Consider the following 56,653-nt stretch of genomic DNA (forward strand, 5'->3'; position numbering starts at 1 on the left):
GATGCAGGTGCGAAGTCCGGCACGGCGGGCATCGACGGCGGCATCGGTGGCGCGGCGTTTTCGTTATGCGATGGCAGCGTGGGCGCTGCGGGCAGCGGCATGTTCTTCGGCACATCGCGCACAGTCACGCGAAACGGCGGCCGTTTGTCCAGCTCGACATCGATCTGTACCCACTGATTCTGAGGACTGCGCGGCGCGAACGCGATGCGCGTCAGATTGGTCACCAGATCGCCTTTGTCGTTCCGCAAAGGCTGGTCGATCATGAAGCCCGTGTGTGATCTGTCGTCATCCTGATGAATCACGACGACAGGTCCATGAAACGTCTCGGCCAGCTTCACGAGGCTGCGCTTGAATTCCATGAATCCGTCGCGTTTCGAACGATGCCCGAAGCGCAGCCACGCAAAGCGCTCGGGCCGCTCGTAGCGTTCGGGATCGAAGTCGCCCTGAACCAGCACGACGATCGCGCGCGCGCCACGGCGCTTTGCATATTCGGCGGCATGATCGAGCCAGAACGCATTCGCGATCACGCGGTCTTCGAACTCGCCATTGCGCCCGCCCGCGTACAGAAAGTGATTGTTCGGCCCTGGCACATTCAGGCCGACGAACACGGTATCGCCGACCAGCCAGCGCACATTCTCGCGATAAGGCCGAAATCGCGACACTTCGCTTTCGCGCGCGAGCGGAATCGGATTCTGTCCCATCGATGAAGCATCGGCGAACAGCGTCTGCCGCAACAGATCGAGACGCTCGACGGGATCGTAGCTGCCGGCTTCAGCGGTGCCGCAATCCGTCCAGTCATGTTGACCGGGAATGAACACGAGCGCTGCTTTCGACGTTTCGAGCAGCGTATGGCGCGTCTCGAATAGCGAATCGCGGCACGCTTCCTTGCCGCTTTTCAGGTTGCCGTCGTAGACGATGAACGAGACGTCGGAATCGCGTCCAATTGCATCGAGCAGGCGCTGTGTGAGCGCTTCGTCGGCAGAACCTTGCAGCGTGCCGCCGATGACCGCGAACGCGTAGTGCGGCGCCGGATCCTTGGCGAGCGCGATGCCGGCTTGCATCGCCAGCAACAGCGCAACTGCGAGGACGGCCGCGCGCCCCGCGCCGCGCGAGCGGCGAGGGCGGCACGGCGCGAGACAAGCGCGCGTGTCAGTGCGGCGCATCTGGCGACTTGGCCAGTTCATGCAGTTCGAACAGCAGGTCGAGCGCGTCGCGCGGGCGCAGATCGTTCGGATCGATGTCGCGCAGACGTTCGACGAGTGCTTGCGTCGCAGGATCGAGCGCCGGCGCGGGCGGTTCGTCGTCGGCGTCTTCAAGCATCGCGATGGGCGCGGCGAACAGATCGAGTTGCGGCGCCGGCTGTGCGGCCGACTGCTGCTCCAGATACGCGAGATGCTTGCGCGCCGCACGGATCACGGCGTTCGGCACACCCGCGAGCTGCGCGACCTGCAGGCCGTAGCTCTGATTCGCGGGACCTTCGTTGACGGCATGCAGGAACACGATGCCATGCCCATGTTCGACCGCCGACAGATGCACGTTCGCCGCATGTGGAAACTCGGCAGGCAACTGCGTCAACTCGAAATAGTGTGTCGCGAACAGCGTGTGACAGCCGTTGTGTGCCAGCAGATGCCGCGCGATGGCCCACGCCAGCGCGAGGCCGTCGAACGTCGACGTGCCGCGGCCAATTTCATCCATCAGCACGAGGCTTTGCGGCGTTGCGTCGTTCAGGATCGCAGCGGCTTCCGTCATCTCGACCATGAAGGTCGAGCGGCCGCCGGCCAGATCGTCCGCGGCACCGATACGCGTAAAGATGCGGTCGATCGGACCGAATGACGCGCGGCGCGCGGGCACGTAGCTGCCCACATACGCCAACAGCGCAATCAGCGCCGTCTGACGCATGAAGGTCGACTTACCGCCCATGTTCGGGCCGGTGATCAGCAGCAGTTTGCGTTCGGGATTGAGCACGCAGTCGTTCGCGATGAACTGTTCGACCTGCGCTTCGACCACCGGATGCCGGCCCTGTTCGATATCGATGCCGCCCGTGGGCGTGAAGCTCGGCGCGACCCAGTCGAGCGCACGTGCCCGCTCGGCGAACGCGGCCAGCAGATCGAGTTCGCCGAGCGCCGACGCTACGCGCTGGCAATCGGCGATGAACGGCAGCAGTGCCTGCAGCAGTGCGTCGTACAACGCCTTTTCACGTGCAAGCGCGCGTTCCTGCGCCGACAGTGCCTTGTCTTCGAAGGTTTTCAGCTCGGGCGTGATGTAGCGCTCGGCGTTCTTCAGCGTCTGACGACGGCGATAGTCGTCGGGCACCTTGTCGGTCTGGCCGCGCGTCACTTCGATATAGAAGCCGTGCACCTTGTTGTATTCGACGCGCAGATTGTTGATGCCCGTCCGCGCACGCTCACGCGTTTCGAGATCAATCAGGAACTGTCCGCAGTTCTCCGAAATGTCTCGCAATTCGTCGAGTTCCGCGTCGTAGCCGCGCGCGATTACGCCGCCGTCTCGTACCATCGCCGCAGGCTCCGGCGCAACCGCAAGCTTCAGCAGATCGACGCATTCGGCGGGCGGCACCAGCGCCGTGTCGATGCGCGCGAGTGAATCGGCGGCGGCCGTCACGGCCACGAGTTGCGCACGCAGTTCGGGCAACGCGATGAACGTGTCGCGCAGGCTCGACAGATCGCGCGGACGTGCCGACAGCAGCGCAAGCCGACCGGTGATCCGCTCGATATCCGAGATCTGCCGCAGCGCGCTGCGCAGCGAATCGAGGCTGGCTTGGGGCGGCGCGTCGAGCAGCGCGCCGATTGCCTGCTGGCGCGCCTGTGCGAACGATGCATCGCGCGGCGGATGATGCAGCCAGTGACGCAGCAGACGGCTGCCCATCGTTGTGCAGCAGGTGTCGAGCAGCGAGCAGAGCGTTGGCGAATCCGTGCCGCGCAGTGTTTCCGTCAGCTCGAGATTGCGTCGCGTGGACGGATCGAGCCCGATGTATTCCGACTCGTATTCGACTTTCAGGCTGCGCACATGGCGCAACTGCTGGCCTTGCGTCGCCGCTGCGTAAAGCAGCAGCGCGCCCGCTGCACCACATGCGCTCGAAAGCGAATGCGCGCCGAAACCGTCGAGACCCGCAACTTCAAGTTGATCGCACAGTCGCTGCGTACCCGACGCGACGTCGAAGTGCCAGGCCGGAACGCGCGTCGTCGCGCCGAAACCGGTGGGCATGGTCCACGCGTTCGAGTCGGTTGAAGACGGCGCGTCGGCGACGAGAATTTCAGCGGGGCGGATACGTTCGAGCGCAGTTGCGACCTGATCGGGCGCGACTTCCGCGAGGCGCAGCGCGCCGCTGGCCAGATTGAGCCACGCGAGGCCGATCGTCGTCACGACGCCGCGGCGGTTGTGTCCGGCGCAGACGGCGAGCAGGTAGTTGTCGTTCTTGTCGTTGAGCAGCGCGGCGTCCGTCAGCGTACCGGGCGTCACCACGCGCATGACCTTGCGCTCGACAGGACCCTTCGATGTCGCGGGGTCGCCAATCTGCTCGCAGATCGCCACCGATTCGCCGAGCTTCACGAGCTTCGCGAGATATTGCTCGACGGCGTGATGCGGTACGCCCGCCATCTTGATCGGATTGCCGCCCGACGCACCGCGCTGCGTAAGGGTCAGGTCGAGCAGACGCGCGGCCTTTTCGGCGTCTTCGAAGAACAGTTCATAAAAGTCGCCCATCCGGTAGAACACGAGCGTGCCCGGATGCTCCCCTTTAATGCGCAGATACTGCTGCATCATTGGAGTGTGTTGCGCGTTGTCGTTTGCGGCTGCCGTTTGAGTGCCCATCCTCGTGTCTTTCTTGCGTGACTGTCAGGGCGAGAGTTTAACCCGTCGACGGGTCGAGCGAACCTGGCCGGATGGCCAGGGTGTCGTCGAGATATTCACATGCGTAATCTACGCGTATGTTCATTCCTCGATCAGCGCATGCATATCGACCTTGTGCGCATTCGCGGCGCTGCGCCGCTGCGCAAGCCACATCATCCCCGTGATGAACAGCCCGAACACGGCAATGATCCACTCCACGGGCATTTTCGCGGTCAGCAGGATCGCGTAGGCGCCGAGCATCAGCAGCACGGCGAGATTCTGGTTGAAGTTCTGCACGGCGATCGAGTGGCCCGCCGTGAGCAATGTCGCGCCGCGATGCTGGAGAATCGCGTTCATCGGCACGATGAAGAAGCCCGACAGCGCGCCGAGCAGCACCATCAGCGGATACGCGAAGATGATGTAGGCGGGCGCGAACAGTTCGCCCACGCGCAGGCCCGCGTCGGGCGGGAACAGATTCTTGTTGTAGAAGGCCATCGCGATGGCCACGGCTCCCGTAATCAGGCCGACGGGCAACACCTTGAGCGATGCGCGCAACGGAATCCATGCGGCGGCGGCCGCTGCGCCGATTGCGATACCAAGACCGGCTACGCCTTGCATGACGGCCGCTTTCGAGAGAGTCAGCCCGAGATTCGCGTCGGCCCATTTGAGCACCAGCAGCTGCAGCGTGACCGCTCCACCCCACATCAGCGTCGTGACCCACAATGCGATCTGCGCGAGACGGTCGGCCCACAGCACGTTGAAGCAGCGCACGAACTCGCCGACCAGTTCACCGGGCTCCGTCAGCCGGTTCGGATAGCGCGCGCCCGTATCGGGAATGCCTACATTGAGCGCTGCGGCGATCGCGTAGGTGATCATCACGGCGAGCATCGCGAGATCGGCGGCGGAATGGATCAGCGGCCAGTGCGCATGCTGCACGAAACGCGACGCGTAGGTGCTGATCAGCGCGCCGCCCAGCATCGTGCCGACGATGGTCGACAGCACGGTCGCCGATTCGAGCCACGCGTTCGCGGCGACCAGCCGGTCGGCGGGCAGCAACTCGGTGAGAATGCCGTATTTGGCGGGCGAGTACGCGGCCGCGCCGAAGCCGACCACGCCGTAAGCGATCATCGGATGCACGCCACCGATCATCAGAAGACAGCCGCCCGCCTTCAGCGCGTTCGAGACGAACATCACGTGGCGCTTTTGCAGCGCGTCGGCGAATGCGCCGACGAACGGTGCGAGCAGCACGTAGGAGATCGTGAAGAAGATCTGCAGCAGCGGCGTGATCCACGCGGGCGAACGGATCTCGGTGAGCAGCGCGATGGCCGCGATCAGCAGCGCGTTATCGGCGAGCGACGACACGAACTGTGCCGCGATGATCGTGTAGAAACCTTTCTTCATGGTCCCGATTGGAACACAGCGCCCGCAATCTTGCCTTTGACGCACGCGCCGGGTTCATTTGCGCGATGCCGCGCGCGTTGCGGCCTCAAAAGAAAAAAGCGGCCGAAGCCGCTTTCCAACGCCTACAGCTTCTTAAGCTGCCTGTTCCTTCGTTCGCGTGTAACGCGACAGAATCGGAATCATCTGTGCATAAATCTTCGGATTGCCCGCGACGATCTCATGCACGTGCAGGAAGTCCGAGTCGCCCGTGTAGTTGCCGACGAGGCCGCCTGCTTCCGTGATCAGCAGGCTGCCCGCGGCCATGTCCCACGCGTTGATGCCTTGCTCGAAGAAGCCGTCGAGACGGCCCGCCGCGACGTTGGCCAGATCGAGCGCTGCCGCGCCCGGACGGCGCAGCCCCGCGCACGCCTTGGTCATGTCGGCGAAGAGGTCCGTGTACGCTTCGAGCGTGTCCTTTTCGCGGAACGGGAAGCCCGTGCCGATCAGGCCGTCTGCCAGGCGGTCGCGACGACCGACGCGGATGCGGCGGTCGTTCAGATATGCGCCGCGGCCGCGCGAGGCCGTGAACAGGTCGTTGCGCGTCGGGTCATAGACGACCGCCTGCGTGACGATGCCTTTGTGCGCGAGCGCGATCGACACGCAGTAGTACTGGAAGCCGTGGATGAAGTTCGTGGTGCCGTCGAGGGGATCGATGATCCACTGGTATTCGGACTCGTTGCCCGATTCACCGGACTCTTCGGCGAGGATCGCGTGATCGGGATAGGCGGTGGTCAGCGTTTCGATGATGGCCGCTTCCGCCGCCTTGTCGACCTCCGTGACGAAATCGTTGTGCTGCTTCTTGCTGACCTGCACGAGGTCGAGATCGAGCGACGCGCGGTTGATGATCTGCCCGGCGCGGCGAGCGGCCTTGACAGCGATATTGAGCATGGGATGCATGAGCCTGGATCCTTGTGCCGGACGCGCACGGCGGCTGCCCGGTGTTGAGCTGAAAATAAGCTGTAAATCACGCGAAACGGGCGCCGGGCAAGAGCGGGTCGAAACCTGGCACGCATTCCGTCGACGGAGACGAATTGAAGAAGAGCGGTGCGCCGTGTTGGCTGTTCCCGTGAGATACAGGCTGAACCGGCGCGAATATCGGGATTTTACCTGAGTCTCACTGTTTCGAGGCAGTTTGGGCCGATCGCGGTGCACGCGAATCGGCCCATGACACCCGCGCAGAGCAGCATCGGCCGTCCGGCCGATGGAAAGAGGGCACGGGTTGGCGCTACCATAACTGTTTCCTCGTTATTCAATGCACATCGTGGTTCAGACGCCTTCTTCGCCTTCCTCCAGCCTCGCTTCCGACAACACCGGCATCGGCGGCGGCTTCACGTCGACACGCTTCGTGCTCGTCGAGCCGAGTCATCCCGGCAATGTCGGCGCCGCGGCGCGCGCGCTCAAGACCATGGGCTTTTCGCGCCTCGTGCTGGTGTCGCCACGCGTCACCGACGTGAAAAACGACCCGGAGGCGATCGCGATGGCGAGCGGTGCGGACGACGTGCTCGCATCGGCCCACATCGTGCCGACGCTCGCCGACGCGCTGTCGGGCGCGCAATGGTCGCTAGCGCTCACGGCGCGCTCGCGCGAATACGGGCCGCCGCAGCTCGCGCCGCGCGCGGCCGCGACGCAGGCGCGCGAACATGCCGCGCATGGCGATATCGCGCTCGTGTTCGGTAACGAGCGTACGGGGCTTTCGAACGAGGACGTCGAGCGGTGCAGTGCGCTCGCGCATATTCCCGCCAATCCCGCGTATAGCTCGCTGAATCTGTCGCAGGCAATCCAGGTGCTGGCGTACGAGTTGCGCATGGCGTACCTGGTCGACGGCGATGGGCAGGCGGCATCGGGTGGCGCAGGTGTGCTCGCTGCGAGCGACGAAATCGAGCGCATGTACGTGCACCTGGAAAACGCGCTGATCGCGCTCGAGTTTCTCGATCCCGGCAATCCCAAGAAGCTGATGTCGCGCTTGCGCCGGTTGTTTGCGCGCTCGGGTCTGGAGCGCGAAGAGGTCAATATCGTGCGCGGTATCGCGAAGCACATTCTGCTGAAGGCGAAAGGGCGCGACGCCGACGAGCGCTGAAAGCACTCGTACGTTCGGGTTCGGCGCAGTCTCACGTGTCGCGCAGGATGATATTGCTGCACGGGAAAGGTCAAACCTTGTCGTCCGAGTGGACTTCCGGCAGGTTTCGCGCATTCGCCCTACAATGGCCCGAAACGTCATAAGCAAAGCTCGCCGGCTGGAATGGACGTAACGACAGACGTCGTAGCGACCGTGCCGGCAGCCCGCTTCCCGTGCTACGCGCGGCAGCGATCCATCCCTACGACAGCCTCATTGCCATGTTCACGAGACTCCGCGAAGACATCGCCACGATCCGCGAGCGCGATCCCGCCGCCCGCAGCGCCTGGGAAGTCCTCACGTGTTATCCGGGCCTGCACGCGCTGATGTTCCATCGGTTCGCGCATGCCTGCTGGCGCGCAAAGCGCCGCTGGCTCGCGCGCTTCGTGTCGCAGTTCGGCCGCTTCATGACGGGCATCGAAATTCACCCGGGCGCGACCATCGGCCGGCGCGTGTTCATCGATCATGGCATGGGTGTCGTGATCGGCGAAACGGCCGAAGTCGGCGACGACTGCACGATCTATCAGGGTGTCACGCTCGGCGGCACGTCGCTCACGCGTGGGGCAAAGCGCCATCCGACGCTCGAGCGCGGCGTGATCGTCGGCGCGGGTGCGAAGGTGCTCGGCGGCTTCACGATCGGCGCGGACGCGAAGATCGGCTCGAATGCCGTCGTCGTCAAGCCGGTGCCGGCGGGCGGCACGGCCGTCGGCAATCCGGCGCGCGTGATCATGCCGGCAAAGGCGGCGGCGCCTGCGTCGGCCGCGGCCGAAAGTACTACGCCGCGCCCCGGCTTCTGCGCGTACGGCATCACGCCGAACGCGGACGATCCTGTATCGCTCGCCATTCATGGGCTGATCAACCACGCGGCAACGCAGTCTCAGCGCATCGATGAGGTCGTCGCGGCGCTGGAGCGTCTCGGCGCGAGTCTCGAAGCGCTGCATGGCGCCGATGCGGCCTTGCTCGATCTGCGCCGTCTCTCGGCCGCGCTGGAAGGGAAAGTCGAGGCGGAGGCGCGCTGAGCGCCTCGTTGCTGACAGGAAGTAAAGTGCGGCGAGAACGCCCGGAAGCTGCGGAAAGCGCTGCTATTTATCCAGCCGCAACGCTTTGATCCCTTCGGAATCGATGCGCACATAACCGCCACGGCGCTCGCCGTGGTCGAGATCCCAGTCGGGCAGCACCCAGCGCATGCCGCCTTTCTCGTGATGCAGCGCCGGCCTGTGCGTGTGGCCGTGAATGATCGTGGCCGTCTTGGTCTTCCGGAACAGCGCAGCGATACCTTCCGAGGTCACGTCATACCGCGGCGTCACCGGACGCATGCGTCCCGCTTCGCTCGACGCGCGCATTTTCTCCGCCAGCGCCTTGCGCCAACGATACGGCCACACCAGAAAAAGCCACTGCGCAAACCGGTTGCGCGCGAAGCCGCGAAAGCGCTGGTATTTGCGGTCCAGCGTGCATTGCGCATCGCCGTGCGTAAGCGCGATCTTGGTGCCGAACGCGGTAATCACGAACGGATCGGGCAGCCAGATGGCGCCTGCCGCCTTCATGAAACGCTTGCCCAGCAGGAAGTCCCGGTTGCCGTGCATGATGTAGAGCGCGATGCCGCGCTCCGACAGCGTGTGCATCAGCTTGGCCATGCGGGCGGGGAAGGGCTCGGCGAGCATGTCGTCGCCGATCCAGTATTCGAACAGATCGCCGAGAATAAAAACGGAATCCGCGTGCTCGGCCGTCACGCGGATGAAATGCTCGAACGCGGCGACCGTCTGCGGAATCGCCTCGCTCAGATGCAGATCAGCGATGAAAAAAAACGGGCGCGCCGCGTGCGGGCGTTTGCCCTCGCCAGGCACGCCCGCAGCGACGCTTCGCAGCGGCGTCTCTTGCAGCATGGAAGTGTGCTTCTCTCAGTTGCTCAGCGCTTCTTGAAGAATAGGCTGTTCGTTCGAACCGTGCTTTTACTCGACAACAACGGCCTTTTCGATGATCACGTCGTCGACCGGCACGTCCTGGTGGAAGCCCTTCGAGCCCGTCTTCACCTTGCGGATCGCGTCGACCACTTCCAGGCCTTCGACGACCTTGCCGAACACGGCGTAGCCCCAGCCTTGCGGCGTCGGCGACGAGTGGTTCAGGAAGTCGTTGTCGTTCACGTTGATGAAGAACTGGGCCGTGGCCGAGTGCGGATCGTTCGTGCGCGCCATCGCAATCGAACCCTTCACGTTCTTCAGACCGTTGTTCGCTTCATTGGCGATAGGCGTGCTGGTCGGCTTTTGCGTCATGCCCGGCTCGAAGCCGCCGCCCTGGATCATGAAGCCGTCGATCACGCGGTGGAACACCGTGTTGTCGTAGTGGCCGGCCTTCACGTAGGCGAGGAAATTCTCGACCGACTTCGGCGCCTTCTCAGCGTCCAGTTCCAGCTTGATGACGCCGTGGTTCGTGTGCAGTTCAACCATGATGATTTCCTTTGGTCTGGGTGAATGGAGGGTGCGGTGCGTCGCCGTCCGGCGACCATTGGCCCGCGCCCCGTGGCATGGTTAGTTTTCGTAAAGCGTTGGCGCCGGGCATGACATGGCCGGCGGTTCGCGCGTCACGCGGTTCGCAAATGCGTCGTCTGCTATCGGACGCCTGAACGCAGCCCACGCGGCTGCGTTACATCGCCGATCCTGCTGCGGTGTTACTTGCCGACAATTGTCGCCGACTGGATCACAACCTGCTTTTGCGGCACGTCGCTCATCGGGCCGCGCGAGGTCGTCGGCGTGCCTTCGATCTTCTTCACCACGTCCATGCCCGACGTCACCTTGCCGAACACCGCATAGCCGTTGCCGTCCGGATTCGGATAGTCGAGGCCGGCGTTGTCGACCGTGTTGATGAAGAACTGCGCGGTGGCCGAGTTCGGGTCGCCCGTGCGCGCCATCGCGATGGTACCCGTCATGTTCTTCAGGCCGTTGCGGCTTTCGAGCGGAATCGGCGCGCGCGTCGGTTTTTCAGCGAAGCTGGTCGTGTAGCCGCCGCCCTGAATCATGAAGCCGGGAATCACGCGATGGAAAATCGTGTTGTTGTATTGGCCGGATTTCACGTAGTCGAGGAAATTGGCCACGGTCTTCGGCGCTTTCTCAGGATACAACTCGACGCGGATATCGCCTTCCGATGTCTTCAAGAGAACGGACGGATGCGCAGCCTGTGATCCGTTTTGCGCAAAAGCCGGTGCGTTCGCGATCAGGGCGGCGCTGCCGAGCGCCAACATCAACCATTTCATGTAAATCCTCGGGGTGAAAGCAGGGTGAACTCAGATGAAAAACGTTGGCACGCGCGCGGCCCGAAAGCACACGCGCGGGCGCTCACTGCGATGGTGCAACGTACGGCGGCGTCGCGAGCGAACCATTCGGGCCGCCGAACTGGAAGCTCGGCGAGTTGATCATGTTCTGCATCGCGCGATTCGTGTCGGTTTCAGGCGTGGGCTGGCTCGTCTTCTTCACGGGCGTTTTGCTTGGCGACACGATTTTCCCGATGTCGGCAATGCGCTGGCTCGTCGTGCCGTTGCCGGCGCCAAGCGTTTGCGCGCGGCGATACGCCTGGTCGGCCATGCGCAGATACAGGTCGCCGAGATTCTCGTACGCGAGGCCGTAGCCGGGGCTCGCCTTGACGGCTGTTTCCAGCGCGGCGCGCGCTTCCGTGTAGCGGCCCTGCTTCGCGTAGAGCGCAGCAAGGTTGTTGTACGGCTCGGGCAGTTCGGGATAGGTCTCGGTGAGTTCGGTGAATGCGGCGATGGCTTCGTCATCGCGGTTCAGGCGCGCGAGTATGGTGGCGCGCTTGAACTTGGCCTGTGCGTCGCGCGGGTTCGCAGCGATGCGCGCGTCGAGCTGTGCAAGCGCGGCCGTCCAGTTTCTGTTCTGGATCGACGCATCGGCGTCGGGCGTCGCGTCGCGCACTGCGGGGCCGTGCGAAACGGTTGGTGTTTTCTGTGCGAAGGCGGGGGCGGCAGGGAGAACCGTCAGCGCGAGAGCGCAGCAGGTGGTGCCCAGGATCGTGCCCGCTGCCGTGCTCAAGGCAGCGCGCAGGCCCGTACGGGGACCCGAACCGGGACCCGGACGGGAACCCGAACGCGACGACGCGCCGGAGAGCGGGCGAAGTGTCGCACGGAGCGCCGTCGCGAAGAGGGGCGTGGCGCCTCGCGCGCGGCCGCTGGAGTGTTTCATAGGCTCAGGTCGGGATGTTATACTCCGACCCATTCTAACAAAAGGTCTGCGCGTTCCGTCGAACCACAGACTGTCTTTTCGCCACTCGTGGTCGTCTCCGCTTTGACGTCAGCCTGATCCCGCCCGTTTGCGCGACATGCTGTCAGCCATACCGATCTCCCCATTTTGCGTGCTAGTGGTTGCATGCTTTGTTCGGGCGCGGTATGAACGAACACCAAGCGGATTTCTTTCGGCCCACGCATCGTCTCTATGGAATCTCTGCGCATCTACAACACGCTCGCGCGTGACAAGCAAAAGTTCGTGCCGCTTCATGAAGGCGAAGTGCGTATGTATGTCTGCGGGATGACGGTGTACGACTACTGTCACGTGGGCCATGCGCGGGTGATGGTCGTGTTCGACATCGTGCAGCGCTGGCTGCGCACGCTCGGTTACAAGGTCACCTATGTGCGCAATATCACCGATATCGACGACAAGATCATTCGCCGTGCGGTCGAGAACGGCGAAACCATCCGCTCGCTGACGGACCGTTTCATCACGGCGCTGCACGAAGACGCGGACGCGCTTGGTATCGAGCGGCCGGATCTCGAACCGCGCGCGACGGAATACATTCCTCAGATGCTCGGCATGATCGAGAAGCTCGAGCAGAACGGCTACGCGTATCAGGCCGCCGACGGCGACGTGAACTACGCGGTTCGCAAGTTCGCTAACTATGGCGCGCTGTCGGGCAAGTCGCTCGAAGATCTGCGCGCGGGCGAGCGCGTGGCCGCGAATGACGCGAAGCAGGACCCGCTCGACTTCGTGCTGTGGAAGCAGTCGAAGGCCGACGAACCCGCCGACACGGGCTGGGATTCGAAGTACGGGCGCGGGCGTCCAGGTTGGCACATCGAGTGCTCGGCGATGGGTTGCACGCTGCTCGGCGAACATTTCGACATTCATGGCGGCGGCCAGGATCTGCAGTTTCCGCACCACGAAAACGAAATCGCACAAAGTGAAGGCGCTACGCGCCAAACCTTCGTCAATTACTGGATGCACAACGGCTACGTGCAGATCGACAATGAGAAGATGTCGAAGTCGCTCGGCAACTTCTTCACGATCCGCGAGGTGCTCGCGAAGTACGACGCCGAAGTGGTGCGGTTCTTCATTGCGCGCGCGCATTACCGTTCGCCGCTCAACTACAGCGATGTGCATCTCGACGACGCACGCGGCGCGCTCGCGCGTCTTTACACGGCATTGAAGGATACGCCGCCGCAAGCGGGCGAGGTCGACTGGAACGAAGCGCACGCGCAGCGTTTTCGCGCGGCGATGAACGACGACTTCAATACGCCTGTCGCCGTTTCCGTGCTGTTTGAACTTGCCAGCGAAGTGAACCGCACACGCGATGCGGCGCTCGCGCGTCAACTGCACGGTCTCGCGCTCGTGCTCGGCCTGCTCAGGCGCGAGCCGCGTGAGTATCTGCAGCAGGCGGCGGGCAGCGTTGGCGAGGGTGCGCTCGATGTCGCAGCGATCGAAGCGAAGATCGCCGCGCGCGTCGCCGCAAAGCAGGCAAAGGACTACGCCGAGGCAGATCGGATCCGCAAGGAATTGCTGGACGCCGGTATTGCGCTCGAAGACAAACCGGGCGGGTTGACCGAGTGGCGGCGCGTTTGAGCGCACCTCGTACTTCCCACTGATCGACTCGCCAGGCAGGAGGCAGGATGGCAACGGCCACGAAGACGCCGGCTAAACGGGCCACGTCTCAATCAAACGCGGCAGCTAAGGTAAAGGCAGTGCGTGCGCGAAACGGCGCAGCGAAGGTGGCGGTGAAATCGGCGTCGGCGAAAGGCGTGAAGGCGGGCCTTCACGCGCCGCGCAAAACGGCAAGTGCGCATGGCGCGCTCGCGAAGCAACCGGCGTCGAAGCGCCAGCCCAACGGCGCTGACCTCACGGAAGTGGCGGGTCTGAAGCCGTCGCGCGCCCGTGCTGTCCACGCGAAGAGCAATGGCTCGCTGCCCGCGGACCTCGCGGGCGACGTGCAGGAACTCGCGCGCGAAAGCCACGAAGCGGAAACGGTGCGCAAGCCGCGCGCGGCAGTGTCGCCGGCAGATGGCGAACAGGCTGCTCAGGCCGACACGCAGTCGTCGGTCGTCGTCACGCGTCCGGCTTACTGGGACAAGGCATGCGCCGACCTCGTCAAGCGCGATCGCATTCTTAAGAAGCTGATTCCGAAGTTCGGCCCAGTGCATCTGTCGAGCCGTGCGGATCCGTTCGTCACGCTCGCGCGCTCGGTGATCGGCCAGCAGATTTCGGTCGCGTCCGCGCAGGCGATGTGGCAGCGTATCGTCGCCGCCTGTCCGAAGCTCGTGCCGCAGCAGGTCATCAAGCTCGGGCAGGACAATCTGATGAACTGCGGCGTGTCGAAGCGCAAGGCCGAGTACATTCTCGATCTCGCGCATCACTTCGTGTCGGGTGCGCTGCACGTCGGCAAGTGGACGTCGATGGAAGACGAGGATGTGATCGCCGAGCTGACGCAGATTCGCGGCATCAGCCGCTGGACGGCCGAGATGTTTCTGATCTTCGACCTGTCGCGTCCCGACGTGCTGCCGCTCGACGATCCGAATCTGATCCACGCGATCAGTCAGAACTATTTCAGCGGGGAGCCGGTGACGCGCAGCGAAGCGCGTGAAGTGGCCGCGAACTGGGAACCGTGGCGCACCGTCGCGACGTGGTATATGTGGCGCAGCCTCGATCCGGCGCCCGCGGGCAACTGATCCAGCAACTGATTCAAACACTGAACAAGCAAGCGGAAACCGTCGGAGTCTATTGATTTGTTAAAATCGATAGATTCGTGACGGTTTTGACATGGGCGCGCGCGGTTAGAATACGCGCTGCCGGTAAGTCCAAGGATTAAAAACCAATGAAGACCACCTTTCTGGATTTCGAGCAGCCGATCGCGGAGCTCGAAGCGAAAATCGAAGAATTGCGCTTCGTGCAGGACGATTCGGCCGTCGATATTTCGGAAGAGATCGAGCGGCTGTCGAAGAAGAGCCAGCAGCTTACGAAGGATCTGTATACGAACCTGTCGCCGTGGCAGGTTTCGCAAATCGCCCGTCATCCGCAGCGTCCGTACACGCAGGATTACATCAACGAACTGTTCACCGACTTCCACGAACTGCATGGCGACCGCTCGTTTGCGGACGACCTGTCGATCGTCGGCGGCCTCGCGCGTTTCAATGGCCAGCCGTGCATGGTGATCGGCCATCAGAAGGGCCGCGACACGAAGGAGCGCGCGCTGCGCAACTTCGGCATGCCGCGTCCTGAAGGCTATCGCAAGGCCGAACGGCTGATGCGTCTGGCCGAAAAGTTCGGTCTGCCGCTTTTCACGTTCATCGACACGCCGGGCGCGTACCCGGGCATCGGCGCGGAAGAGCGTGGCCAGTCCGAAGCGATCGGTCGCAATCTGTATGTGATGGCCGAACTGAAGACGCCGATCATTTCGACGATCATCGGTGAAGGCGGTTCGGGCGGCGCGCTGGCTGTCGCTGTGGCTGACAGCGTGCTGATGCTCCAGTTCTCGACGTACTCGGTGATCTCGCCGGAAGGCTGCGCGTCGATTCTGTGGAAGAGCGCGGCGAAGGCGCCTGAAGCAGCGGAAGCGCTGGGTCTGACGGCACATCGTCTGAAGGCGCTGAACCTGATCGACAAGATCGTCAACGAGCCGCTTGGTGGCGCGCATCGCGACCCGAAGGGCATGGCAGCGCTGCTGCGCCGTGCGCTCGCCGATTCGCTGCGCCAGTTCCAGGGCATGAGCACGAACGATCTGCGTCAACGCCGCTTCGAACGCCTGATGGCGTACGGCAAGTTCAAGGAAACGACGCCGGGCGCGTAAGCGCCTGCGTTATCGTCTGAAGGCGCTCTGATTTTCACGCGCCGTCACAACGTGACTCCCACTGCCGACACTCCCGCCGACCGCCTCGTTCTCGATGCGGTCGGCGTTGTTTTTGGCGCCTTGCCTGCCGATGCACGCGTCGCGATTGCATTCAGCGGAGGCGTCGATTCGAGCGTGCTGCTCGATGCGGCGGCGCGCGCCGGCGGTGCGTCGCGTTGTATCGCGTTTCATATTCATCACGGTCTGAGCGCCAATGCCGACGAATGGCTCGTGCATTGCGCCGCGTTTGCGCACGAGCGGGACGTCGAGTTTGCGTCGCTACATGTCGATGTGTCGCGCTCGGCTGGACTTGGCGTGGAAGCGGCGGCGCGTGACGCGCGTTATCGCGCGCTCGATGCGTTGTGCGCGCAGCACGGCGTGCACACACTGTGGCTCGCGCAGCATGCAGACGATCAGGCCGAAACCGTGCTGCTTCAACTGCTGCGTGGCGCAGGGCTGGCGGGACTCGCGGCGATGGCGCCGGAATATTTGCCGTCGGGCGCGTCGGTTACGCGTATGCGTCCGCTGCTTCATCTGCTGCGTGCGCAACTCGAGCAATACGCGCATGCGCGCGATCTGCGCTGGATCGATGACGAATCGAATGCCGACACGCGCTACGCACGCAATGCGTTGCGTCACGACGTGCTGCCGGGTCTTGCCGTGCACTTTCCGGGATTTCGCGACGCGCTTGCCCGCACGGCTGCACATGCGGCGTCGGCGCAGCGTTTGCTCGACGAACTGGCGCGCATCGATCTGCAAACCGCGCGCGGAGACGAAGAGGGCGCGCTGCGTCACGACGCGTTGCTCGCGCTCGATGACGACCGCGGCGCCAACCTGCTGCGCTACTGGATGCGCACGCTCGGGCTGCCCGCTGCATCGACTGCACGTTTGTCGGATGCGCTGCGCCAGTTGCGCGAGATCGGCGACGGGCACAGCTTGCGAGTCGATCACGCGGGGCAGGCATTGCGCAGCTATCGCGGACAGGTCTATTGGGAAGCGGGTGACAGCGCCGATCCTGCCGACGAAACGGCGCTCGTGGAACGCACTGAAAGCGCGCTCGTGTGGCAAGGGCAAAGCGTGTGGCGCGTGCCGCAATGGCGCGGCACGTTCGTGTTCAGCGACGCGAACGCCGACACACCCGACGCCATTCCCGTTGACGTGTTGACACGCGCGCCGCTCGTCGCGCGCTCGCGTCGCGGCGGCGAACGGATGCGCAGCACCGCAAGCGGCCCGAGCCGCACATTGAAGAATCTCTTTCAGGAGCGCGGCGTGCCGTCGTGGAAGCGCGATGTCCCGTTGCTGTTCGCCGGCGACGAACTGCTGTTCGTGCCGTTGATCGGCGTCAACCGGAGCGTATCGGCGCAGCCGGCGTCAGATCAGAGTGGCCGCTGGATCAGGATCGAATGGCGCGAGGATCTCACGCTCGCCTGACGTCCGCGTCTCGCGCGGGCGTTGCCCGACCGACCGGACGGCCATCGTCACACGCACGCAACAATCGCCGCAAATCCTTCTCCGACAAGCATTTGCACCCGCTTTTGCCCGGATTGCGGCTTGTCTTTTTATTGCCGATCATGTAGGGTAACTTGTTTGCCCGAGTCGCTTTTTGTCGTGTTACCGGCTGTTCTTATGCGAACGCCCGGGCGCGCTTCAAGCCCCGTTAGCGTCAGTTAGCCATCCCGTTAGCGTCCGTCCGTCAGCCCTGTTTATCGGCAGGTACCGGCAGGGCTGGAAAAAAGCAAACCCGGCAAATCCGCGCGTCCAGCACGCGCGCTGCATCTGCGCCGCCACACTGCGCCGTCGTTCCCGAACGTTGTGCCCTGTGCTTTCTTTGTGCGGCCGTCTCCAGCGCGCCCGGCGCGTACCGGTTGGCGTATCAGTTTCTCCTTCAGTTCAGAACGACAATGGCACTCATCGTACACAAATACGGCGGCACATCGATGGGCTCGGTCGAGCGCATCAAGAACGTCGCGAAGCGCGTCGCGAAATGGCAAAAGGCAGGCCACAAGATGGTCGTGGTGCCCTCGGCGATGTCCGGCGAAACGAACCGCCTGCTGGGTCTCGCGAAAGAAATTTCGCCCCAGCCGAGCCCGCGCGAACTCGACATGATCGCGGCGACGGGCGAACAGGTCAGCGTTGGCCTGCTGTCCATCGCGCTGCATGACGCAGGCGTCGATGCCGTCAGCTACACCGGCTGGCAAGTGCCCGTCAAAACGGATAGCGCGTTCACGAAAGCGCGCATCAGCGACATCGACGGCGAGCGCGTCCTGCGCGATCTCGACGAAGGCAAGGTCGTTGTCATCACGGGCTTTCAGGGCATCGACCCGGAAGGCCATATCACGACGCTCGGCCGCGGCGGCTCGGACACGTCGGCGGTCGCAGTGGCAGCCGCGCTGAAAGCGGACGAATGCCTGATCTACACGGACGTCGACGGCGTCTACACGACGGACCCGCGCGTGGTTGAAGAGGCGCGCCGTCTGGACCGCGTGACGTTCGAAGAAATGCTGGAAATGGCCAGCCTCGGTTCGAAGGTGCTGCAGATCCGCTCGGTGGAATTCGCCGGCAAATATCAGGTCAAGACGCGCGTGCTGTCCAGCCTGACCGATCCGCTGATGTCGCTCGACGAAGAAATGAAGTCGGGCACCCTGATTACTTTTGAAGAAGACGAAACCATGGAAAAAGCAGTCATCTCGGGAATCGCGTTTCAGCGTGACGAAGCCCGTATCGCCGTGATGGGTGTGCCCGACAAGCCGGGCATCGCATATCAGATCCTCGGCCCCGTCGCCGACGCGAATATCGATGTCGACATGATCATCCAGAACCAGAGCGTCGAGGGCAAGACGGCGTTCACGTTCACGGTCGGTCGCGGCGACTATCAGCGCGCGATGGAGATCCTCACGAACCAGGTGAAGGGTCATGTGAACGCCGAGCAGGTACTGGGCGATCCGAAGGTGTCGAAGGTCTCGGTGGTTGGCGTCGGCATGCGTTCGCACGTGGGCATCGCGAGCAAGATGTTCCGCACGCTGTCGGAAGAGGGCATCAACATCCAGATGATCTCGACGTCGGAAATCAAGATCTCCGTGTTGATCGACGAGAAGTACATGGAGCTCGCCGTGCGCGCGCTACATAAGGCATTCGAACTCGATCAGGCTTGATGTGAATCACGCGGTCCGTTGCTGCGGTGATGGGCAAGTGCGTGAAGGTTGTTGAAGATGAAGCGGGTGATTGTGCGTCGGGTCGAGGAGATGTCATCGAAATGACGTCTCTGGCACAAAAAGTGTGAAGTAAAAATTGACCTGAGGCTTTGAACCCGCTATTATCTTGGCTTCGTTGCGCTGCCTCCCTGGCGCAAGCGAAAGTTTGGGAGACGTGGCCGAGAGGTCGAAGGCACTCCCCTGCTAAGGGAGCATCTGGGCCAAAACCTGGATCGAGGGTTCGAATCCCTCCGTCTCCGCCAGAAATGGCGGTGGAACCCCGCAGAGTCAAGGCTCTGCGGGGTTTTGTTTTTTTACGCGCATGATTCGCGTTGCTGAGTGAATGTCTTCGAGTCGCTCGCACTCAACTTTTTATCCGCGCATCCGTAAACGTCGGTATTGGCGAATTGCGTTTGCATTGCATATGCAGATCGATCGTTTATGCCGGATATCTCATTTGCGTGGATTTGCCTGGCATAACCAAACGAACTGCTGCTGCGTCGGCGACGCGCTTGCCAGATACGCACGCAACCCGCGAAATGTGCGTGCACGCAACAACAGAAGGTCATCGCATATGACCAAATGCTGTCGCGTGTAACCGGACGTTACGGCGTGCATTCGAATGCGAAGTTATGCATCAGTTATTACAAAGTTGAAATACGCGTGAAGGGTTGCTTTGTTATATTCGAATCAAGCAGTCGAGATAAACACAACTCCCGCAAAGCAAAGAAAAGGTGAAACCATGAAGTCCATGCGTCTTATCCCGTTGATCGCCGGCGTGCTCGCGATTGGCGCGTCGAGTGCGGCGATGGCTGGGGGACTGAACGTCGGTGTCAACATCGGTATTCCCGCTCCCGTCTATGTCGCGCCGGCGCCTGTGTATGCACCGCCGCCGCCCCCGCCGCCGCCCGTCGTGTATCAGCCGGCGCCTGTCGTGGTCGCGCCCGCCGTCGTGGTTGGCTGGCATGGCGATCGTTACTGGGATGGTCGCCGCTACTGGGGCCGCGACGACTGGTATCGCCATCATGGCGGCTACGATCATGGCCATGGTCACTGGGACAACGGCCGCCATAACGGCTGGCATTGATCCCGCGGCGCATATCGAGCGCCCAACAAAAAACCGCCCCGAGGGGCGGTTTTTTTATCGTTGCACATGCAACGACGTGTGCATTGAAGCAGGCGCGCTTATTCGGCGACAGCTGCCATCCCGCCGACCACGTTGCTGAAGCCGCTATCCACGTGCATGATCTCAGCCGTTACACCGGCCGCGAGATCCGACATCAGGAACGCTGCTGCATTGCCGACCTGTTCGATCGTGACATTGCGCTTGAGCGGCGCATTGTCTTCGACGAAGTCGAGAATCTTGCCGAAGCCCTTGATGCCGCTCGCCGCGAGCGTCTTGATCGGGCCCGCCGAAATGCCGTTCACGCGAATGCCCTTGTCGCCGAGCGACACAGCCAGGTAACGCACGCTCGCTTCGAGCGATGCCTTCGCGAGGCCCATCGTGTTGTAGTTCGGGATCGCTTTTTCCGAGCCGAGATAGGATAGCGTGAGCAGTGCTGCATCGTTCGACAGCATCGGCAGCGCGGCTTTTGCGAGGGCAGGGAAGCTGTACGCGGAGATGTCGTGCGCGATGCGGAAGTTTTCGCGCGTCATGCCGTCGAGGAAATCGCCCGCGATCGCTTCACGCGGCGCGAAGCCGATCGAATGAACGAGACCGTCGAGGCTGTCCCAATGTTCTTTCAGCGACGTGAAGAGCGCGTCGATTTGCGCGTCGTCTGCGACGTCGCACGGGAACACCAGGTTGCTGCCGAATTCGGTTGCGAATTCGGTGATGCGGTCCTTGAAGCGCTCGCCGACATACGTGAACGCGAGTTCGGCGCCTTCGCGCTTGCAGGCCTGTGCGATACCGTACGCGATCGAACGGTTCGACAGGAGGCCTGTCAGCAAGATTCGTTTACCAGCGAGGAAGCCCATGAATTCTCCTAATGAGGTCAGCGCGCCGCGATGACAGAGTGCGGGAACGCGCGGGATTTTGGGTAGAATTCTCTCACATTGCAACCGCCCACCGACCAAACAAGGCACCTATGACAGCAGGCACGCGACGGGTTGAAGCGCCGCGCCGGGTATGGCGCACTCTGATTCGTTCGCTGCCAGGTCGGCTGTCGCGTGTCCGTTACGAGGCGATGCCGCGCGCGGTGTTCACCGCGTGCGTCGGCGCGTTGATCGCGTTGTCTCCTGTGACGGCGCAGCATGCGCACGCCGCCTATGCGATTGCGCAGTACGGCAGCCCGAAATATCCGCCCGACTTCAAGCATTTCGACTACGTCAATCCCGACGCGCCGCGCGGCGGCACGCTGGTGCTGGCGAACCCCGACCGTTCCACGAGCTTCGACAAGTTCAATCCGTTCACGCTGCGCGGCAGCGCGGCGCCTGGCATCGGGCTGCTGTTCGAAAGCCTGACGACGGGCAGCGCCGACGAAGTCGCTTCCGCCTACGGCCTGCTCGCCGACGACATCAACGTTGCGCCCGACGGCCTGTCGACCACGTTCCACATCAACTCGCGCGCGCACTTTTCGAATGGCGATCCCGTCACCGCCGAAGACGTGAAGTTCTCGTTCGATACCTTGAAGAGCCCGAAGGCCGCGCCGCAGTTCGCCGCATATTTCGCGGAGATCGTGCGTTGCGTGATTGTCGATCCGGCGACGGTGCGCTTCGAATTCAAGCAGCACGATCGCGAACTGCCGTTGCTCGCGGGCGGCATGCCCGTGTTCTCGCGCAAGTGGGGCGTGAAGCCCGACGGCAGCCGCACGTCTTTCGATCAACTCGCGTTTGAAAGGCCGATCGGCAGTGGGCCGTATCTGATCGAGAGCTACGACAACGGCCGCACGATCACCTATAAGCGCGACCCGAAGTACTGGGGCGACAAGCTGCCGGTGCGCGTCGGCATGTATAACTTCGAGCGTATCAACTACAAGCTGTATTCGGACGGCACCGCGCGTCTCGAAGCGTTCAAGGCGGGCGAGTACGACGCGCTCGTCGAGTATGTTGCGCGCAACTGGGTGCGGCGTGATGTCGGCAAGAAATTCGATAGCGGCGAACTCATCAAACGCGAATTTCCCCAACATAACGGCACGGGGATGCAGGGCTTCATCCTGAACCAGCGCCGGCCGCTTTTCTCTGACGTGCGTGTGCGCCGCGCGCTCGATCTCGCGCTCGACTTCCAGTGGCTCAACCGGCAACTGTTCTACAGCCAGTACCGGCGCATCGACAGCTACTTCGTCAATACCGATCTTCAGGCGAAGGGCCTGCCGTCGCCGGGTGAACTGGCGTTGCTCGAGCCGTGGCGCGCGAAACTGGAGCCTTCCGTATTCGGCGTGCCACCGAAGCAGCCCGACACCGATCCACCGGGCTCGCTGCGCGCGAATCTGCTCGAGGCGCGCGCGCTGCTCGCGCAGGCGGGCTGGACCTATCGCGACGGCGCCTTGCGCAACGCGAAGGGCGAGCCATTCGTGTTCGAGATACTCGACGACTCGGGGTCGTCGTCTTCGTTCGATCCCGTCTACGCGACCTACATCCGCAATCTGAAGAAGCTCGGTATCGAGGCGCGCACGCGCACGGCGGACTTCGCGGTGTATCAGAAGCGTCTCGACGCCTTCGATTTCGATGTCACGACGATCCGTTTCCCCGACGTGCAGGTGCCGGGCGCGGACATGATCGACCGCTTCGGCAGCAAGGCCGCCGACGAGCCCGGCTCGGGCAATCTGATCGGCCTGAAGTCGCCGGCCGTCGATGCGATCCTGCGCGCGCTGGTCGGCGCGCAGACGCGCGAGCAACTCGTCGATGCCACGCACGCGCTCGATCGCGTGCTGATCAACGGTTATTACATGGTCCCGCACTGGTACAGCGCGACGCATCGCGTGGCGTACAAGCGCGGGCTTGCCTGGCCCGCGACCTTGCCGCTGTACTATGGAGCGGAAGGATGGATCACGTCGATGTGGTGGTTCGCGAGCCCGCAATGAACGCGCCATACGTGACCCTCATGCACTCTTGATTCTGGACTGCCGCCATGTGGAGCTACATCCTCAAACGTCTGCTGTTGATGATCCCGACGCTGATCGGCGTGTTGACGCTGACTTTCGTCGTGATCCAGTTCGTGCCGGGCGGACCCGTCGAGCAGGCCGTGCACGAGTTGCGCCGTAATACGGCCGAAGGCGGCACGCCGTTCGGATTGCGCGCGCATAGCGGCGTCGACGCGCAGCAGATCGCGCAACTGAAGGCGCTCTACGGCTTCGACAAACCGCCGCTCGAACGTTACTGGCTGATGCTCAAGCGTTTCTCGCACTTCGATCTCGGACAAAGCTATTTCCGTCATCAAAGCGTGTGGTCGCTGATCGTGTCGAAGCTGCCTGTGTCGATCAGCATCGGGCTGTGGACGTTCTTCCTCACGTATCTGATATCGGTGCCGCTGGGCATTGCGAAGGCCGTGCGCAACGGCTCGCGTTTCGATATCGCGACGAGCCTGATCGTGCTGATCGGCTACGCGATTCCGGGGTTCGTGCTCGGCGTGCTGCTGCTCGTGCTGTTCGGCGGCGGTTCGTTCCTGCAACTGTTTCCGCTGCGCAATCTCACCTCCGATAACTGGGATCAGTTGAGTGTGTTCGGCAAGGTTCTCGACTACCTGTGGCACATCACGCTGCCGATCGTGGCGTCCGTGGTCGGCAGTTTTGCGGTCGTGACGATGCTGACCAAAAACGCGTTCCTCGATGAAATCCGCAAGCAATATGTGCTGACCGCGCGCGCGAAAGGGCTGTCGGAGCGGCGCGTGCTGTGGAAGCACGTGTTCCGCAATGCGCTGCTGCCGCTGATCGTCGGCTTTCCGGCCGCGTTTATCGGCGCGTTTTTCACGGGCAGTCTGCTGATCGAGACGCTGTTCTCGCTCGATGGGCTCGGGCTGCTGTCGTATGAGTCGGTGGTGCGGCGCGATTATCCCGTCGTGCTCGGCACGCTCTATCTTTTCACGCTGATCGGGCTCGCGACCAAGCTCATCTCCGATCTCTGCTATGTGTGGGTCGACCCACGCATTCAATTCGAACAACTGGAGCGCTGATTTGAGCCGCGTCCGTACAGATGCCGAAGTGTCGCGCGCGCAGCCGGTGCGCGCGTTCGTGTCGCCGTCGCCCGCGCGCCGCGTATGGGCGCGCTTCCGGCAGCAGCGCCTTGGTTACTGGAGCCTGATCGTCTTCATCGTCGCGTTTGCGGCGAGCCTGGCTGCGCCGCTGTGGTCGAACGACAAGCCGCTCGTTGTGCGCTACGACGGCCATTACTATTTTCCGCTCGTGAAGGAATACGCCGAGACGACCTTCGGCGGCGACTTCCCGACGCCCGCCGATTATCTCGACCCGTACATCAAGCATCGTTTCGACGCGCCGGGCAACTTCGCGGTCTATCCGCTGAATCACTACTACTACGACACGCTCAACTACTTCTCGAAAGCGCCGAACCCCGCGCCGCCTTCGCGTGACAACTGGCTCGGCACCGACGACCGTGGCCGCGATCTGTTCGCGCGGCTCGTGTATGGCTTTCGGGTATCGGTGGAGTTCGCGCTGGTGCTGACTGTCATCGGCACCGTGCTCGGCGTGCTGGCGGGCGCCGTGCAAGGTTTCTTCGGCGGCAAGACGGACATCATCGGGCAGCGTCTGATCGAAATCTGGAGCGCGATGCCGGAGCTGTATCTGCTGATCATCTTCGCGTCGATTTTTGAGCCGGGCTTCATCCTGTTGATCGTGCTGTTGTCGCTGTTCGGCTGGATCGGGCTCGCCGATTACGTGCGCGCCGAGTTTTTGCGCAACCGCCAGCAGGATTACGTGCGCGCTGCACGCGCGATGGGCTTGTCGAACTGGCAGATCATCTGGCGACATGTGCTGCCCAACAGCCTGACGCCCGTCATCACCTTCCTGCCGTTCCGCATGAGCGGCGCGATTCTGGCGCTCACGAGTCTCGACTTTCTCGGCCTTGGCGTGCCGCCTCCGACGCCAAGCCTTGGCGAACTGCTCGCGCAAGGCAAGGCGAATCTCGACGCCTGGTGGATTTCGATGTCGACCTTCGGCGTGCTCGTCGTGACGCTGCTGCTGTTGACGTTCATGGGCGACGCGCTGCGCAATGCGCTCGACACGCGTATCGCCGACGCGATGAAGGCGGGAGGCAACCAGTGAGCGCGACCCCAACGAAATACGACGGGCCGCTGCTCGAACTCGAGCATCTGCGTGTGAGCTTCGGCGACACGGTGGCTGTCGACGATGTATCGCTTGCGATCGGACGCGGCGAGCGTGTCGCGCTGGTGGGCGAGTCGGGTTCGGGCAAGAGCGTGACGGCGCTGTCGATTTTGCGTCTGTTGACCGACGCGCAGACCAGCGGCGTGGTGCGCTTCGACGGCGAAGATCTGCTCATGAAGAGCGAGCGCGAGATGCGCGGACTACGCGGCTCCGACATCGCGATGATCTTCCAGGAGCCGATGACGGCGCTCAATCCGCTGTACACGATCGGCGATCAGATCGCGGAAACCATCGTGCTGCACGACGGCGTGAGCGCCAACGAGGCGCGCAAGCGCGCGGTCGCGTTGCTCGAACGCACGGGCATCACGGAGCCAGGCAAGCGCGTGAACAGCTATCCGCATCAGTTGTCGGGCGGACAGCGGCAGCGCGCGATGATCGCGATGGCGCTCGCCTGCCGTCCGCGCCTTTTGCTCGCCGATGAGCCGACGACCGCGCTCGACGTGACGATTCGCGCGCAGATCGTCGAACTGCTGCTCGAACTGCAACGCGACGAAGCCGAAAAACGCGGCATGGCCGTGCTGCTGATTACGCACGATCTGAACCTCGTGCGGCATTTCGCGCAACGCGTCGCGGTAATGGAGAAGGGCGTGCTGGTCGAGAGCGGATCGGTCGACACGCTGTTCGCGTCGCCGCAGCATCCGTACACGCAACGCCTGCTGCAAAGCCGTCCGGAACGCACCGTCGTGCCTGTGCTCCCAATCGCGCCCGTGCTGCTCGACGCACGCGACGTCAGCGTCGATTTCAAGACAAAGCTGCCGGGTTTTGCTGGCTGGTTTCAGTCAGGACGCTTTCGCGCCGTCGATGATGCATCGGTGTCGGTGCGGCAGGGCGAGACCTTGGGCATCGTCGGCGAGTCGGGTTCGGGTAAATCGACGCTCGCAATGGCGCTGCTCGGGCTGCAAAAGACCTCGCACGGCGCGATCGAGTTTCAGGGCAGGGCGCTCGGCAGTTATAAAGGACGCGATCAGACCACGCTGCGCTCGAACATGCAGGTGGTCTTTCAGGATCCTTTTAGTTCACTTTCACCGCGGCAGACAATCGAGCAGATCGTTGGCGAAGGGCTGGCGCTGCATCGGCCGCAACTCGCCGCGGACGGCCGCCGCGACAAGGTGATTTCGGTGCTGCGCGAAGTGGGGATCGACCGCACGGCGTTACAACGATATCCGCATGAGTTTTCGGGCGGACAGCGTCAACGGATTGCGATTGCACGCGCGCTGGTGCTGGAGCCGCGCATCCTGATTCTCGACGAACCGACCAGTGCGCTCGACGTGTCGATCCAGCAGCAGGTGTTGAAACTGCTCGCCGGATTACAACGCAAATACAACCTGGGTTTCGTGTTCATCAGCCACGATCTGGCCGTGATCGGCGCGATGGCCCATCGCGTTGCCGTGATGAAAAATGGGGCCATCGTGGAGACGGGCGATGTGGAACGGATCTTCGCGGAACCCGGTCACCCTTACACACGTAAACTATTGAAAGCGGCCTTGACGACTTGACATTCACCAATTGGGTGCGCCTAGTCATTGATTTTTTCTATTTGTTTTGACATAGGAATACTTACTGGCTAGTATCGACCAAACTTTTTCCTAGCCTGTTGATTTTCAGGCAAAAACTACCGCAACACCGGCCCTAACCAAGACCAACCACCAGACCAATGCAGCACCAAAACCTAACCCAGGCTTGCACGCGCGTCGTCGCCGGGATGTTCATTGGCGTACTGATGGCCGCAGCTCCCGGCGCGTTCGCCGATGAAGTAAGCAGCTTTAACCAGAATGCCTCATTTTCGACCTCTTCCGGGTCGAACTCCGTGTCCTCCACCACACAAAACACGCAAAGCGCTGCCTCGAATTCCGAGAGCGGCGCTCGTTCGTTTCTGTCCGGCATGGCCGGCAAAGCGGGCGACGTGGTCGTCGGTGCGCTCAACATGATCGGCGTGCGCTACCGCTGGGGTGGCGATACGCCGGATTCGGGCCTCGATTGCAGCGGTTTCGTGCGCTACGTGTTCCAGGACACGCTCGGCATGGCACTGCCGCGCCGCGCAGAAGAGATGAGCCGTGTCGGCGAAAAGGTTCGGGTTTCCGACCTGAAGCCGGGCGATCTCGTGTTTTTCAACACGATGCGCCGCACGTTCTCGCACGTTGGCATCTACATCGGCGACAACAAGTTCGTGCATTCGCCGTCGACAGGCAGCACGATTCGCGTCGACGACATGGACGACGGTTACTGGGAAAAGCGCTTCACGGGCGCACGCCGTATCGAATCGACGGTGCCGCAGCAGCAGGAACTGCGTCAACGTGTGAGCGCAACGATCGGCGGCAGCAACTAAGACGATCTTCGCTTCACCGGTTTTAAAGAAAAGGCCCGCTTCATTCGAAGCGGGCCTTTTGCTTTGCTGCGTCTGGTTCTGTGTATGCGTGACGCTTACTGGCAGCTCGTCAGGCCGTAGCGCGTGCCGCTGCCAGCTTGCGCAGCAGTTCGGGCGCGGCGCGCGCAGCGGCTTCCTCGCCGGCCAGAATCGCCGCATTGCGTTGTCCGAAGTCGGTGCCGCTCATTGCGTTCAGATTCGGACGGATCACGACGTCGGCGTATTTGTCGAGTTCGTACGCCTTGATTGTCTGACCCATGATCGTAAACGTCTGCATCAGCACGTCGAACGAGCTTTCGGTGACGGCCGTTTCAGGGCGCGCGGAAATGTCGACGGCGATCACGAAGTCAGCGCCCATCTTGCGCGCGAACGATGCCGGCACCGGACTGACAAGGCCGCCGTCGACATATTCATGTCCGCCGATCTTCACAGGCTCGAACACCGACGGCACGCTCGACGACGCGCGCACGGCAATGCCAGTGTTGCCGCGCTGGAACAGAATCGGTTGGCCGGTTTTCAGATCCGTTGCGACGACGCCTAGCGGTTTCACCATCTTCTCGATCGGGCGATTGTCGAGCGTCTTGTTCAGATAGTTCTGCAGCGCAACGCCTTGCAGAAAGCCGCGCGTGCGGAACGGCATGGCCCAGTCGCTGATCGACGCCTCGTCCATCGTCAGCGCGAGCTTGTTGAGCGCGAAACCGTTCAAACCCGACGCGTACAACGCGCCGACCACCGAGCCGGCGCTCGTGCCGCAGATCAGATCGACCTGGATGTTGCGCGCCTCCAGCGCCTTGATCACGCCGATATGCGCGAAACCGCGCGCCGCGCCGCCGCCGAGCGCGAGCCCGACGCGCAGCGGTCGCTGAGGCTTGATGACGGGCGTCGTCGGCGGATTGGATGCCGTGCTGGGCGTGGGCGTGACGGTGTCGGGCTTGCTCCCCGTCGACGCGCAGGCGGACAGCACAGCAGAAGCCGCAGCAATCGAGAACGTGCGGCGGGACAAACGTGGCGATGACGGTTTCAACGAATTCTCCAGCGACGGCGCCGACGTAGAGGCGAAAGCGTCGCGCCGCGTGTCTTGCGAAGGTGATCGCCGGCGGCGATCGGGGCGCGCTGTCCGCAGCCAGGCGGCAGCGCGCGCACATCATAATGCAAAGCGGGGGCGCGGCGACAACTGGCTGAGGAAAGCGTCTACTGGTTCGATTGTCAGTATCGGGTGCCGACAACATTGACCCGTGCAAACGCCGCTGCGCATCCGCTCGCGCGGCGAACCCGCAAGCTCGCGCACTCATGTTGTCAGTGCCGGCGGGTATAATTCGACTCTCTTTTTCATCGCGTTCGCACCGCCGCCAGCCGCCGTCTGCCGTTGTTGCCGTCGTCGGGCGCGAACCGTTTTCGTTGCCGCGCCAGGTTTCGATGTTCGCCGGCGCAAGCATCCGTCTTCGAGTTACCGCACATGACCACTCCCATTCGTACCCGCTTCGCACCGAGCCCCACCGGCTTCATTCACCTCGGCAACATTCGCTCTGCGCTGTATCCGTGGGCGTTTGCGCGCAAATCGAAGGGCGTGTTCGTGCTGCGTATCGAGGACACCGACGTCGAACGCTCGACCGAACAATCCGTCGATGCGATTCTCGAAGGCATGCAATGGCTCGGCCTCGATTACGACGAAGGCCCGTTCTACCAGATGCAGCGCATGGACCGTTATCGCGAAGTGCTCAAGCAGATGCAGGAGCAGGGCCTCGTGTACCCGTGCTACATGTCGACGGAAGAACTCGACGCGTTGCGCGAGCGTCAGCGTGCCGCGGGTGAAAAGCCGCGCTACGACGGCACGTGGCGCCCGGAACCCGGCAAGGTGCTGCCGGAGCCGCCCGAAGGCGTGCAGCCCGTGCTGCGTTTCCGCAATCCGCTGACAGGCGTGGTCGCGTGGGACGATGCTGTGAAGGGCCGCGTCGAAATTTCGAACGAAGAACTCGACGATCTCGTGATCGCGCGTCCGGATGGCACGCCGACCTATAACTTCTGCGTGGTCGTCGACGATCTCGACATGAAGATCACGCACGTGATTCGCGGCGACGATCACGTGAACAACACGCCGCGCCAGATCAACATTCTGCGCGCGCTCGGCGCCGAGCCGCCCGTCTATGCACACTTGCCGACCGTGCTGAACGAGCAGGGCGAAAAGATGAGCAAGCGCCATGGCGCGATGAGCGTGATGGGTTATCGCGATGAAGGCTATCTGCCGGAAGCGGTGCTGAACTATCTCGCACGTCTGGGCTGGTCGCATGGCGACGCTGAAATTTTCTCGCGTGAACAGCTGGTCGAATGGTTCGATCTCGAGCACCTGGGCAAGTCTCCGGCGCAGTACGACCACAACAAGCTCAACTGGCTGAACAACCACTACATCAAGGAAGCGGACAACGCGCGTCTCGCCGAACTGAGCAAGCCGTTCTTCTCGGTGCTCGGCATCGATGAAGCGACGCTAGCGAAGGGCGCAGATGTCGTGGGCGTGATCGGCCTGATGAAGGACCGCGCGTCGACGGTGAAGGAGGTCGTGGAGAACGCCGCGATGTTTTATCGCGAGCCGAATCCGGATGCCGAAGCACTCGCGCAGCATGTGACGGACGTCGTGCGCCCGGCGCTCGCCGATCTCGCCGCCGCGTTGAAGACCTGCGAATGGACCAAGGAAGGCATCGCTGCCGCGCTCAAGGCAACGCTCGGCACGCACAAGCTGAAGATGCCGCAGCTCGCGATGCCCGTACGCTTGCTGGTTGCAGGCACGACGCACACGCCTTCCATCGATAGCGTGTTGATGCTGTTTGGTCGCGATGTCGTCGTGAGCCGCGTCGAAAAGGCCCTCGCTTAAGCGGGCGAAGCGAGGCTGTGTGTGATGTATTCACGGCTTCGCAAAAAAATTGCAGAAAGCGGTTCAAGAGGTATTTACAAAGCGAAATTTGCTCACTACAATCTCGCTTCTGTTCTGCAAGGGGGTATAGCTCAGCTGGGAGAGCGCTTGCATGGCATGCAAGAGGTCAGCGGTTCGATCCCGCTTACCTCCACCATCAGAGCAGAGTGAAGTTCTTCCGGTTAGCTGGAAGTTGTAGAAAAAAAGACTTCACAAACGGTTGTAAAGCAGTTAGAATAGCGGTCTTCGCTGCTGATGAATGAGGTTGGCAGCAAGAGCGAGACAGATCTGAAAAGATTATGTCCCCTTCGTCTAGAGGCCTAGGACATCACCCTTTCACGGTGAGTACAGGGGTTCGAATCCCCTAGGGGACGCCAAATACTGGCGTTACTTGAGATTCAGGTAATGCGCTTGCGAGAGATCTAACCGGCGCTCGCAAGTTGGGTAGCAAGACTGGAGTGGTAGTTCAGTCGGTTAGAATACCGGCCTGTCACGCCGGGGGTCGCGGGTTCGAGTCCCGTCCACTCCGCCAGATTAAGCCCGTTCGGTGAGCGGGCTTTTTCGTTAAAGGTGTAAGCAGTAAGATGTGAAGTACGTTGTCCCCTTCGTCTAGAGGCCTAGGACATCACCCTTTCACGGTGAGTACAGGGGTTCGAATCCCCTAGGGGACGCCAGATACTGGCGTTACTTGAGATTCAGGTAATGCGCTTGCGAGAGATCTAACCGACGCTCGCAAGTCAGGTAGCAAGACTGGAGCGGTAGTTCAGTCGGTTAGAATACCGGCCTGTCACGCCGGGGGTCGCGGGTTCGAGTCCCGTCCGCTCCGCCAGAAAATAGGAAGCCCGCTGAGTTGTCAGCGGGCTTTTTGTTTTGCGCTTCCCACTTACTGGTCACTTGCGCGAGCGTCGCGGATCACTCATGCGCCGCTGTGGGGCAAACAGCCATTGCCAGCGCGCGCCGCGTGTCTTAACGTTGAGCGGACCGACTCTTTCGTCCTCAGCGCGATGCTCGACCCGACCGACGATCCATCTCCCTTCCATTTGCGCAAGGCCAGCATGGACGACTTCCAGTTCGCCGAGGCGCTCACGCGCAACAACATGGGCGGCTACTACCGCCGGCATCATCTCGTCTGGCGCAGCGACCTGTTCCTCGCGAGCTGGCGCGAGTCGGAGAATTTCATCCTCGAAGTGGACGGCGAACGGATCGGCGTGTTGCGTATCACCGAAGAGGGCGACTCGCTGCATATCCGTGATGTGCAGATCGCCGAAGGTCATCGGCGGCGCGGCGCGGGCACGTATCTGCTGAACACGTCGCACCGTTGGGCGCGGGCGCGCGGTCTCACTGAACTGCAACTACGCGTATTCGTCGACAACCCGGCGGCGCGTCTCTATCAACGGATGGGCTATCGGCTCGCGGGCCCGCGGCTCGCGCAACTTGGCTCGATCCGGCATATGGCGCGGCGCGTCTGAGCGTGCCGTGTACATGGGTGCTGCTCGCGACACGCAGCAAGCCTCATCAACCCGCGTCGTCTTCCTCATCATCCCGTTCGGGCTCGTCGTGCCTGTGTTCCGCGCCGCGAACCATGAACGCGCGCGGACTTTCGCCGAACGCGCGCCGGAACATCGCGGAAAACGCGCTCTGACTCTGATAGCCCAGCTCCCGCGCAACATGCGACAACGGCCGCCCCTGGCTGAGCAATGGAATCGCGCGGGCCAGTACGGCCTGCTGCCGCCATTGCGAAAAGCTCACACCCAGTTCCTGCCGGAATAGCCGCGCGATCGTGCGCGTGCTCGCACCAACCGTCGACGCCCATCGTTCCAGCGGATCTGCATTGGCGGGATCGGCGAGCACCGCTTCGCACAACGAGCGCAGACGCTTTTCCGTCGGCATCGGCACGGATAGCGGCAACGGCTGCGAGCGGGTGATTTCATCGAGCGCCAGCGAGCCCAGCAGTCGCTCACGCTCAGGTGGCAAGCCGGGTGTATCTAGCGAAGCAATGACTTCGCGCAACAACCCCGACACTTCGACGACGCGGCACGCATCCAGTCCCGGCGGCACGACCGTCTCGTTCACATACAGCGTGCGCAAAAACGCCTCTTCGACGATGGTCACCTCGTGCAGCACATACGGGGGCACCCAGATTGCCCGCGACGGCGGCACCATCCACGTCGTGCCGAACGTGCCCACGCGCAGCACGCCGCGCGATGCATACGCGACCTGAGCCCACGCATGCGTGTGCCGGGCGATACGCACGCCCGCTGGCATTGGCCGCGAGCGCACGCGGATAGGGTGTACCGGCGTGGGCGCGAACTCGGGCGGAATGTCCGCGAAATCGACGCGCGTCGACATTTCGGGCGGCGCTTTCGGTGCAGGCGATGTGGAACGGGCGGCTTCGGTCATAACATAACGGGTTGCGCAGCAGTGAATCTGCCGCATGACGAGTGTCATTGTAGGGTCGTCCGCGCCGTCCGCACATTGGCCGAACGGACGATGCGACATCGCGGAAATGGCGCGGCATAATGCACCGGATTCGTTTCGCCGAGGGAGAGAAGCCGATGAACTTTGCCACTGCGGATCTGTGCGACGCGCACGAAGACCAGCTGGACGCAGGCACGTTGCGCGTCTTCGATCCTGTGTTCAGCCGTTTCGGCCGTGCGTCGCGTTTTGGCGGCGAGGCGGTGACGATCAAGGTATTCGAGGACAACACGCTGGTGCTTGCCACCCTGGAAGAAAAGGGCGCGGGCCGCGTGCTGGTCGTCGATGGCGGCGGCAGTCGCCGTTGCGCGCTGATCGGCGGCAACCTGGCCAGGATCGCCGAGAAAAGTGGCTGGGCGGGTATTGTCGTGTTCGGCTGCGTGCGCGATACGCTGGAACTGAACGAATGTAATCTCGGCATCGTCGCGCTCGCGACGCATCCGCAGCGCAGCCAGAAGCGTGGCGGCGGAGAGCGCGATTTGCCTGTACGCTTGCCCGGCTCGGTCGTGCGGCCGGGCGAGTGGATTTATGCCGACAGTGACGGCGTGCTGGTGGCGAGCGCGCCGCTGGTCTGACGGCTCGCGAGAATAGAGAACCGGAAGTAGACGGAGGGTAGTGGACTGATGCAGAACGTTTTTGTATATGGCACCTTGCGTGCCGGTGAGATCAACGATATCGGCGCTGCGGCAGCGCGTAACGATATCGCGGCGCCGACACTCGTCGGTGCAGCCACGTTGCGTGGCCGCCTGTTCGATTTCGGCGCGTATCCAGGCCTCGTGCCTGACGACGCAGGCATCCACGTACGCGGCGACGTCTATGAGATCGACGATGATCTGGTTGCCGTGCTCGATGAAATCGAAGAGGTCTATCCGGGCGTTGAAGGTCTTTTCATGCCGCGCGAAGTGACCGTCGACGTCGAAGGCGCGCGCGTGACCTGCCGCTATTACCCAGTACAGCGCGACGCCGTCAAAGGGCTGCCCGAAATTCATGGCGGCGATTGGGTCGCGCACCGGCGCACGAACGGGCGCTGAGCACGGTGCAAAAAAATGGCCCAGCAGGCATGACGCCCGCCAGGCCATCCCGGTCGGTCAACCGTAGAGCAATCGCGTTGCTCAGAGTTCTTCGTAAAGCGGCAGCGTCAGGAAGTCAGTGAAGTTCTCCGACGTCGACATCTCGCTGAAGATCTGCGCAGCGCGCTCATAAGGCTTCGTGTCGCCCGTGATCGCAGCCTTCACCTTGTCGAGTTCCTGAGCGGACAGTTCACGCACGAGTTCGGCCGTCACCTTGCGGTCATCGTCGAGCTTGCCCTTCGGCGAGCGAATCCACTGCCATACCTGCGAACGCGAGATTTCGGCCGTTGCCGCATCTTCCATCAGGTTGTGGATGGGCACGCAACCATTGCCCGCGAGCCACGAGCCCAGGTAGTGAATGCCGACGTTGATGTTGTTGCGCAGGCCGGCCTCGGTAATGGGCGCTTCCGGACGGAAGTCGAGCAGATCCTTGCCCGTCACCTGCACGTCGTCGCGCTGCTTGCCGATCTGGTTCGGCTTGTCGCCGAGTACCTTCACGAACTCTTCCATCGCGATGGGCACGAGACCCGGGTGCGCGACCCATCCGCCGTCGTAGCCATCCGTTGCGTCACGCGCCTTGTCCGAGCGTACGCCGGCCATGGCCTTGTCGTTCGCGGCTGGATCGTTCTTGATGGGGATCAGCGCAGCCATGCCACCAATCGCAGGCGCATTGCGGCGATGGCAGGTCTTCAGCAATTGCAGCGCATACGCGCGCATGAACGGCACCGTCATCGTGATCTGCGAACGATCTGCAAGGCAGAAGTCCTTGTCGTTCTTGAACTTCTTGATCGCAGAAAAGATGTAGTCCCAACGTCCGGCGTTCAGGCCCGAGCTGTGTTCGCGCAGTTCGTACAGGATCTCATCCATTTCGAACGCGGCCAGAATCGTTTCGATCAGCACCGTCGCGCGAATCGTGCCGCGCGGCACGCCGACCGCCTCCTGAGCGGCAACGAAAATGTCGTTCCAAAGTCGCGCTTCGAGGTGGCTCTCCATCTTCGGCAGATAGAAGTAGGGCGCCGTGCCGCGCGACAGTTGTTCCTTCGCGTTGTGATGCAGGAAGAGCGCGAAGTCGAAGATGCCGCCCGACACGCGTTGCCCGTCGACCGTCACGTGTTTCTCATCGAGATGCCAGCCGCGCGGACGCACGATCAGAGTCGCAACCTTGTCATTCAGCTTGTACGACTTGCCGTTCTGTTCCAGTGAAATCGTCCGGCGCACGGCTTCCATCAAATTGATATGCCCGGTGATCTGGTTGTCCCAGCTCGGCGCATTCGAATCCTCGAAGTCGGTCATGTACGAATCCGCGCCGGAGTTCAGCGCGTTGATGATCATCTTGCGATCGACGGGGCCGGTGATCTCGACGCGCCGGCATTGCAGATCGTGCGGCAGGGGCGCGATCGTCCAGTCGCCTTCGCGGATGCTCTTCGTTTCGGCAAGGAAGTCCGGGCGCTCGCCTGCGTCGAGACGCTTGACGCGTTCCTCGCGCGCTTTCAGCAATTGCTGGCGGCGCGGCTCGAACGTCCGGTGCAGGGCGGCGACGAGTTCGAGTGCTTGCGGCGTCAGGATCGCTTCGAAGCCGGGCTTGATGTCACCGGTGATTTTCATGCCCTGCGGGAGCGACAACGTGTTCGCCATGATTTCTCCTTGGTCGGTCAGTTTCAACTTCAGGTTCAACAATACGTAGTGGTGCAATTGCCATGCTTCATCGGGAACAGAGCAACCGTTACACGCCAGGGCTGTGGCGCGCGCGGCTGCTTTTCTCCGGTCTGACTGCTTTCCCGGACGACGCCGGGTGTTCGATAAACGTCAACAGGTCGCTCATGCTCCTGCCTGTGCCGTGCGGCGCGACGCCCAGTTCCTCGGCGGGCGCGCCCTGGCGGTTGAGCCAGAACACCGTGTAGCCGAACCAGTTCGCGCCGCTCGCATCCCAGCCGTTCGACGACACGAACACGATCTCGCGCGCGGTCGCGCCGAACGCTTCGGTGCCGAGCGCGTAGGTTGCCGGCGCCGGCTTGAATGCGCGTACGGCATCCACCGACAACACGTGGTCGAACAGCCCTGACATGCCCGCGCTTTTCACTGCGGTATCGAGCATCTGCGGATTGCCGTTCGACAGGATCGCGAGTCCGACGGGTTCGTTGCGTGCCGCGCTGCGCATGCTGCGCAACTGCCGCAGCGCGGGCAGCACGTCGGGAAACGCGGACAGGCACGCGTATTCGTCCATCAGGCGTTTTTCGCCGGCCGCGTTCAACACGAGGCCGAGCTTGCGCGCGGAGAAACGCAGCGCATCGAGCGTGATGTTCCAGAACGGCTGGTAGCGCGCGCCGGCCGGGTCGGCGGCCGTGCGCAACTGCGTGTATTCGATCTGTTTTTGCCGCCACAACTGCGAAAGCGCATCGCCGTGGCCCGGAAACATCTGCTCCGCGGCGGCGACGACGGAGTGCACGTCGAACAACGTGCCGTAGGCGTCGAAAATCACAGCTTTGGGGAAGAGTGTCGTTGTGGCCGACATTGCCTTGCGCTCCTTCAGAGGTCAGGATCGATTTTATTCGTGACGCCTTGTGCTAAAAAAGACTGTAAAGATCACTTGATCTTTTACTTTCATCAACCTAATCTGGCGCAACCTTCTATTCGTGCGCGTTTCGACGCGCCCATTCATACGCAGATGGACCGCTTCAAGCAGATCGAGACTTTCGTGACCGTCGCGGCGCGCGGCAGTCTGTCGGCGGCAGCGCAGGCCGAAGGCGTCGCGCCCGCGATCATCGGCCGGCGCATCGACGCGCTCGAGGAACGTCTCGGCGTCAAGCTGCTGGTGCGCACCACGCGCCGCATCACGCTGACCTACGAAGGCTCGGCGTTTCTCGAAGACTGTCAGCGCGTCATTCACGATATGCAGAATGCCGAGGCGAGCGTGTCGGCGGGCGGCGTGAAGGCGAGCGGTCATCTGCGCGTGTCGGCGCCCGCGGGTTTCGGGCGGCGCCATGTCGCGCCGCTCGTGCCGGTGTTCACGGTCGCGCATCCCGACGTGTCGATTTCTCTCGATCTGTCCGATCGCATGGTCGATCTCGTCAACGAAGGCTTCGACTGCGCGATCCGTCTGGGCGAATTGCCCGATTCGTCGCTCGTCTCGTTGAGACTTGGTGAGAACAAGCGTGTGTGCGTCGCATCGCCCACGTATCTCGCGCATCGTGCCGCGCCGCAGACGCTCGCGGATCTCGCGCATCACAATTGCCTCGCGCTCGGCGCGAGCGCGAACCAGCAGCGCGGCTGGGTATTCCAGCAGGGCGAAAAGGTCGTCACGATCAAGGTCTCGGGCACGATGGAATGCTCGGACGGCGCGGTGCTGCACGAGTGGTGCCTCGAAGGGCATGGACTCGCGTGGCGCTCGTGGTGGGAAGTCGGCACCGACATCGCCGCGGGACGGCTGGTGAGCGTGCTCGACGATTTCGCCGCGCCGCCTATCGGTATTCATGCGGTATTTCCGCAACGGCGGCATCTGCCGCTGCGGGTGCGGCTCTTTCTCGATTTCCTCAAACACACCTACGGCGACCCGGTGTACTGGGGCTGACGGCACGGGCCGCGCGCGGGTTTCCGATATGCGGACATGCCCGCACGCGCGGCTTGCGCGACTTTTCGGCGCACTACAATCGTTCTGACAGCCCGCCGCGCGGCTTCTCGACCGCTGCGGCGCAGGCGGTTGCGCGCGCCTGCGGACATTCGCGTCCGTGTTCGTAAAGACACGGCCCAGCGAACCGTAAGCGTACGCATTCCACACCTGCAGTCGACGACGGAGGGCACCATGTTCAAGCACATCCTCGTTCCGACCGATGGTTCGGACCTGTCGAAAAAGGCGATCGACGGCGCGATCGATCTCGCCCAGGCCGTCGGCGCGCGCGTGACCGCCTACGCGTGTCTGCCGCAATATCCTTATTCGCCGTTCTCCGAAGTCGTGATCGAGCCGCCAGTGGATTTTCAGGACCGCAGCGAGCGCGAGGCACGCCAGCATCTGCAGGAAGTGGAGGAGGCGGCGCGTGGCGCCGGTGTGCAATGCACGAGTCAGACGAGCGTGCATCCGTCGCCGTATCTGGGCATCATCGAAGCGGCCGAGCAGGGTGGTTGCGACGTGATCTTCATGGCGTCGCATGGGCGGCGCGGACTCGGCAGTCTGCTGATCGGCAGCGAGACGCAGCGCGTGCTCACGCATACGAAAATTCCGGTGATTGTGTATCGATGAGGGATGCCGGCTTCGGCAAGGTCTGTCTGAAGAACGCGCACCAGCGCTTCACCGGCGCGCGCTTTCATAGAGGCGGAAGCCCGATAAGGCTCGCCTGATATTGGGGTCTCTCAGGTTCGTCTCATACGAATCGGGCGTCATGGCCAGACGCCCGATGGTTCTTCCTGGTAGTTATCGAAACCGGCCCTCTGCGGGACCGTTCTTCACGTTGCTGCGAGAGAAAGGCGCGTATCTTTCTGTCGCTGAACCCGTCGACGTCGGACGACGTTAGACGCCTCAGGCGACCTTCTTGTTATCGAAGAACTGTTCGTCTTCTGTCGAGCCGTGCAGCGCCGTCGTCGACGCGTCGCGCTCGACCGTTTGCGTCACGGCGTCGAAGTAACCCGTACCCACTTCGCGCTGATGCTTCACAGCTGTGAAGCCCTTTTCGGCGGCGGCGAACTCGGCCTGCTGCAGTTCGACGAACGCGCTCATCTGCTGGTGGGCGTAGCCGTGTGCGAGGTTGAACATCGAGTAGTTCAGCGCGTGGAAGCCGGCGAGCGTGATGAACTGGAACTTGTAGCCCATCGCGCCGAGTTCCTTCTGGAACTTCGCGATGGTCGCGTCGTCGAGGTTCTTCTTCCAGTTGAACGACGGCGAGCAGTTGTACGACAGCATCTTGCCCGGGAATTCCTTGTGGATCGCCTCGGCGAATCTCTTTGCGTACTCGAGGTCCGGCTTGCCCGTTTCGCACCAGATCAGATCGGCGTACGGCGCATACGCGAGACCGCGCGACACGGCTTGCCCGAGACCTGGCTTAGTACGGAAGAAGCCTTCCACCGTGCGCTCGCCCGTCAGGAACGGCTTGTCGTTGTCGTCGATGTCGGACGTGATGAGGTCAGCGGCTTCCGCGTCGGTGCGCGCGATCAGCACGGTCGGCACGCCGAGTACGTCGGCGGCCAGACGCGCAGCCGACAGCTTCGCGACATTTTCGCGCGTCGGCACGAGCACCTTGCCGCCCATGTGGCCGCACTTCTTCACAGAAGCGAGCTGGTCTTCGAAGTGCACACCGGCCGCGCCGGCTTCGATCATCGCCTTCATCAGTTCGAACGCGTTCAGCACGCCGCCGAAACCGGCCTCAGCGTCGGCCACGATCGGCGCAAAGTAGTCGATGTAGCCTTCGTCGCCGGGATTCTTGCCTTCCGACCATTGAATTTGATCGGCGCGCGTGAGCGTGTTGTTGATGCGCTTAACCACGAGCGGCACCGAATTCGCCGGATACAGCGACTGGTCGGGGTACATTTCGCCTGCCACGTTGGCGTCGCCTGCCACTTGCCAGCCGGACAGGTAGATTGCCTTCAGGCCCGCCTTGACCTGCTGCATCGCCTGGTTGCCCGTCAGTGCGCCGAGTGCGTTGACGAATGGCTGTTCGTGCATGTCCGTCCAGAGTCTTTCAGCGCCGCGGCGCGGGAGCGTGTGTTCAGGCTGCACCGAACCGCGCAGGCGCACGACGTCTTCCGCCGTGTAGCCGCGCTTGATGCCCTTCCAGCGGCTGTCCGATTCCCATTGTTGCTGAAGCTGCTGTGCCTGTTCGTTGCGCGTCATGGTGTGCTCCTTATTTGCCTTAACGTGGGTTCGCTGGACTCATAGCTTCCGCGAAGCGAGGCTGTTTCGAGCGTTTCGTTTCGCGAAGTCTTATATAAGAGTCTAGGCAAAAGGCTGTTGACGTAACAAGCGCTACCAAGGCTTTTTCGATGATTTTTATTCTATGTTTTTCAACGCGTTATAACTTTTATTTCACAATAAGAAATGAAATTTTCCCTGTTGCAACAGCGCTCTTTGTGCCACGCAACACGATTTTTTACGACGCAAAAAAATTTTTCGCATTGTGAAATTTGAGGCGGGGCGAAAAAAAACCGACGCCGAAGCGCCGGTTTTCTCGAAAGCAGCAGGTTTTTGGCTAGCTTGCGCCGGACGTATTAGTCGCCACGACGCGAGTTGCGCGGGCCATCGTTGCGGCGAGCGCCGTAACCGCCATCACGCGAATAGCCGCCTTCGCGGTTGCCGCCACGGTAGCCGCCTTCACGGTTGCCACCGCCGAAGCCGCCTTCACGCGAACCGCCTGCCGGCTTGTTGCCCCAGCTGCGACCTTCGCTGTTGCCGCCTTCGCGCGCGCCGTAGCCGCCACGATTGCCGTCACGCGAACCATAGCCGCCACCGTTGCCGTTGCCGTCACGCGAACCACCATAGCCCGGCTTGCCGCCGCCGCTGCCGAAGCGTCGGCCACCATTGCCGCCGCCCGGACGGCCACGGCCGCCGAAGCCGCCACGACCGTTTGCCGGCGGCGCCTTGCGCGGCTCGAAGCCTTCCACGACGTTCACAGGCAGCGGCGAACGCACGAAGCGTTCGATGCGCTTCAACGCGCCTTGCTCGGCGTGATGCACGAGGCTCACGGCGATGCCCGAACGGCCCGCGCGGCCCGTACGGCCGATACGGTGCACGTAGTCTTCCGCGAACTTCGGCAGGTCATAGTTGAACACGTGCGTGATGCCGGGGATGTCGATGCCGCGCGCCGCGACGTCGGTGGCCACCAGCACGCGCACACGGCGCTCGCGCAGTGCGCGGATCGTGCGGTTACGCGCGCCTTGCGGCAGATCGCCGTGCAGCGCAGCCGATTCGAAGCCTGCGTCGGCAAGACGGCCGGCCAGCATGTCGGCGTCGCTCTTGGTCGCCGTGAAGACGATCGCCTGGTCGAGGCCGTCGGCACGCAGCAGATGGTCGAGCAGACGATCCTTGTGATCGCGGTCGTCGACGTAATGCACCGTCTGCGCGATGTTCGTGCGCTGTTCGATGCGCTGCTGGATCTCGATACGCTCCGGATCCTTCAGCAGGCGGCCCGTCAGCGAGCCGATCTTGCCGTCGAGCGTAGCCGAGAACAGCATCGTCTGACGCGTTGCGGGCGTTGCGGCGACGATTGTTTCGATGTCGTCGATGAAGCCCATGTCCAGCATACGGTCGGCTTCGTCGAGCACGAGCATCTGCAGTTGCGACAGGTCGATGCGGCCGCGCTCCAGGTGGTCGAGCAGACGGCCCGGCGTGGCGACGAGAATTTCGGGGTTCTTGGCGAGCAGCATCAGCTGCTGGCCATAGGCGACGCCGCCCAGAATGCTGACGGTGCGCAGGCGCTTGAGGTGCTTGCCGTACGTCGACGCTGCCGTCGTCACCTGCATCGCCAGTTCGCGGGTCGGCGTGAGGACCAGCAGGCCCGGACGCGCGACGGGCATCGGACGGCGGCCACGGCCACCGGCGTTGCTGTCGTTACGCGGCTCGCGCGGCTGGCTGGCTTGCGCCTTTTGCAGTTGTGCGAAGCGCTCGATGGCGGGCAGCATGAACGCTGCGGTCTTGCCCGAACCGGTCGGGCTCGAGACCAGCAGGTCGCGGCCGGCGATGCCAGCGGGAATCGCGCGCTGCTGCACGGGCGTCGGCGCTTTGTAGCCGGCTGCCGTCAGCGCGGAGACGATTTCCGCCGACAGACCCAGCTCAGCGAACGTCGGGCCGGTCACTTCGGTGGCTTGCACGGCCGTTTCCGGCGTGTCGAGACCGAGGGCTTGATCGGCGATGGCGTTCAGCGGGCTGGTGGTATTGCTCGAAGTCATGAGAATCCTTGAAACATGGGAAATAGAACGTCGGCGCCAATCGGCATACCCAAGTCGTCGGATTCAGCGAGCAAAACAGCAGCGAGCAAATCGAAAAACGGGGGCAACTCGCGACAATAAAGGCGAGTTTCTCGTTAGAAGCTGTATCGAATGCGACAGGCCGGAAGTGGCTTGCCGCCAGCCTGGACTTGACGGCCCGTGGGGCCTTGCAGGAGGGGACAGGTTCTAAACTGGATTGGAGCAAAACGCTACGAGGCGCTTTTTCCGCCAACGCCGCCGGGAAGGGGCGGGCAGAAACGGTGAAGCGCAGCCTGCATTATATCGAATTTTGTTGCACCGCGCCACCGTTAAGAACTTTCCGATTGAAGGCGACTGATTCATCCGAAGAATGCGCATTTCAGTCGCGCTTCGGAATGCGTCGCTATCAGGCCGCCGTCCCGTTTTTCAGCGATTCGACCAGTTCGACATACTGCTGACGAGCCGTTTCCGGTGCCGTGCCTTGCAGCGCGGCCCACGCGTCGTATTTGTATTTGCCGACGATGTCGGTGAAGCCCGGCTTGTCGCCGTGCACGTCGCCGTCGGTGGCCTGTTTGAAGAGCGCGTACAGGCGCAGCAGCGTGAGGTTGCCCGGACGCTCCGGCAGTTGCTTCACGTCGTCCTGTGCCCTGGCGAAAAGATCATCCACGTCGCTCATCCGTTCCTCCATGCCTGATTCGAGATAGGGCGTCGATCATAACAAGCGATACATCACGCGCGGACAGGCGAGGCTGGAGCGATTCTTCCAAACGCAGGGGGGCGCACCTGGGCACAGGTTGGGTTTTGTTCGCATCCGGCGACGCAGGGTGCCGCATTACAATAGCGGTCATGACGAAAACCGTGCTGCTTGCCCTCGATACTTCGACCGAATTCTGCTCGGTCGCACTTTTGTCCGCCGAATCCGCCGACGACGCATCGCCGGCCGAAGCGGGCGCGCCTGCTCCCCAACCGCGCGTGTGGTCGCGCCACGAAGCGACGGGTGCCGTCTCCAGCACGCGGCTTCTCCCCGCCATTCGCGAAGTGTTCAACGAAGCGGGCCTTGCGCTCGCCGATTGCGACGCGATCGCGTTCGGTTCCGGTCCCGGCTCGTTCACCGGTTTGCGTACTGCGACGGGCGTCGCTCAGGGACTTGCGTTTGGCCTGGATTGCCCGGTGGTGCCGATCGGTACCTTGCTCGCTTGCGCCGAAAGCGCGCGGTTGCGCGATCCGTCGGCGACGCGTGTGCTGGCCGCGCTGGACGCCCGCATGGACGAAGTCTATTGGGCCGACTTTGCATGGGATGAGGTCGAAGGCGAATGGCGCACGGTTCATCCCGCGTCGTTGGGTGCGCCCGATGCGCTCGCGCTGCCGGACGAGCCGTTCACACTCGCGGGTAACGCGGCCGGGGCTTTCGGCGATCGTCTGAAAGCGGCATCGGCGGCGCGCAGTGTCGATCGCGAAGCCGTGCCTCACGCGCTGCCCGTTGCGTACGCCGCGCTGCGGGCGTTCCGCGCGGGCCGCACGCTGCCCGCCGATCAGGCGGCGCCCGAGTACATCCGCGACAAGGTGGCGCAGACCACGGAAGAGCGCATGGCCGCCAGGGCCGCGCAAGGCGAGGGCGCGCGATGAGTGGCGTGCTGCTGGCGGACCGCTACATGTCGCCGATGACGGAGGGCGATCTCGACGAGGTCGCCGTCGTCGAAAAGCTCGCTTATGAATTCCCCTGGAGCCGGGGCAACTTCGAAGATTCGCTGCGTAACGGCTACTTCGGGGTGTGCCTGCGGCATGTGACGGGCACGCTGATCGGCTATTGCGTGCTGATGCCCGTCGTCGATGAGATGCATCTGCTGAATCTGTGCGTCGCGCCCGCGGCGCAGCATGCAGGTGCGGGCCTCTCGCTGTTGCGCGAAGCCGTGCGCATTACGCACGGCGAAAAGCTCGCGGGGATGCTGCTCGAAGTGCGGCCGTCGAACCATCGCGCGATCAAGCTGTATGAGCGCTTTGGATTTGCGTCGATTGGCCGTCGCAAGAACTATTATCCGGCGCGGCATCGCAGCCGGGAGGACGCCATCGTGATGCGTTTCAGTTTTACGAAGGAGGGCGCAGATGGCGCTGCATGAATCCGCGCTGGAAGAACTCGGCCTCGCGCCGATGTGGGTGCGTCGCGGGATGGCGCAGAGCGCGTCTGTTGAAGCGACGGTGGGCGACAGCGCTGTTGAGGCGGTAGCGAGTGAAGCGCCGCGCGCGCCTGCTGTATCGCACGACGACGCAAACGCACCCGTTCGTGCTCGGGTAACCGTTGCCACCGATGTGCCCGCTCAAGTGGCACCGGCGCGTGACGTCGACGAACCCGCATCCGAACCTGTCGCGCGCGCCGACGCTCGCGCTGAAGATGCACGCGAAGCGCGCAGCGCTGCCGCACCCGTTCCCGCAGCCGACGCAACACCACCCGCCAGCGACGACGACTTCGCCTGGTTCGACGATCTTCCTGGCGAACCGCTGTCACCTTCGATGGACATCGAAGCGAAACCAGACCGCCCGGCACAACCGGCTATCGACACGCTCGACTGGACCGCGCTCGAAGCCCGCGTCTCGGCGTGCGAGCGCTGCCGTCTGTGCGAGCGCCGCACTAACACGGTATTCGGTGTCGGTGATCGTGAAGCGGACTGGATGCTGATCGGCGAAGCGCCCGGCGAGAACGAGGACAAACAGGGCGAGCCGTTCGTCGGCCAGGCGGGCAAGCTGCTCGACAACATGTTGGGCGCGCTCGATCTCGCGCGCGGCACGAACGTGTATATCGCTAACGTGATCAAGTGCCGGCCGCCCGGCAACCGCAATCCGGAACCGGACGAAGTCGCGCGCTGCGAGCCGTATCTGCAGCGCCAGGTCGCGCTCGTGAAGCCGAAGCTGATCGTCGCGCTTGGCCGCTTCGCCGCGCAAAGCCTGCTGAAAACGGAAGCGAGCATTTCGTCGCTGCGCGGACGCGTGCATGAATATGAAGGCGTGCCGGTGATCGTCACCTACCATCCCGCGTACCTGCTGCGCAGTCTCGGCGACAAGGCGAAGTCCTGGCAGGACCTGTGCCTTGCCCGTGACACCTGGCGCAACGCCGCCGCGCAAGGACAAGAAGGGGACGAGGCGAAATGAGCGAGGATGCCGGGCCGACCGCTTCGTTCGAGGCGCCGTCAGCGGCCCGGCTGGGTGCGCTCGTCGATCCGGCTGTGCGCGACATCGCGTGGTTGCTGTTCAGTCCCGATCTGTTGCGCGCGCAACCGCCACGCGGCGTGCTCGCGACGCCGTTCGAATCGCCGGATGAAGCCGCTGCGGCGATGGACTGGCTGGAAGGCCAGGATGCGGATCCCGCCGAGTTGCATGACCATATCGCCGCGGCGCGCGTCACGCGTCTGGGGCGTTACGCCGAGTGCCTGCTCGCATGGTTCCTGAAACAGGGTCCTGCGGCGCGCCTGATTGCGGCGAACGTGCCGCTGCGCCGCGCGGGCGTCACGCTGGGGGAGTGTGATTTCCTGGTGGAGACGAGAGCGGGCAGGCGGCTGCACTGGGAACTGGCCGTCAAATGTTTCCTGCACGCAGGCAATGGCCGGGGCGAACTGGCTGACTATGTTGGCCCGAATCTGCAGGATCGCTTCGATCTCAAACGCGCGCATCTGCTCGATCATCAACTGCCGCTAAGCGCCCGCGAAGAGTTTGCGTCGTTGGGACATCGCGGGCCGTGGGAGCCGCAGATGTTCGTCAAAGGCTGGCTGTTCTACCGCAATGGTGTCGCCGAACGCGATCCCGTCGAAATCGATCCGGCGCATGGACGCGGCTGGTGGTCGACGCGTGCCGACTGGCCGGAATTTTCCGGCCGTCATGCGGATGCGTGGATGCTGTTGCCGAGGCTCGAATGGCTCGCGCCGCGCGTGCGTGACGCACATCGCGCGGCGAGTTTCGTGACCGCGGATGCGCTCGCGCAGCAACTCGCGGGGCAGACAGGGCCGACGATGGTGGCCGCGTTTGTCGAGCAGGGTGACGGCGTCTGGATCGAACGCTCGCGTGGCTTCATCGTTCCGGACGGCTGGCCCGAAAGGGCGCAGGCATTTGCCCGCGAGGCGGCACGCCCGTCATAGCGAGGTGAGACGCTCGCTCACCACCACCGATAGAAATGATGCACTGGCCCGACGCCCTGACCGACGTCGAGCCGGTCGCTCTGTTCGAGCGCGCCCGTGAGCCAGATCTTCGCATCGGCGACGGCGCTTGCGAGGTCGTCGCGTTGCGGAATCAGCGCGGCAATCGCCGACGACAGCGAGCAGCCCGTGCCGTGCGTATTCTTGACAGGCACGCGCGGTGCGGCGAGGCGCATCGTGCCGCTGTCCTGAATCAGCCAGTCGGGGCTGTCGGCGGCGGCGAGGTGGCCGCCTTTCATCAGCACCGCGCGCGCGCCCAGCTTGCGGAGCGCTTCGCCCTGATCGACCATCGCGGCTTCGTCGTTGGCGCTCGATGTACCGAGCAGCGCGGCCGCTTCCGGCAGATTCGGCGTCAGCAGATCGGCGAGCGGCAGCAGTTCGCTGCGCACGGCGTCGACGGCTTCGGGCGCGAGCAGCGCGTGATTGCTCTTCGAGATCATCACGGTATCGAGCACCACGTGCTGCGGCTTGTGACGGCGCAGCGCATCGGCGACGGCGCGCACGATACCCGCGTTGGCCAGCATGCCGATTTTCACGGCGTCGATGCGGATATCGTCGAACACGGCGTCCAGTTGCGCGGTAATGAAGCCGGGGTCAGGCGTGTGAATCGCCGTCACGCCGCGTGTGTTCTGAGCCGTCAACGCGGTGATCACGCTCGCGCCGTACGCGCCGAGCGCCGAGAAAGCCTTGAGGTCGGCCTGAATGCCGGCGCCGCCGCCGGAATCGGAACCGGCGATCGTCAGGACGTTGGGAATCGGTCGGGTCATGAGAAAACCTGGAGAGCCTGGATAGCCTGAAAAGCAAAGGGCGCTTCGCGCGCCCAATAACGACGGGGAAGCCGCGGCGTCAGTGCCGCGCTTCGCCGATCAGCGAGACGGAATCGAACGCGCGCTGGTTCGCCTGATGGCGGCGCATCACGAGCCACATCATCACGCACACGAAGGTGCCGAACAGCACGATCACGATCGCGACGGGCACGTCGAGCCACACGAGCACGGCGTACAGGCAGAGCATCACGAGCACGGAGAGGTTTTCGTTGAAGTTCTGCACGGCGATCGAGTGACCCGCCGACAGCAGCACGTGCCCGCGATGCTGGAGCAGCGCATTCATCGGCACGACGAAGAAGCCCGACAACGCGCCGACGACCATCAGGAAGATATAGGCAAAGATCAGATAGCCGGGGACGTGCATCCGGCCGTAATAGATGCCCCAATGCGATGGAAACAGATGTTTCGTATAGAAGGCCATCAGCATCACGGCGATGCCCATGATGATGCCGACGGGCAGCACGGAAAGCGACTTCTTCAGCGGCACGCGCGCGGCGGCGATCATCGCACCCGCCGCGACGCCCACGGCGACGACGGCCTGCAGGATCGCGCCTTCCGACAGCGACATGCCCAGCGACACTTCCGCCCATTTCAGCACGATGAACTGCAGCGTGGCGCCTGCGCCCCAGAAGAGCGTCGTGACGGCGAGCGAGATCTGGCCGAGCTTGTCGTGCCACAGCACGACGAAGCAGTCGGCGAAATCGGTGATGAGCTTGATCGGGCCGTGTTCCTGACGCGGATAGCGGGCGCCCGTGTCGGGAATGCGCAGATTGAAGAGCGCGGCAACGATGTAGATCAGGATGATGATCAGCATTGCCGCTTCGGCCGGCGTGTGAATCGCGGACGGCGTGTGCTTGATGACATGCGACGCGATATGCGGGCTGATCAGCGCGCCGCCGAGCACGGTGCCGAGAATGATCGAGCCGACGGTGGTGCCTTCGATCCAGCCGTTCGCGGCGACCAGCCGGTCAGGCGGCAGCAGCTCGGTGAGAATGCCGTATTTGGCGGGCGAATACGCGGCGGCTCCGAATCCGACGATGCCATAGGCCAGCAGCGGATGTGCGCCGAGCAGCATCGTGATACAGCCGACCACCTTGATGGTATTGGTCACGAACATCACGCGGCCCTTCGGGCGGGAATCCGCGAAGGCGCCGACGAAGGCGGCCAGAACGACGTACGACAGCACAAAAAACAGCTTGAGCAGCGGCGTCATCCAGTTCGGGGCGTGAAGGTCTTTCAGCAGTGCAATAGCAGCGATCAGAAGCGCATTGTCGGCCAGCGAGGAAAAAAACTGCGCGGCCATGATGGTGTAAAAACCTTTTTTCATCTGATGCGATGCTTTCCTCGCTGCGGTCTGTCCGCCCCGGCCGTGAGATGTGCGTCCGGGCTTATTCCGTTCGAAATGGGTTGTGCGCACGGCTTTATATCACGAAAATAGCCGAATCCCGACTAGCAGAATCCTTGATCGCATTGTCGCAGTTGCCTTCGGCGCGTTGCAAACGCACTGTAAGCTACTGATTCGACAATGTCTTTACGAAAATATCCCATGCCGCGCCCAGTCTCAGCCACGATTCATACCGCCGCTCTCGCCAATAACCTCGCAGTTGCACGCCGTTATGCGCCGAAGTCCAAGATCTGGGCCGTCGTCAAGGCCAACGCCTACGGTCACGGGCTCGCGCGAGCGTTCCCGGGCCTGCGCGCAACCGACGGCTTCGGTTTGCTCGACCTCGAAGAAGCCGTGAAGTTGCGTGAATTGGGCTGGGCCGGCCCGATTTTGTTGCTCGAGGGCTTTTTCCGGCCCACGGACATCGACGTCATCGACCGCTACAGCCTCACTACAGCGGTGCATTCGGACGAACAGTTGCGCATGCTGGAAATGGCCCGTCTGTCCAAGCCCGTCAATATCCAGCTGAAAATGAACAGCGGCATGAACCGGCTCGGCTACACGCCGGAGAAGTTCCGTGCCGCGTGGGAGCGCGCGCGGGCCTGCCAGGGCATCGGCCAGATCACGTTGATGACCCATTTCTCGGATGCCGACAGCGAGCGCGGCATTGCGTACCAGATGGAAGCATTCGAGCGCGGCGCGCAGGGCATCGCAGGCGCGCGCAGCCTTGCCAATTCTGCTGCCACACTCTGGTGTCCGGAAGCGCATTTCGACTGGGTGCGGCCGGGCGTGATGCTGTACGGCGCGTCGCCGTCGGGCGTGAGCTCGGCGATCAAGGACACGGGCCTGCAGCCCGCCATGACGCTCGCTTCGGAACTCATCGCCGTCCAGACGCTAACCAAAGGCAACACGATCGGCTATGGCTCGACTTTTACCGTGCGCGAAGGCATGCGCATCGGCGTGGTCGCATGCGGCTATGCGGACGGGTACCCGCGTGTTGCACCCGAAGGCACGCCCGTGATCGTCGACGGTATTCGCACGCGGATCGTCGGGCGGGTATCGATGGACATGATCACCGTCGATCTCACGCCGTGTCCGTCTGCGAACGTTGGCTCGCGCGTCGAACTATGGGGCGCGCAATTGCCCATCGACGACGTCGCGCAGTCGTGCGGCACGATCGGCTACGAGTTGATGTGCGCCGTCGCGCCGCGCGTGCCCGTGCGCGCCGAATGACCGACACCAAAAACAACGACGCGTGACGAAACAAGTTGGCTAAACAGAAAACGATGTACACCTGCACGGAATGTGGCGGGCAGGCGCCGAAGTGGCAGGGCCAGTGCCCTGCGTGTCATGCGTGGAATACGCTCGTCGAATCGGTTGCGGAGTCACCATCCGCGCACCGCTTTCAGGCGCTCGCGAAGAGCCAGCCGGTGCAGCGGCTCGCCGAGATTCAGGCATCGGACGTGCCGCGTTTTTCGACCGGCGTGGGCGAGTTCGATCGCGTGCTGGGTGGCGGCCTGGTGCCGGGCGGCGTCGTGCTGATCGGGGGTGACCCCGGCATCGGCAAATCGACGCTGTTGCTGCAGTCACTCGCGGAGATCGCGAGCGAGCGACGCGCGCTCTATGTGAGCGGTGAAGAATCGGCGGCGCAGATTGCGTTGCGCGCGCAACGGTTGTCGCTGCTCGAGCCGGGTTCGCATGCAACGGATCTGCAACTGCTCGCTGAAATCCAGCTGGAGAAAATCCAGGCGACGATCGCCGAAGAAAAGCCTGACGTCGCGGTGATCGATTCGATCCAGACCATCTATTCGGAAGCGTTGACGTCCGCGCCGGGATCGGTGGCGCAGGTGCGCGAATGCGCGGCGCAACTGACGCGCGTGGCCAAGCAGTCGGGCACGGCCATCATCATGGTCGGCCACGTGACGAAAGAGGGCGCGCTCGCCGGTCCGCGCGTGCTCGAACACATCGTCGATACCGTGCTGTATTTCGAAGGCGATACGCACTCTTCGTTCCGGCTGGTGCGCGCGTTCAAGAACCGCTTTGGCGCCGTCAACGAGCTGGGCGTGTTCGCGATGACGGAACGCGGCTTGCGCGGCGTCGCGAATCCGTCGGCGCTGTTCCTGTCGCAGCATGAGCAGATCGTGCCCGGCTCGTGCGTGCTGGTCACTCAGGAGGGCACGCGGCCGCTGCTGGTCGAAGTGCAGGCGCTTGTTGACGCTGCGAACGTGCCGAATCCGAGGCGTCTGGCGGTCGGTCTCGAACAGAACCGGCTTGCAATGCTGCTGGCAGTGCTGCACAAGCACGCGGGTATCGCGTGTTTCGATCAGGACGTGTTCCTGAACGCAGTGGGCGGGGTGAAAATCACCGAGCCCGCCGCCGACCTCGCCGTGCTGCTCGCGATTCATTCGTCGATGCGTAATAAGGCCCTGCCGAAGGGCCTGATCGTATTCGGCGAAGTGGGCCTGGCGGGTGAAATCCGTCCGTCGCCGCGCGGCCAGGAACGTCTGAAGGAAGCCGCAAAACTGGGCTTTTCGGTTGCGCTGATTCCGAAGGCGAACGCACCAAAGCAGCCCATCGACGGATTGCAGGTGATCGCGGTGGACCGGCTCGAGCAGGCGATCGACCGTATCCGTACGCTCGAATAACCTCTTCGGACAGCGGCGGATTGAGTGGGCTTTCTGGCGTAATCCGCTGTAAATTTCTGCGGCCCGTCTGTAACCTAGGCGACTTTCGTTTTCCCTATCCTCGTGAAATGGAATGTCACGAGTGGAAAAGGAAGACGTCTTGAAACAGTCTCATGAATCCTCGGGCGAGCTTCTCTCGAATCTGCGCGGCTGCCGCGTCTCCCCGCCCATTCAGGGGCCGTGGGGCGGCGGCTGCCGGATCGTCGAATGGATTGACACGACCGGGCAGATTTCGCGGCGCGTCGTAGCGGAAAACGTCACGGCCGACGAAGTGCGGGCGACGATCCGGCACCATGTGGAAGGCCGCAAGCACCGGCTGATCGACGACGAGCGCGAGCCACGGCAGACGTTGCCGCGGCGTTGAAGCGAGCTGTGACGCTCCCGATCTATACCTGGCGCGTCTGCTCAGATTCCCCTTCGCTCGCGTGTTGCGCCATCAGCGCCTCACGCACGGCCAGATTGAACAGCGGATGCTGGGCCGCTTCCGCCGGCGTCAACACGGGCGAGACGCAGCAATCCAGCGGTACGAGCAGCATGCCCCATTCGTCGATCGATCGCGTCGCAATCAACTCGGCCATATCCTTGATCAGTTGCACCGCATCCGGCCCGGCGATCGCCTGGCCCAGGCTCCAGTGGCGCGTCGCCCAGTCGGGCCGCTCTAACGCCATGCACAGCGTTTCCCAGAATTTGAGTTCGAGCGCGCCAACCGCGAGCCACCGCCCATCGAGCGTCCGATACAGGTTGTAGCAGGGGACGCCTCCGTTCAGCAGGCCGCTCCCCGCGACGGGCGGCATGCCGTCATTGGCGAGCGCGACCTGCGCGACGACATTGTTCGCGTAGGTGCAATGCGCCATCGATACATCGACAAAACGCCCATCGCCGCCGCGCGCCACGGCCCATAACGCGGCGAGTATCTGATTCACGGCAGACAAGGCGCCGCCAAGCAGGTCCGCAATCTGGAAGTTGGGCAGAATCGGCGTGCCGTCGCGCGCAGCCAGTTGATCCAGCACGCCCGCATAGCCGATGTAGTTCAGATCGTGCCCGGCCAGTAGCGCGAACGGTCCGTCCGCCCCGTATCCCGAGATCGCGCAGTAAACCAGCTTCGGATTGATCACGCGTAGCACGTCGTAGCCGACGCCCAGCCGGTCCATCACGCCAGGCCGGAAGCTTTCGATCAGTACGTCCGCTTCACGCGCGAGCGCCATCAGCACCGTGCGTCCGCCTTCGGATTTCAGATCGAGCCGCGTTTCGCGCTTCCCGCGATTGACCAGCCGGTAGAACGCGCCGGGCCGTCCCGCCACGCGGTCGCTGCTGCTTTGCATCATCGTGCGCGTGGCGTCGCCGGCGCCGGGCGCCTCGATCTTCAACACGTCGGCGCCCATTTCCGCGAGCCTCAGCGTCGCGACGGGGCCGGGCAACAGGCGCGTCAGATCGAGCACGCGCAAGCCCTTCAGTGCGGCGGTAGACGACAATGCGCAGCCCTCCATCGATTGCTGGCGCGGCCTCGATTCCCTGACTGTGCCTTCGCGGTGGCGAAGGGGCCGTTAGCCGATTTGTTCGAGTTCCTCGTGCGCTTCGAGCCAGTCGGCTTCGAGCGTTTCGAGTCGTGCGTTGACATCTGCCTGACGGCGGATCGCTTCCGTCAACTTCGTTTTCTGCTCGGCGGCGTAGCTGGCGGGATCGGCGACGAACGCATCGAGCGTCGCCTTTTCCCCGTTCAACGCATCCATTTCCTTTTCGATCTTCGCGATACGGTTCTGCAACGGCTTCTTCAGGTGCGCGAGTTTCTGGCGCGTTTCCGCTTCCAGACGGCGCTGTTCCTTGCGATTCACCGACGCGTCCGCGCCGTTTGCACTCGCGGCCGATGCATCTGCCTTCAGCGCCGCGCGCTGCTCGGCCGCATGTTGCAGCAGCCAGTCGCGATAGTCGTCGAGATCGCCGTCGAACGGCTGCAACTTGTGCTTCGCGACGAGCATAAACTGGTCCGTGGTCGCGCGCAGCAGGTGGCGATCGTGCGACACCAGGATCAGTGTGCCTTCGAACTGCGCGAGCGCCATGGTCAGCGCGTGGCGCGTTTCAAGGTCCAGGTGGTTGGTCGGTTCGTCGAGCAGCAGCAGGTTCGGCTTCTGCCAGATGATCAGCGCGAGCGCGAGGCGCGCCTTTTCACCGCCGGAGAAGGGCGCGATGGCGGCGGTGGCCATGTCGCCGGAGAAGTTGAAGCTGCCGAGGAAGTCACGCAGTTCCTGCTCGCGGGTGTCGGGCGCGAGGCGTGCGAGATGTTGCAGCGGCGAATCGTCGGGCCGCAGCGTTTCCAGCTGATGCTGCGCGAAGTAACCGATCTGCAGGCCCTTGCCCTGACGCACGTGGCCACCGAGTGCTTCGAGCGTGCCTGCGAGCGTCTTGATGAGCGTCGATTTGCCCTGGCCGTTCGCGCCGAGCAGACCGATGCGCTGCCCGTTCTGGATAGACAGTGCGACACGATCGACAATCGGAATCTCGCTGCCGTCTTCAGCGTGATACCCGCAGCGCACGTCTTCCATCACCATCATCGGATTCGGCGCGGAGTCGGGCGTACGGAACTCGAACGTGAACGGCGATGCGATATGCGCGGGCGCGATCAATTCCATTTTTTCGAGTGCTTTCATGCGGCTTTGCGCCTGACGTGCCTTTGTCGCCTGTGCCTTGAAGCGGTCGACGAAGCTCTGCAGATGCTCGATGGTCTTGCGCTGCTTCTCGTAGGCGCTCTGCTGCAGCGCCAGTTGCTGCGCGCGCAGCACTTCGAACTGCGAGTAGTTGCCGCCGTACCGTTTGATCTGCTGGTTCTCGAGATGCAGCGTAACATTGCAGACCGAGTCGAGAAATTCGCGGTCGTGCGAGATCACGACGAGCGTGCCGGGATAGCGATGCAGCCAGTCTTCGAGCCAGACGATGGCGTCGAGATCCAGGTGGTTGGTCGGTTCGTCGAGCAGCAGCAGGTCGGAGCGGCACATCAGCGCTTGCGCGAGATTCAGGCGCATGCGCCAGCCGCCCGAGAAGCTGCCGACGCTTGCGCGCGTCTGGTCGAGCGTGAAGCCCAGGCCGAGCAGCAGCGCTTCGGCCCGTGCGGGCGCCGTGTACCCGTCGGCGTCGGCGAACGAGGCGTGTGCTTCGGCTTCGGCTGCGCCGTCGTGCGCGGCGGAGGCGGACGCGATGCGCGCTTCGATCGCGCGCAAGGCGGCGTCGCCGTCGAGCGTGTACTCGAGCGCGGTTTTATCGACGGCGGGCGTTTCCTGCGCGACGTGCGCGATCTGCCACGACGGCGGCATCGAGACGTCGCCGCCGTCGGCGTGCAGTTCGCCGAGCAGCACGGAGAACAGCGTCGATTTGCCCGCGCCGTTGGCGCCCACGAGGCCGGCCTTCTCGCCGGGGTTGAGCGTAAACGTGGTCTGTTCGAAGAGCGGCTTCGTGCCGCGCGCGAGACTGAACTGGTTGAAGCGGATCACAGCAGGGCCGGCTTGAAGAAAAACGCTATTTTAGACTGCGCGGGCACGCTCGGGCATTGGCCGGTCGGCCAGGTGGCGCGGGGCAGCAAAAAACCTACACTAACGACAATCATGGAGGGCAACACATGGCAGCAGACAAGTCTTCGATTTATTCCTTTTCGGCACGTACGCTGAACGGCGAGCCCGTCAATCTCGAGCGCTACGACGGCAAGGTCATGCTGATCGTCAACACGGCGAGCGAGTGCGGCTTCACGCCGCAATACGCCGGTTTGCAGAAGCTGCATGAGCAGTACGCGGCGCGCGGGCTGGAGGTGCTCGGCTTTCCGTGCAACCAGTTCGGCAAGCAGGAGCCGGGCGATGCCGCGCAGATCGGCGCGTTCTGCGAAAAGAACTACGGCGTGACGTTCCAGATGTTCGACAAGGTCGACGTCAACGGGTCGGATGCACATCCGCTCTTCAAGTATCTGAAGGATGAGGCGCCCGGCGTGCTCGGCATTGAAGCCATCAAGTGGAACTTCACCAAGTTTCTCGTCGACCGCAATGGCAAGGTCGTCAAGCGCTACGCGCCCACCACCAAGCCCGAAACGATCACGGACGACATCGAAACGCTGCTGTAAGCGCCGTGCAGGAAGCTACAGGATCGGCGCGAACAGCCGCGCGACATGCATCAGCACGCGCCGCAGCGCCGGCGCGTTGCGATACTCGCGGCGGTCGATCTCGAATGCTTCCGCGAAGTCGCGCAGCAGCATCTCCTCGACTTCGGCCGCGAAGCCGTGATCCACGGTCAGCACCATGATTTCGAAGTTCAGACGGAATGACCGGTTGTCGAGGTTCGCGCTGCCGATCGCCGCGGCAACGTCGTCGATCAGCACCACTTTCTGATGCAGAAAGCCAGGCCGGTAACGGAACACGCGCACGCCTGCGCGGATCGAGTCGTACGCGTAGAGCTTCGACGCCTCGAATACCACGCGGTGATCGCGCCGGCTCGGAATCAGAATCCGCACGTCGACGCCGCGCAGCGCCGCGAGACGCAAGGCTGCGAACACGGCTTCGTCTGGCACGAGATAGGGCGTGGTGATCCAGATGCGCTCGCGTGCTGCGTTGATCGCTTCGACGAAGAAGAGCGAGCAGGTCTCCTGCTTGTCGGCGGGGCCCGTCGGCACGACGAGACAGTGCATGCCGTCACTGGGACTGGCGGGCGGCGGCGAATCGAAGTGCGGCAGATCCTGCGTGGCCCAGTACCAGTCTTCCGTGAACACGAACTGGATGCTCGCGACAGCGGGGCCGCGCACTTCGATATGCGTATCGCGCCACGGCGAGAGCGGCGGCTTGCCGCCCAGATACTCGACGCCGACGTTATGTCCGCCGACGAACGCACGCTCGCCGTCCACCACGACGATCTTGCGGTGATTGCGGAAGTTGAGCTGGAAACGGTTGACGAACTTGCGGTTGGTCGCGAACGGATGCATCTGCACGCCGCCCGCGAGCAGCGACGCGACGTAGCGATGCGGCAAATCGAAGCTGCCGATGCTGTCGTACAGCACATACACGCGCAGGCCTTGCGCAGCCTTCGCGAGCAGGGCGTCCTTCAGCATCTCGCCGAGCGCATCGGCGCGCACGATAAAGAACTGCACGACCACGTAGTTCTTTGCGTTTTCGATCGCATCGAGAATCGCCGCGAAGGTCGCTTCGCCGTTCACGAGCGTGCGGACATGATTGCCGGGCAGAAACGGCATGCCGGACAGGCGTGTGAGCGAGCGCACGAAATGATGGCCGAGCGCTTCCGTCGGGCGGCCTTGCGAGGACGCCTCCGTATCCCACTCGGGCGGATGCGCACGGGTGCGCAGCGTTTCGTTTTCGAGGCGGCGCGCGTCGGCGTAACCGGCGAACTTGCTGCGGCCGAGAAACAGATACGGCACCAGCGTCAGGTAAGGCATCGCGACGAGCGACACCGCCCACGCAATCGCGCCTTGCGACGTGCGGGTGTGCAGGATGGCGTGGCAAGCCGCGATCACGCCCAGCGCATGGGCGAGAAACACGAGCGTACCGATGTGGAGCAGGTCGAATTGCATAAGCGTGCGAACGATGACCGTCGCGCTGCGCGTGGTTAGCTTTGTTTGGGCATTTGTCGAGATATGGCTCGGATGCCGCGTTGCCGCAACGCGGTCGCGCTCATATTACCCAAAGCGCTCGCATCGCGGTCAGCCGGCCAGCAATTCGTGACGGGCTTTTTGCGCCAGGCGACGCTTATGCACAGTGAATGCGCGGGCCCCAAAGCACACGACGCACGGCGCCCGAAGGGCAGCGTGCGTCGTGAAGTCCAGTTATTGGGCGTCAAATGCTAGGTGCTGGGCAGATCGCTTGCCTGGATCAGGAA

Annotated in this window: 49 protein-coding genes and 6 tRNA genes (2 of these 55 only partly in view); 33 read left to right on the forward strand and 22 right to left on the reverse strand. The window is 63.0% G+C overall.

All coding sequences use genetic code 11. The annotated features are described in order from the left end of the window. The 4 genes from G3O01_RS18610 to G3O01_RS18625 all read right to left on the reverse strand — a co-directional run. On the reverse strand, positions 1-1,163 hold the 5' portion of the coding sequence (locus G3O01_RS18610; protein WP_205806663.1) for a hypothetical protein. The gene continues 97 nt to the left of window position 1, outside the view; only the first 1,163 of its 1,260 coding nucleotides appear in the window; it begins with the start codon at positions 1,161-1,163; its stop codon lies beyond the left edge, outside the window. After that, positions 1,150-3,828, reverse strand: a complete 2,679-nt coding sequence (mutS, locus tag G3O01_RS18615; RefSeq protein WP_205806606.1) for a DNA mismatch repair protein MutS — start codon at positions 3,826-3,828, stop codon at positions 1,150-1,152. Before mutS ends, G3O01_RS18610 begins: the two co-directional genes overlap by 14 nt. 120 nt (positions 3,829-3,948) lie before the next feature. Next, complete coding sequence (lplT, locus tag G3O01_RS18620) at positions 3,949-5,247, reverse strand: lysophospholipid transporter LplT (protein WP_205806607.1); 1,299 nt, start codon at positions 5,245-5,247, stop codon at positions 3,949-3,951. A gap of 132 nt (positions 5,248-5,379) precedes the next feature. Further along, the gene (locus G3O01_RS18625; protein ID WP_205806608.1) at positions 5,380-6,183 is read right to left on the reverse strand and encodes an inositol monophosphatase family protein; all 804 of its coding nucleotides are present in this window, start codon (positions 6,181-6,183) and stop codon (positions 5,380-5,382) included. 355 nt (positions 6,184-6,538) lie between these two features. Between G3O01_RS18625 and G3O01_RS18630 the strand changes: the two genes are divergently transcribed. Next, positions 6,539-7,363, forward strand: a complete 825-nt coding sequence (locus G3O01_RS18630) for an RNA methyltransferase (protein WP_205806609.1) — start codon at positions 6,539-6,541, stop codon at positions 7,361-7,363. Between the two features lie 257 nt (positions 7,364-7,620). Further along, positions 7,621-8,418, forward strand: a complete 798-nt coding sequence (cysE, locus tag G3O01_RS18635) for a serine O-acetyltransferase (protein WP_205806610.1) — start codon at positions 7,621-7,623, stop codon at positions 8,416-8,418. A gap of 63 nt (positions 8,419-8,481) precedes the next feature. Here the strand turns inward: cysE and G3O01_RS18640 are convergent, their stop codons facing one another. The 4 genes from G3O01_RS18640 to G3O01_RS18655 form a co-directional block, all read right to left on the reverse strand. After that, positions 8,482-9,282: a UDP-2,3-diacylglucosamine diphosphatase gene (locus G3O01_RS18640; RefSeq protein ID WP_205806611.1), complete on the reverse strand. Its 801-nt coding sequence runs from the start codon at positions 9,280-9,282 to the stop codon at positions 8,482-8,484. Between the two features lie 66 nt (positions 9,283-9,348). Next, positions 9,349-9,843, reverse strand: a complete 495-nt coding sequence (locus tag G3O01_RS18645; protein ID WP_035990735.1) for a peptidylprolyl isomerase — start codon at positions 9,841-9,843, stop codon at positions 9,349-9,351. Between the two features lie 221 nt (positions 9,844-10,064). Further along, complete coding sequence (locus G3O01_RS18650; protein WP_205806612.1) at positions 10,065-10,646, reverse strand: peptidylprolyl isomerase; 582 nt, start codon at positions 10,644-10,646, stop codon at positions 10,065-10,067. 82 nt (positions 10,647-10,728) lie between these two features. Then, a complete protein-coding gene (locus G3O01_RS18655) occupies positions 10,729-11,586 on the reverse strand; it encodes a tetratricopeptide repeat protein (RefSeq protein ID WP_205806613.1) in 858 nt (285 codons plus the stop codon). 249 nt (positions 11,587-11,835) lie between these two features. Between G3O01_RS18655 and cysS the strand changes: the two genes are divergently transcribed. The 7 genes from cysS to G3O01_RS18690 all read left to right on the forward strand — a co-directional run bounded on the left by cysS (position 11,836) and on the right by G3O01_RS18690 (position 19,768). Further along, positions 11,836-13,233 carry a cysteine--tRNA ligase gene (cysS, locus tag G3O01_RS18660; protein WP_205806614.1) on the forward strand — a complete coding sequence of 466 codons (1,398 nt, stop codon included), beginning with the start codon at positions 11,836-11,838 and terminating at the stop codon, positions 13,231-13,233. A gap of 47 nt (positions 13,234-13,280) precedes the next feature. Continuing rightward, on the forward strand, positions 13,281-14,333 hold the full coding sequence (locus G3O01_RS18665; RefSeq protein WP_205806615.1) for a DNA-3-methyladenine glycosylase: 1,053 nt from the start codon (positions 13,281-13,283) through the stop codon (positions 14,331-14,333). A gap of 146 nt (positions 14,334-14,479) precedes the next feature. Next, on the forward strand, positions 14,480-15,451 hold the full coding sequence (locus tag G3O01_RS18670) for an acetyl-CoA carboxylase carboxyltransferase subunit alpha (protein ID WP_205806616.1): 972 nt from the start codon (positions 14,480-14,482) through the stop codon (positions 15,449-15,451). 51 nt (positions 15,452-15,502) lie between these two features. After that, positions 15,503-16,921, forward strand: a complete 1,419-nt coding sequence (gene tilS / locus G3O01_RS18675) for a tRNA lysidine(34) synthetase TilS (RefSeq protein ID WP_205806617.1) — start codon at positions 15,503-15,505, stop codon at positions 16,919-16,921. Positions 16,922-17,391: 470 nt separating this feature from the next. After that, positions 17,392-18,642, forward strand: a complete 1,251-nt coding sequence (locus G3O01_RS18680) for an aspartate kinase (protein ID WP_205806618.1) — start codon at positions 17,392-17,394, stop codon at positions 18,640-18,642. A gap of 208 nt (positions 18,643-18,850) precedes the next feature. After that, a tRNA-Ser gene (locus G3O01_RS18685) sits at positions 18,851-18,944 on the forward strand. 479 nt (positions 18,945-19,423) lie between these two features. Beyond that, on the forward strand, positions 19,424-19,768 hold the full coding sequence (locus tag G3O01_RS18690; RefSeq protein WP_205806619.1) for a hypothetical protein: 345 nt from the start codon (positions 19,424-19,426) through the stop codon (positions 19,766-19,768). Between the two features lie 98 nt (positions 19,769-19,866). Here G3O01_RS18690 and fabI read toward each other — a convergent pair whose 3' ends face one another. Continuing rightward, positions 19,867-20,658, reverse strand: a complete 792-nt coding sequence (gene fabI, locus G3O01_RS18695; RefSeq protein WP_205806620.1) for an enoyl-ACP reductase FabI — start codon at positions 20,656-20,658, stop codon at positions 19,867-19,869. 209 nt (positions 20,659-20,867) lie between these two features. Here fabI and G3O01_RS18700 point away from each other — a divergent pair, with 209 nt between their 5' ends. The 5 genes from G3O01_RS18700 to G3O01_RS18720 all read left to right on the forward strand — a co-directional run bounded on the left by G3O01_RS18700 (position 20,868) and on the right by G3O01_RS18720 (position 27,342). Continuing rightward, positions 20,868-22,703, forward strand: coding sequence for an extracellular solute-binding protein (locus G3O01_RS18700; RefSeq protein ID WP_241024072.1), 1,836 nt, complete (start codon positions 20,868-20,870; stop codon positions 22,701-22,703). 47 nt (positions 22,704-22,750) lie between these two features. Continuing rightward, positions 22,751-23,791 (forward strand): ABC transporter permease subunit, encoded by a 1,041-nt coding sequence (locus tag G3O01_RS18705; RefSeq protein WP_205806622.1) that lies wholly within the window; start codon positions 22,751-22,753, stop codon positions 23,789-23,791. A gap of 1 nt (position 23,792) precedes the next feature. Beyond that, on the forward strand, positions 23,793-24,896 hold the full coding sequence (locus G3O01_RS18710) for an ABC transporter permease (protein WP_205806623.1): 1,104 nt from the start codon (positions 23,793-23,795) through the stop codon (positions 24,894-24,896). Continuing rightward, complete coding sequence (locus tag G3O01_RS18715; RefSeq protein WP_205806624.1) at positions 24,893-26,512, forward strand: dipeptide ABC transporter ATP-binding protein; 1,620 nt, start codon at positions 24,893-24,895, stop codon at positions 26,510-26,512. Before G3O01_RS18710 ends, G3O01_RS18715 begins: the two co-directional genes overlap by 4 nt. A gap of 158 nt (positions 26,513-26,670) precedes the next feature. Further along, a complete protein-coding gene (locus tag G3O01_RS18720; protein ID WP_205806625.1) occupies positions 26,671-27,342 on the forward strand; it encodes a C40 family peptidase in 672 nt (223 codons plus the stop codon). A 109-nt stretch (positions 27,343-27,451) separates the two neighbouring features. On the opposite strand, the gene G3O01_RS18725 is transcribed toward G3O01_RS18720, so the two are convergent. Further along, complete coding sequence (locus G3O01_RS18725) at positions 27,452-28,405, reverse strand: patatin-like phospholipase family protein (RefSeq protein ID WP_205806626.1); 954 nt, start codon at positions 28,403-28,405, stop codon at positions 27,452-27,454. 432 nt (positions 28,406-28,837) lie between these two features. Between G3O01_RS18725 and gltX the strand changes: the two genes are divergently transcribed. From gltX to G3O01_RS18760, 7 genes are all read left to right on the forward strand, one after another. After that, positions 28,838-30,247: a glutamate--tRNA ligase gene (gltX, locus tag G3O01_RS18730; RefSeq protein WP_205806627.1), complete on the forward strand. Its 1,410-nt coding sequence runs from the start codon at positions 28,838-28,840 to the stop codon at positions 30,245-30,247. 120 nt (positions 30,248-30,367) lie between these two features. Then, positions 30,368-30,443, forward strand: a tRNA-Ala gene (locus G3O01_RS18735). A 144-nt stretch (positions 30,444-30,587) separates the two neighbouring features. Continuing rightward, positions 30,588-30,663: transfer RNA gene (locus G3O01_RS18740), tRNA-Glu, on the forward strand. 78 nt (positions 30,664-30,741) lie between these two features. Further along, a tRNA-Asp gene (locus G3O01_RS18745) sits at positions 30,742-30,818 on the forward strand. Between the two features lie 66 nt (positions 30,819-30,884). Beyond that, positions 30,885-30,960 (forward strand) — tRNA-Glu (locus G3O01_RS18750). A 78-nt stretch (positions 30,961-31,038) separates the two neighbouring features. After that, positions 31,039-31,115 (forward strand) — tRNA-Asp (locus G3O01_RS18755). Positions 31,116-31,290: 175 nt separating this feature from the next. Further along, positions 31,291-31,755: a GNAT family N-acetyltransferase gene (locus G3O01_RS18760; protein ID WP_205806628.1), complete on the forward strand. Its 465-nt coding sequence runs from the start codon at positions 31,291-31,293 to the stop codon at positions 31,753-31,755. Positions 31,756-31,801: 46 nt separating this feature from the next. Here G3O01_RS18760 and G3O01_RS18765 read toward each other — a convergent pair whose 3' ends face one another. Then, the gene (locus G3O01_RS18765; RefSeq protein ID WP_205806664.1) at positions 31,802-32,635 is read right to left on the reverse strand and encodes a helix-turn-helix transcriptional regulator; all 834 of its coding nucleotides are present in this window, start codon (positions 32,633-32,635) and stop codon (positions 31,802-31,804) included. 206 nt (positions 32,636-32,841) lie between these two features. Here G3O01_RS18765 and rraA point away from each other — a divergent pair, with 206 nt between their 5' ends. Both rraA and G3O01_RS18775 read left to right on the forward strand, forming a co-directional pair. After that, positions 32,842-33,336 carry a ribonuclease E activity regulator RraA gene (gene rraA / locus G3O01_RS18770; protein WP_205806629.1) on the forward strand — a complete coding sequence of 165 codons (495 nt, stop codon included), beginning with the start codon at positions 32,842-32,844 and terminating at the stop codon, positions 33,334-33,336. 48 nt (positions 33,337-33,384) lie between these two features. After that, positions 33,385-33,792, forward strand: a complete 408-nt coding sequence (locus G3O01_RS18775; protein ID WP_205806630.1) for a gamma-glutamylcyclotransferase family protein — start codon at positions 33,385-33,387, stop codon at positions 33,790-33,792. An 81-nt stretch (positions 33,793-33,873) separates the two neighbouring features. On the opposite strand, the gene aceB is transcribed toward G3O01_RS18775, so the two are convergent. Both aceB and G3O01_RS18785 read right to left on the reverse strand, forming a co-directional pair. Next, the gene (gene aceB, locus G3O01_RS18780) at positions 33,874-35,466 is read right to left on the reverse strand and encodes a malate synthase A (RefSeq protein WP_205806631.1); all 1,593 of its coding nucleotides are present in this window, start codon (positions 35,464-35,466) and stop codon (positions 33,874-33,876) included. An 88-nt stretch (positions 35,467-35,554) separates the two neighbouring features. Beyond that, positions 35,555-36,343 (reverse strand): haloacid dehalogenase type II, encoded by a 789-nt coding sequence (locus tag G3O01_RS18785; protein WP_205806632.1) that lies wholly within the window; start codon positions 36,341-36,343, stop codon positions 35,555-35,557. Between the two features lie 153 nt (positions 36,344-36,496). Here G3O01_RS18785 and G3O01_RS18790 point away from each other — a divergent pair, with 153 nt between their 5' ends. Both G3O01_RS18790 and G3O01_RS18795 read left to right on the forward strand, forming a co-directional pair. Continuing rightward, complete coding sequence (locus G3O01_RS18790) at positions 36,497-37,399, forward strand: LysR family transcriptional regulator (protein ID WP_205806665.1); 903 nt, start codon at positions 36,497-36,499, stop codon at positions 37,397-37,399. A 231-nt stretch (positions 37,400-37,630) separates the two neighbouring features. Then, positions 37,631-38,065 carry a universal stress protein gene (locus tag G3O01_RS18795; protein ID WP_054926640.1) on the forward strand — a complete coding sequence of 145 codons (435 nt, stop codon included), beginning with the start codon at positions 37,631-37,633 and terminating at the stop codon, positions 38,063-38,065. A gap of 276 nt (positions 38,066-38,341) precedes the next feature. Here G3O01_RS18795 and aceA read toward each other — a convergent pair whose 3' ends face one another. The 3 genes from aceA to G3O01_RS18810 all read right to left on the reverse strand — a co-directional run bounded on the left by aceA (position 38,342) and on the right by G3O01_RS18810 (position 42,394). Further along, positions 38,342-39,649: an isocitrate lyase gene (gene aceA, locus G3O01_RS18800; RefSeq protein WP_205806633.1), complete on the reverse strand. Its 1,308-nt coding sequence runs from the start codon at positions 39,647-39,649 to the stop codon at positions 38,342-38,344. A gap of 374 nt (positions 39,650-40,023) precedes the next feature. Beyond that, a complete protein-coding gene (locus G3O01_RS18805) occupies positions 40,024-41,700 on the reverse strand; it encodes a DEAD/DEAH box helicase (protein WP_205806634.1) in 1,677 nt (558 codons plus the stop codon). A 424-nt stretch (positions 41,701-42,124) separates the two neighbouring features. Then, the gene (locus G3O01_RS18810; protein ID WP_205806635.1) at positions 42,125-42,394 is read right to left on the reverse strand and encodes an acyl-CoA-binding protein; all 270 of its coding nucleotides are present in this window, start codon (positions 42,392-42,394) and stop codon (positions 42,125-42,127) included. Positions 42,395-42,564: 170 nt separating this feature from the next. Here G3O01_RS18810 and tsaB point away from each other — a divergent pair, with 170 nt between their 5' ends. Genes tsaB through G3O01_RS18830 form a run of 4 tightly spaced genes read left to right on the forward strand, consistent with a single transcriptional unit; the run spans position 42,565 to position 45,842 of the window. Next, positions 42,565-43,344 (forward strand): tRNA (adenosine(37)-N6)-threonylcarbamoyltransferase complex dimerization subunit type 1 TsaB, encoded by a 780-nt coding sequence (tsaB, locus tag G3O01_RS18815; RefSeq protein WP_205806636.1) that lies wholly within the window; start codon positions 42,565-42,567, stop codon positions 43,342-43,344. Continuing rightward, positions 43,341-43,835, forward strand: coding sequence for a ribosomal protein S18-alanine N-acetyltransferase (gene rimI / locus G3O01_RS18820; protein ID WP_205806637.1), 495 nt, complete (start codon positions 43,341-43,343; stop codon positions 43,833-43,835). The genes tsaB and rimI overlap by 4 nt, the downstream gene beginning before the upstream one ends. Beyond that, a complete protein-coding gene (locus G3O01_RS18825) occupies positions 43,822-44,862 on the forward strand; it encodes a uracil-DNA glycosylase (RefSeq protein ID WP_205806638.1) in 1,041 nt (346 codons plus the stop codon). Before rimI ends, G3O01_RS18825 begins: the two co-directional genes overlap by 14 nt. Continuing rightward, the gene (locus G3O01_RS18830) at positions 44,859-45,842 is read left to right on the forward strand and encodes a DUF1853 family protein (protein WP_205806639.1); all 984 of its coding nucleotides are present in this window, start codon (positions 44,859-44,861) and stop codon (positions 45,840-45,842) included. Before G3O01_RS18825 ends, G3O01_RS18830 begins: the two co-directional genes overlap by 4 nt. A 17-nt stretch (positions 45,843-45,859) precedes the next feature. Here G3O01_RS18830 and thiD read toward each other — a convergent pair whose 3' ends face one another. Both thiD and lplT (G3O01_RS18840) read right to left on the reverse strand, forming a co-directional pair. Further along, complete coding sequence (thiD, locus tag G3O01_RS18835; protein ID WP_205806640.1) at positions 45,860-46,666, reverse strand: bifunctional hydroxymethylpyrimidine kinase/phosphomethylpyrimidine kinase; 807 nt, start codon at positions 46,664-46,666, stop codon at positions 45,860-45,862. A 79-nt stretch (positions 46,667-46,745) separates the two neighbouring features. After that, positions 46,746-48,053: a lysophospholipid transporter LplT gene (gene lplT / locus G3O01_RS18840; RefSeq protein ID WP_205806641.1), complete on the reverse strand. Its 1,308-nt coding sequence runs from the start codon at positions 48,051-48,053 to the stop codon at positions 46,746-46,748. Between the two features lie 219 nt (positions 48,054-48,272). Here lplT (G3O01_RS18840) and alr point away from each other — a divergent pair, with 219 nt between their 5' ends. The 3 genes from alr to G3O01_RS18855 all read left to right on the forward strand — a co-directional run bounded on the left by alr (position 48,273) and on the right by G3O01_RS18855 (position 51,158). Further along, positions 48,273-49,343: an alanine racemase gene (alr, locus tag G3O01_RS18845; protein WP_205806642.1), complete on the forward strand. Its 1,071-nt coding sequence runs from the start codon at positions 48,273-48,275 to the stop codon at positions 49,341-49,343. Between the two features lie 35 nt (positions 49,344-49,378). After that, on the forward strand, positions 49,379-50,755 hold the full coding sequence (gene radA / locus G3O01_RS18850; RefSeq protein WP_205806643.1) for a DNA repair protein RadA: 1,377 nt from the start codon (positions 49,379-49,381) through the stop codon (positions 50,753-50,755). Between the two features lie 139 nt (positions 50,756-50,894). Further along, a complete protein-coding gene (locus G3O01_RS18855; RefSeq protein ID WP_205806666.1) occupies positions 50,895-51,158 on the forward strand; it encodes a DUF2866 domain-containing protein in 264 nt (87 codons plus the stop codon). Positions 51,159-51,180: 22 nt separating this feature from the next. Here the strand turns inward: G3O01_RS18855 and G3O01_RS18860 are convergent, their stop codons facing one another. Both G3O01_RS18860 and G3O01_RS18865 read right to left on the reverse strand, forming a co-directional pair. Next, the gene (locus G3O01_RS18860; protein ID WP_205806644.1) at positions 51,181-52,281 is read right to left on the reverse strand and encodes a CaiB/BaiF CoA-transferase family protein; all 1,101 of its coding nucleotides are present in this window, start codon (positions 52,279-52,281) and stop codon (positions 51,181-51,183) included. Positions 52,282-52,338: 57 nt separating this feature from the next. Then, positions 52,339-54,276: an ATP-binding cassette domain-containing protein gene (locus G3O01_RS18865; protein WP_205806645.1), complete on the reverse strand. Its 1,938-nt coding sequence runs from the start codon at positions 54,274-54,276 to the stop codon at positions 52,339-52,341. A gap of 125 nt (positions 54,277-54,401) precedes the next feature. Here G3O01_RS18865 and G3O01_RS18870 point away from each other — a divergent pair, with 125 nt between their 5' ends. Next, positions 54,402-54,893: a glutathione peroxidase gene (locus G3O01_RS18870; RefSeq protein WP_205806646.1), complete on the forward strand. Its 492-nt coding sequence runs from the start codon at positions 54,402-54,404 to the stop codon at positions 54,891-54,893. Positions 54,894-54,908: 15 nt separating this feature from the next. On the opposite strand, the gene cls is transcribed toward G3O01_RS18870, so the two are convergent. Both cls and prmB read right to left on the reverse strand, forming a co-directional pair. Continuing rightward, positions 54,909-56,348 (reverse strand): cardiolipin synthase, encoded by a 1,440-nt coding sequence (gene cls / locus G3O01_RS18875; protein ID WP_205806647.1) that lies wholly within the window; start codon positions 56,346-56,348, stop codon positions 54,909-54,911. A 269-nt stretch (positions 56,349-56,617) separates the two neighbouring features. Then, positions 56,618-56,653, reverse strand: the end of a protein-coding gene (prmB, locus tag G3O01_RS18880; protein ID WP_205806648.1) for a 50S ribosomal protein L3 N(5)-glutamine methyltransferase. Its footprint extends 852 nt past the window's final position; only the last 36 of its 888 coding nucleotides appear in the window; its start codon lies beyond the right edge, outside the window — the gene reads right to left on this strand; its stop codon occupies positions 56,618-56,620.

The organism is Burkholderia sp. Ac-20365 (assembly GCF_017104715.1).
GTDB lineage: Bacteria > Pseudomonadota > Gammaproteobacteria > Burkholderiales > Burkholderiaceae > Paraburkholderia.

What these genes read in the sequence shown, in the direction of transcription:
- mutS (WP_205806606.1), bottom strand. Translation starts at nt 3,828, where the DNA reads ATGGGCACTCAAACGGCAGCCGCAAACGACAACGCGCAACACACTCCA.
- lplT (WP_205806607.1), bottom strand. Translation starts at nt 5,247, where the DNA reads ATGAAGAAAGGTTTCTACACGATCATCGCGGCACAGTTCGTGTCGTCG.
- G3O01_RS18625 (WP_205806608.1), bottom strand. Translation starts at nt 6,183, where the DNA reads ATGCATCCCATGCTCAATATCGCTGTCAAGGCCGCTCGCCGCGCCGGG.
- G3O01_RS18630 (WP_205806609.1), top strand. Translation starts at nt 6,539, where the DNA reads ATGCACATCGTGGTTCAGACGCCTTCTTCGCCTTCCTCCAGCCTCGCT.
- cysE (WP_205806610.1), top strand. Translation starts at nt 7,621, where the DNA reads ATGTTCACGAGACTCCGCGAAGACATCGCCACGATCCGCGAGCGCGAT.
- G3O01_RS18640 (WP_205806611.1), bottom strand. Translation starts at nt 9,282, where the DNA reads ATGCTGCAAGAGACGCCGCTGCGAAGCGTCGCTGCGGGCGTGCCTGGC.
- G3O01_RS18645 (WP_035990735.1), bottom strand. Translation starts at nt 9,843, where the DNA reads ATGGTTGAACTGCACACGAACCACGGCGTCATCAAGCTGGAACTGGAC.
- G3O01_RS18650 (WP_205806612.1), bottom strand. Translation starts at nt 10,646, where the DNA reads ATGAAATGGTTGATGTTGGCGCTCGGCAGCGCCGCCCTGATCGCGAAC.
- G3O01_RS18655 (WP_205806613.1), bottom strand. Translation starts at nt 11,586, where the DNA reads ATGAAACACTCCAGCGGCCGCGCGCGAGGCGCCACGCCCCTCTTCGCG.
- cysS (WP_205806614.1), top strand. Translation starts at nt 11,836, where the DNA reads ATGGAATCTCTGCGCATCTACAACACGCTCGCGCGTGACAAGCAAAAG.
- G3O01_RS18665 (WP_205806615.1), top strand. Translation starts at nt 13,281, where the DNA reads ATGGCAACGGCCACGAAGACGCCGGCTAAACGGGCCACGTCTCAATCA.
- G3O01_RS18670 (WP_205806616.1), top strand. Translation starts at nt 14,480, where the DNA reads ATGAAGACCACCTTTCTGGATTTCGAGCAGCCGATCGCGGAGCTCGAA.
- G3O01_RS18680 (WP_205806618.1), top strand. Translation starts at nt 17,392, where the DNA reads ATGGCACTCATCGTACACAAATACGGCGGCACATCGATGGGCTCGGTC.
- G3O01_RS18690 (WP_205806619.1), top strand. Translation starts at nt 19,424, where the DNA reads ATGAAGTCCATGCGTCTTATCCCGTTGATCGCCGGCGTGCTCGCGATT.
- fabI (WP_205806620.1), bottom strand. Translation starts at nt 20,658, where the DNA reads ATGGGCTTCCTCGCTGGTAAACGAATCTTGCTGACAGGCCTCCTGTCG.
- G3O01_RS18700 (WP_241024072.1), top strand. Translation starts at nt 20,868, where the DNA reads ATGCCGCGCGCGGTGTTCACCGCGTGCGTCGGCGCGTTGATCGCGTTG.
- G3O01_RS18705 (WP_205806622.1), top strand. Translation starts at nt 22,751, where the DNA reads ATGTGGAGCTACATCCTCAAACGTCTGCTGTTGATGATCCCGACGCTG.
- G3O01_RS18720 (WP_205806625.1), top strand. Translation starts at nt 26,671, where the DNA reads ATGCAGCACCAAAACCTAACCCAGGCTTGCACGCGCGTCGTCGCCGGG.
- gltX (WP_205806627.1), top strand. Translation starts at nt 28,838, where the DNA reads ATGACCACTCCCATTCGTACCCGCTTCGCACCGAGCCCCACCGGCTTC.
- G3O01_RS18760 (WP_205806628.1), top strand. Translation starts at nt 31,291, where the DNA reads ATGCTCGACCCGACCGACGATCCATCTCCCTTCCATTTGCGCAAGGCC.
- G3O01_RS18765 (WP_205806664.1), bottom strand. Translation starts at nt 32,635, where the DNA reads ATGTCGACGCGCGTCGATTTCGCGGACATTCCGCCCGAGTTCGCGCCC.
- rraA (WP_205806629.1), top strand. Translation starts at nt 32,842, where the DNA reads ATGAACTTTGCCACTGCGGATCTGTGCGACGCGCACGAAGACCAGCTG.
- G3O01_RS18775 (WP_205806630.1), top strand. Translation starts at nt 33,385, where the DNA reads ATGCAGAACGTTTTTGTATATGGCACCTTGCGTGCCGGTGAGATCAAC.
- aceB (WP_205806631.1), bottom strand. Translation starts at nt 35,466, where the DNA reads ATGGCGAACACGTTGTCGCTCCCGCAGGGCATGAAAATCACCGGTGAC.
- G3O01_RS18785 (WP_205806632.1), bottom strand. Translation starts at nt 36,343, where the DNA reads ATGTCGGCCACAACGACACTCTTCCCCAAAGCTGTGATTTTCGACGCC.
- G3O01_RS18790 (WP_205806665.1), top strand. Translation starts at nt 36,497, where the DNA reads ATGGACCGCTTCAAGCAGATCGAGACTTTCGTGACCGTCGCGGCGCGC.
- G3O01_RS18795 (WP_054926640.1), top strand. Translation starts at nt 37,631, where the DNA reads ATGTTCAAGCACATCCTCGTTCCGACCGATGGTTCGGACCTGTCGAAA.
- aceA (WP_205806633.1), bottom strand. Translation starts at nt 39,649, where the DNA reads ATGACGCGCAACGAACAGGCACAGCAGCTTCAGCAACAATGGGAATCG.
- G3O01_RS18805 (WP_205806634.1), bottom strand. Translation starts at nt 41,700, where the DNA reads ATGACTTCGAGCAATACCACCAGCCCGCTGAACGCCATCGCCGATCAA.
- G3O01_RS18810 (WP_205806635.1), bottom strand. Translation starts at nt 42,394, where the DNA reads ATGAGCGACGTGGATGATCTTTTCGCCAGGGCACAGGACGACGTGAAG.
- tsaB (WP_205806636.1), top strand. Translation starts at nt 42,565, where the DNA reads ATGACGAAAACCGTGCTGCTTGCCCTCGATACTTCGACCGAATTCTGC.
- rimI (WP_205806637.1), top strand. Translation starts at nt 43,341, where the DNA reads ATGAGTGGCGTGCTGCTGGCGGACCGCTACATGTCGCCGATGACGGAG.
- G3O01_RS18825 (WP_205806638.1), top strand. Translation starts at nt 43,822, where the DNA reads ATGGCGCTGCATGAATCCGCGCTGGAAGAACTCGGCCTCGCGCCGATG.
- G3O01_RS18830 (WP_205806639.1), top strand. Translation starts at nt 44,859, where the DNA reads ATGAGCGAGGATGCCGGGCCGACCGCTTCGTTCGAGGCGCCGTCAGCG.
- thiD (WP_205806640.1), bottom strand. Translation starts at nt 46,666, where the DNA reads ATGACCCGACCGATTCCCAACGTCCTGACGATCGCCGGTTCCGATTCC.
- lplT (WP_205806641.1), bottom strand. Translation starts at nt 48,053, where the DNA reads ATGAAAAAAGGTTTTTACACCATCATGGCCGCGCAGTTTTTTTCCTCG.
- alr (WP_205806642.1), top strand. Translation starts at nt 48,273, where the DNA reads ATGCCGCGCCCAGTCTCAGCCACGATTCATACCGCCGCTCTCGCCAAT.
- G3O01_RS18860 (WP_205806644.1), bottom strand. Translation starts at nt 52,281, where the DNA reads ATGGAGGGCTGCGCATTGTCGTCTACCGCCGCACTGAAGGGCTTGCGC.
- G3O01_RS18870 (WP_205806646.1), top strand. Translation starts at nt 54,402, where the DNA reads ATGGCAGCAGACAAGTCTTCGATTTATTCCTTTTCGGCACGTACGCTG.
- cls (WP_205806647.1), bottom strand. Translation starts at nt 56,348, where the DNA reads ATGCAATTCGACCTGCTCCACATCGGTACGCTCGTGTTTCTCGCCCAT.